46 protein-coding genes and 1 tRNA gene (1 of these 47 running past the window's edge) are annotated in these 57,671 nt (G+C 71.2%); 20 read left to right on the top strand and 27 right to left on the bottom strand.

What is annotated here, in order from left to right:
- Nucleotides 1-1,217, bottom strand: the 5' portion of a protein-coding gene (gene eno, locus ABIC47_RS18120) for a phosphopyruvate hydratase (RefSeq protein ID WP_026307240.1). 64 nt of this gene lie to the left of the window's left edge; only the first 1,217 of its 1,281 coding nucleotides appear in the window; the start codon lies at nt 1,215-1,217; the stop codon falls past the left edge of the window.
- A 66-nt stretch (nt 1,218-1,283) separates the two neighbouring features.
- Nucleotides 1,284-2,576 carry a histidine--tRNA ligase gene (hisS, locus tag ABIC47_RS18115; protein ID WP_354482752.1) on the bottom strand — a complete coding sequence of 431 codons (1,293 nt, stop codon included), beginning with the start codon at nt 2,574-2,576 and terminating at the stop codon, nt 1,284-1,286.
- A 442-nt stretch (nt 2,577-3,018) separates the two neighbouring features.
- Here hisS and ABIC47_RS18110 point away from each other — a divergent pair, with 442 nt between their 5' ends.
- Genes ABIC47_RS18110 through ABIC47_RS18090 form a run of 5 tightly spaced genes read left to right on the top strand, consistent with a single transcriptional unit; the run spans nt 3,019 to nt 7,591 of the window.
- The gene (locus tag ABIC47_RS18110) at nt 3,019-4,074 is read left to right on the top strand and encodes an iron-siderophore ABC transporter substrate-binding protein (RefSeq protein ID WP_354482750.1); all 1,056 of its coding nucleotides are present in this window, start codon (nt 3,019-3,021) and stop codon (nt 4,072-4,074) included.
- Nucleotides 4,075-4,079: 5 nt separating this feature from the next.
- Nucleotides 4,080-5,153, top strand: a complete 1,074-nt coding sequence (locus ABIC47_RS18105; protein WP_018191595.1) for a FecCD family ABC transporter permease — start codon at nt 4,080-4,082, stop codon at nt 5,151-5,153.
- Nucleotides 5,150-6,247: a FecCD family ABC transporter permease gene (locus ABIC47_RS18100; RefSeq protein ID WP_354482747.1), complete on the top strand. Its 1,098-nt coding sequence runs from the start codon at nt 5,150-5,152 to the stop codon at nt 6,245-6,247. The genes ABIC47_RS18105 and ABIC47_RS18100 overlap by 4 nt, the downstream gene beginning before the upstream one ends.
- A gap of 1 nt (nt 6,248) precedes the next feature.
- The gene (locus tag ABIC47_RS18095; protein ID WP_354482745.1) at nt 6,249-7,064 is read left to right on the top strand and encodes an ABC transporter ATP-binding protein; all 816 of its coding nucleotides are present in this window, start codon (nt 6,249-6,251) and stop codon (nt 7,062-7,064) included.
- A gap of 59 nt (nt 7,065-7,123) precedes the next feature.
- Nucleotides 7,124-7,591: a heme-degrading domain-containing protein gene (locus ABIC47_RS18090; RefSeq protein ID WP_354482743.1), complete on the top strand. Its 468-nt coding sequence runs from the start codon at nt 7,124-7,126 to the stop codon at nt 7,589-7,591.
- A 14-nt stretch (nt 7,592-7,605) separates the two neighbouring features.
- Here the strand turns inward: ABIC47_RS18090 and ABIC47_RS18085 are convergent, their stop codons facing one another.
- Nucleotides 7,606-8,313, bottom strand: coding sequence for a nucleoside triphosphate pyrophosphohydrolase (locus ABIC47_RS18085; protein ID WP_354482740.1), 708 nt, complete (start codon nt 8,311-8,313; stop codon nt 7,606-7,608).
- A gap of 113 nt (nt 8,314-8,426) precedes the next feature.
- Between ABIC47_RS18085 and nhaA the strand changes: the two genes are divergently transcribed.
- Nucleotides 8,427-9,620, top strand: a complete 1,194-nt coding sequence (nhaA, locus tag ABIC47_RS18080) for a Na+/H+ antiporter NhaA (protein WP_354482737.1) — start codon at nt 8,427-8,429, stop codon at nt 9,618-9,620.
- Between the two features lie 87 nt (nt 9,621-9,707).
- Here the strand turns inward: nhaA and mfd are convergent, their stop codons facing one another.
- A complete protein-coding gene (gene mfd, locus ABIC47_RS18075; protein WP_018191601.1) occupies nt 9,708-13,328 on the bottom strand; it encodes a transcription-repair coupling factor in 3,621 nt (1,206 codons plus the stop codon).
- 57 nt (nt 13,329-13,385) lie between these two features.
- On the bottom strand, nt 13,386-14,090 hold the full coding sequence (locus tag ABIC47_RS18070) for an alpha/beta fold hydrolase (protein ID WP_354482733.1): 705 nt from the start codon (nt 14,088-14,090) through the stop codon (nt 13,386-13,388).
- Nucleotides 14,091-14,189: 99 nt separating this feature from the next.
- Between ABIC47_RS18070 and ABIC47_RS18065 the strand changes: the two genes are divergently transcribed.
- Nucleotides 14,190-14,660, top strand: a complete 471-nt coding sequence (locus ABIC47_RS18065) for a hypothetical protein (protein WP_089876607.1) — start codon at nt 14,190-14,192, stop codon at nt 14,658-14,660.
- Nucleotides 14,661-14,879: 219 nt separating this feature from the next.
- Here the strand turns inward: ABIC47_RS18065 and pth are convergent, their stop codons facing one another.
- Both pth and ABIC47_RS18055 read right to left on the bottom strand, forming a co-directional pair.
- Nucleotides 14,880-15,494: an aminoacyl-tRNA hydrolase gene (gene pth, locus ABIC47_RS18060; protein ID WP_354482731.1), complete on the bottom strand. Its 615-nt coding sequence runs from the start codon at nt 15,492-15,494 to the stop codon at nt 14,880-14,882.
- A 9-nt stretch (nt 15,495-15,503) separates the two neighbouring features.
- Nucleotides 15,504-16,121 (bottom strand): 50S ribosomal protein L25/general stress protein Ctc, encoded by a 618-nt coding sequence (locus ABIC47_RS18055; RefSeq protein ID WP_018191605.1) that lies wholly within the window; start codon nt 16,119-16,121, stop codon nt 15,504-15,506.
- 229 nt (nt 16,122-16,350) lie between these two features.
- On the opposite strand from ABIC47_RS18055, the gene ABIC47_RS18050 reads away from it, so the two are divergent.
- Nucleotides 16,351-16,785: an SRPBCC family protein gene (locus tag ABIC47_RS18050; protein ID WP_354482728.1), complete on the top strand. Its 435-nt coding sequence runs from the start codon at nt 16,351-16,353 to the stop codon at nt 16,783-16,785.
- A complete protein-coding gene (locus tag ABIC47_RS18045; protein ID WP_354482726.1) occupies nt 16,778-17,242 on the top strand; it encodes a MarR family winged helix-turn-helix transcriptional regulator in 465 nt (154 codons plus the stop codon). Before ABIC47_RS18050 ends, ABIC47_RS18045 begins: the two co-directional genes overlap by 8 nt.
- Nucleotides 17,243-17,322: 80 nt before the next feature.
- Here the strand turns inward: ABIC47_RS18045 and ABIC47_RS18040 are convergent, their stop codons facing one another.
- From ABIC47_RS18040 to ABIC47_RS18000, 9 genes are read right to left on the bottom strand one after another with little or no spacing between them, the layout of a single operon-like run.
- Nucleotides 17,323-17,826: a gluconokinase gene (locus tag ABIC47_RS18040; RefSeq protein WP_354482723.1), complete on the bottom strand. Its 504-nt coding sequence runs from the start codon at nt 17,824-17,826 to the stop codon at nt 17,323-17,325.
- A 25-nt stretch (nt 17,827-17,851) separates the two neighbouring features.
- The gene (gene manD, locus ABIC47_RS18035) at nt 17,852-19,111 is read right to left on the bottom strand and encodes a D-mannonate dehydratase ManD (RefSeq protein WP_354482721.1); all 1,260 of its coding nucleotides are present in this window, start codon (nt 19,109-19,111) and stop codon (nt 17,852-17,854) included.
- A complete protein-coding gene (locus ABIC47_RS18030; protein WP_354482718.1) occupies nt 19,108-20,400 on the bottom strand; it encodes a mannitol dehydrogenase family protein in 1,293 nt (430 codons plus the stop codon). The genes manD and ABIC47_RS18030 overlap by 4 nt, the downstream gene beginning before the upstream one ends.
- Nucleotides 20,397-21,260: a sugar phosphate isomerase/epimerase family protein gene (locus tag ABIC47_RS18025; RefSeq protein ID WP_354482716.1), complete on the bottom strand. Its 864-nt coding sequence runs from the start codon at nt 21,258-21,260 to the stop codon at nt 20,397-20,399. Before ABIC47_RS18025 ends, ABIC47_RS18030 begins: the two co-directional genes overlap by 4 nt.
- On the bottom strand, nt 21,257-22,402 hold the full coding sequence (locus ABIC47_RS18020; protein WP_354482713.1) for a Gfo/Idh/MocA family protein: 1,146 nt from the start codon (nt 22,400-22,402) through the stop codon (nt 21,257-21,259). Before ABIC47_RS18020 ends, ABIC47_RS18025 begins: the two co-directional genes overlap by 4 nt.
- Nucleotides 22,399-23,244, bottom strand: coding sequence for a sugar phosphate isomerase/epimerase family protein (locus tag ABIC47_RS18015; RefSeq protein ID WP_354482710.1), 846 nt, complete (start codon nt 23,242-23,244; stop codon nt 22,399-22,401). The genes ABIC47_RS18020 and ABIC47_RS18015 overlap by 4 nt, the downstream gene beginning before the upstream one ends.
- A gap of 27 nt (nt 23,245-23,271) precedes the next feature.
- Nucleotides 23,272-24,144, bottom strand: coding sequence for a carbohydrate ABC transporter permease (locus ABIC47_RS18010; protein WP_089876624.1), 873 nt, complete (start codon nt 24,142-24,144; stop codon nt 23,272-23,274).
- Nucleotides 24,141-25,172 (bottom strand): carbohydrate ABC transporter permease, encoded by a 1,032-nt coding sequence (locus tag ABIC47_RS18005; RefSeq protein WP_354482706.1) that lies wholly within the window; start codon nt 25,170-25,172, stop codon nt 24,141-24,143. The genes ABIC47_RS18010 and ABIC47_RS18005 overlap by 4 nt, the downstream gene beginning before the upstream one ends.
- Nucleotides 25,173-25,180: 8 nt before the next feature.
- On the bottom strand, nt 25,181-26,542 hold the full coding sequence (locus ABIC47_RS18000) for an ABC transporter substrate-binding protein (RefSeq protein ID WP_029042988.1): 1,362 nt from the start codon (nt 26,540-26,542) through the stop codon (nt 25,181-25,183).
- A 135-nt stretch (nt 26,543-26,677) separates the two neighbouring features.
- On the opposite strand from ABIC47_RS18000, the gene ABIC47_RS17995 reads away from it, so the two are divergent.
- The 4 genes from ABIC47_RS17995 to ABIC47_RS17980 all read left to right on the top strand — a co-directional run bounded on the left by ABIC47_RS17995 (nt 26,678) and on the right by ABIC47_RS17980 (nt 31,188).
- Nucleotides 26,678-27,730, top strand: a complete 1,053-nt coding sequence (locus ABIC47_RS17995; RefSeq protein WP_018191617.1) for a LacI family DNA-binding transcriptional regulator — start codon at nt 26,678-26,680, stop codon at nt 27,728-27,730.
- Nucleotides 27,727-29,142, top strand: a complete 1,416-nt coding sequence (gene uxaC, locus ABIC47_RS17990; protein ID WP_354482702.1) for a glucuronate isomerase — start codon at nt 27,727-27,729, stop codon at nt 29,140-29,142. Before ABIC47_RS17995 ends, uxaC begins: the two co-directional genes overlap by 4 nt.
- 125 nt (nt 29,143-29,267) lie before the next feature.
- Complete coding sequence (gene gnd / locus ABIC47_RS17985; protein ID WP_018191619.1) at nt 29,268-30,725, top strand: NADP-dependent phosphogluconate dehydrogenase; 1,458 nt, start codon at nt 29,268-29,270, stop codon at nt 30,723-30,725.
- A 109-nt stretch (nt 30,726-30,834) separates the two neighbouring features.
- Nucleotides 30,835-31,188: a hypothetical protein gene (locus ABIC47_RS17980; RefSeq protein WP_354482700.1), complete on the top strand. Its 354-nt coding sequence runs from the start codon at nt 30,835-30,837 to the stop codon at nt 31,186-31,188.
- Here the strand turns inward: ABIC47_RS17980 and ABIC47_RS17975 are convergent.
- Nucleotides 31,154-31,819, bottom strand: coding sequence for a TetR/AcrR family transcriptional regulator (locus tag ABIC47_RS17975; RefSeq protein ID WP_354482697.1), 666 nt, complete (start codon nt 31,817-31,819; stop codon nt 31,154-31,156). The two genes, ABIC47_RS17980 and ABIC47_RS17975, sit on opposite strands and share 35 nt — an antisense overlap.
- Nucleotides 31,820-31,892: 73 nt before the next feature.
- On the opposite strand from ABIC47_RS17975, the gene ABIC47_RS17970 reads away from it, so the two are divergent.
- Nucleotides 31,893-33,236, top strand: coding sequence for a nucleotide disphospho-sugar-binding domain-containing protein (locus tag ABIC47_RS17970; protein ID WP_354482694.1), 1,344 nt, complete (start codon nt 31,893-31,895; stop codon nt 33,234-33,236).
- On the opposite strand, the gene ABIC47_RS17965 is transcribed toward ABIC47_RS17970, so the two are convergent.
- From ABIC47_RS17965 to ABIC47_RS17955, 3 genes are all read right to left on the bottom strand, one after another.
- Complete coding sequence (locus ABIC47_RS17965) at nt 33,193-34,170, bottom strand: ribose-phosphate diphosphokinase (RefSeq protein WP_018191623.1); 978 nt, start codon at nt 34,168-34,170, stop codon at nt 33,193-33,195. The genes ABIC47_RS17970 and ABIC47_RS17965 overlap by 44 nt on opposite strands.
- Entirely contained in the window at nt 34,171-35,613 is a 1,443-nt protein-coding gene (gene glmU, locus ABIC47_RS17960; protein ID WP_089876634.1) for a bifunctional UDP-N-acetylglucosamine diphosphorylase/glucosamine-1-phosphate N-acetyltransferase GlmU, read from the bottom strand. It lies immediately after the preceding gene.
- 30 nt (nt 35,614-35,643) lie between these two features.
- Nucleotides 35,644-35,715: transfer RNA gene (locus ABIC47_RS17955), tRNA-Gln, on the bottom strand.
- Between the two features lie 67 nt (nt 35,716-35,782).
- Between ABIC47_RS17955 and ABIC47_RS17950 the strand changes: the two genes are divergently transcribed.
- The gene (locus ABIC47_RS17950; RefSeq protein WP_018191625.1) at nt 35,783-36,286 is read left to right on the top strand and encodes a MarR family winged helix-turn-helix transcriptional regulator; all 504 of its coding nucleotides are present in this window, start codon (nt 35,783-35,785) and stop codon (nt 36,284-36,286) included.
- Nucleotides 36,287-36,370: 84 nt separating this feature from the next.
- The gene (locus ABIC47_RS17945; RefSeq protein WP_354482690.1) at nt 36,371-38,869 is read left to right on the top strand and encodes a CDP-glycerol glycerophosphotransferase family protein; all 2,499 of its coding nucleotides are present in this window, start codon (nt 36,371-36,373) and stop codon (nt 38,867-38,869) included.
- A gap of 15 nt (nt 38,870-38,884) precedes the next feature.
- Here ABIC47_RS17945 and ABIC47_RS17940 read toward each other — a convergent pair whose 3' ends face one another.
- Together ABIC47_RS17940 and ABIC47_RS17935 are read right to left on the bottom strand one after the other, a co-directional pair.
- Nucleotides 38,885-42,151, bottom strand: a complete 3,267-nt coding sequence (locus ABIC47_RS17940; RefSeq protein WP_354482688.1) for a ricin-type beta-trefoil lectin domain protein — start codon at nt 42,149-42,151, stop codon at nt 38,885-38,887.
- Between the two features lie 153 nt (nt 42,152-42,304).
- Nucleotides 42,305-43,936, bottom strand: a complete 1,632-nt coding sequence (locus ABIC47_RS17935; RefSeq protein WP_354482686.1) for an acyl-CoA dehydrogenase family protein — start codon at nt 43,934-43,936, stop codon at nt 42,305-42,307.
- Between the two features lie 43 nt (nt 43,937-43,979).
- On the opposite strand from ABIC47_RS17935, the gene ABIC47_RS17930 reads away from it, so the two are divergent.
- Nucleotides 43,980-45,785: an ABC-F family ATP-binding cassette domain-containing protein gene (locus ABIC47_RS17930; protein WP_354482683.1), complete on the top strand. Its 1,806-nt coding sequence runs from the start codon at nt 43,980-43,982 to the stop codon at nt 45,783-45,785.
- 130 nt (nt 45,786-45,915) lie between these two features.
- Complete coding sequence (locus tag ABIC47_RS17925) at nt 45,916-48,747, top strand: helix-turn-helix transcriptional regulator (protein ID WP_354482680.1); 2,832 nt, start codon at nt 45,916-45,918, stop codon at nt 48,745-48,747.
- 169 nt (nt 48,748-48,916) lie between these two features.
- On the opposite strand, the gene ABIC47_RS17920 is transcribed toward ABIC47_RS17925, so the two are convergent.
- From ABIC47_RS17920 to rsmI, 5 genes are all read right to left on the bottom strand, one after another.
- On the bottom strand, nt 48,917-49,852 hold the full coding sequence (locus ABIC47_RS17920; protein WP_354482678.1) for a 4-(cytidine 5'-diphospho)-2-C-methyl-D-erythritol kinase: 936 nt from the start codon (nt 49,850-49,852) through the stop codon (nt 48,917-48,919).
- 66 nt (nt 49,853-49,918) lie between these two features.
- Entirely contained in the window at nt 49,919-50,770 is an 852-nt protein-coding gene (rsmA, locus tag ABIC47_RS17915; protein ID WP_354482676.1) for a 16S rRNA (adenine(1518)-N(6)/adenine(1519)-N(6))-dimethyltransferase RsmA, read from the bottom strand.
- Nucleotides 50,767-51,696: a TatD family hydrolase gene (locus tag ABIC47_RS17910; RefSeq protein ID WP_018191633.1), complete on the bottom strand. Its 930-nt coding sequence runs from the start codon at nt 51,694-51,696 to the stop codon at nt 50,767-50,769. The genes rsmA and ABIC47_RS17910 overlap by 4 nt, the downstream gene beginning before the upstream one ends.
- Nucleotides 51,693-53,282, bottom strand: a complete 1,590-nt coding sequence (gene metG, locus ABIC47_RS17905) for a methionine--tRNA ligase (protein WP_354482673.1) — start codon at nt 53,280-53,282, stop codon at nt 51,693-51,695. The genes ABIC47_RS17910 and metG overlap by 4 nt, the downstream gene beginning before the upstream one ends.
- Nucleotides 53,283-53,366: 84 nt before the next feature.
- Nucleotides 53,367-54,185 (bottom strand): 16S rRNA (cytidine(1402)-2'-O)-methyltransferase, encoded by an 819-nt coding sequence (gene rsmI / locus ABIC47_RS17900; RefSeq protein WP_354482670.1) that lies wholly within the window; start codon nt 54,183-54,185, stop codon nt 53,367-53,369.
- Between the two features lie 75 nt (nt 54,186-54,260).
- On the opposite strand from rsmI, the gene ABIC47_RS17895 reads away from it, so the two are divergent.
- Together ABIC47_RS17895 and ABIC47_RS17890 are read left to right on the top strand one after the other, a co-directional pair.
- On the top strand, nt 54,261-55,874 hold the full coding sequence (locus ABIC47_RS17895; protein WP_354482668.1) for a dolichyl-phosphate-mannose--protein mannosyltransferase: 1,614 nt from the start codon (nt 54,261-54,263) through the stop codon (nt 55,872-55,874).
- Between the two features lie 70 nt (nt 55,875-55,944).
- On the top strand, nt 55,945-57,537 hold the full coding sequence (locus tag ABIC47_RS17890) for a S53 family peptidase (protein WP_354482666.1): 1,593 nt from the start codon (nt 55,945-55,947) through the stop codon (nt 57,535-57,537).
- Nucleotides 57,538-57,671 lie beyond the last annotated feature (134 nt).

Here is a 57,671-nt window from a genome sequence, read left to right as displayed (position 1 = left end):
TCGATGCGGAGCAGCTGGTTGTACTTCGCGACGCGCTCGGAGCGGGCCGGGGCGCCGGTCTTGATCTGGCCGGCGTTGGTGGCGACGGCGAGGTCGGCGATCGTGGTGTCCTCGGTCTCGCCGGAGCGGTGCGAGAGCACGGCGGTCATGCCGCTGCGCTGGGCGAGCGAAACGGCGTCGAGCGTCTCGGTCAGGGTGCCGATCTGGTTGACCTTGACGAGGATGCTGTTGGCCGCGTGCTTGGTGATGCCCTCGGCGAGGCGCTTCGGGTTGGTGACGAACAGGTCGTCGCCGACGAGCTGCAGCTTGGTGCCGAGCTCGGCGGTGAGGTGCGCCCAGCCCTCCCAGTCGTCCTCAGCCAGCGGGTCCTCGATGGAGACGAGCGGGTAGTTCGCCGCGAGCTCCTGGTAGTAGGCGCTCATCTCGGCGGCGGTGCGCTCCTGACCCTCGAAGCGGTACACGCCGTTCTCGAAGAACTCGGTGGAGGCGACGTCGAGGCCGAGGGCGATGTCGCGGCCGACGGTGAAGCCGGCCTTCTCGATGGCCTCGGAGATCAGGTCGAGCGCCGCGCGGTTGTGCTCGAGCTCCGGGGCGAAGCCGCCCTCGTCGCCGAGACCGGTGTTGAGGCCCTTCGACTTCAGCAGAGCCTTGAGCGAGTGGTAGGTCTCGACGCCCCAGCGGAGGCCCTCGGAGTAGGTCTCCGCGCCGAGCGGGAGGACCATGAACTCCTGGATGTCGACGCCGGTGTCCGCGTGCGCGCCGCCGTTGATGATGTTCATCATCGGGACGGGCAGGACATGGGCGTTCGGTCCGCCGACGTAGCGGAACAGCGGCAGGTCGGCCGAGTCGGCCGCGGCCTTGGCGACGGCGAGGCTGACACCCAGGATGGCGTTGGCTCCGACGCGCTTCTTGTTGTCGGTGCCGTCGAGGTCGATGAGGGCCTCGTCGACCAGGCGCTGCTCGGAGGCCTCGAAGCCCTCGATCGCAGGTCCCAGCTCGTCGAGCACCGCATCCACGGCCTTGAGCACGCCCTTGCCCTGGTAGCGCTCCTTGTCGCCGTCTCGCAGCTCGTAGGCCTCGAACGCCCCGGTGGACGCGCCGGACGGGACGGCGGCACGGCTGACCGTGCCGTCCTCGAGGAGCACCTCGACCTCGACGGTCGGGTTGCCGCGCGAGTCCAAGATCTCGCGAGCGCCTACAGCTTCGATTGCAGCCACAACTGTCTCCTTGCGTGGTTTTTCGTGGGTTTTACGACGTCAGTCTAGTGATGCGAGGTGAGCCGCTCAGTTCAGCGGCTTGACCTCGAGGGCAGCCGCATCCGCCGTGTCCGCGTTGACGAACGCGAACGAGCGGAAGCCGGCGGAGGCCGCACGGTCGAGCACGGCCTTGAGGTTCTTCGCCCGCCGGTCGAGGCGGACACGCTGCCCGCGCGCGATCAGCTCCGACTTGATCGCGACGAGGCGGTCGAGCGGCACGGCGGGATCGTAGACGAGCACGACGGATTCCGCGGAGGCGTCCTCGGGCAGCTCGATGAGATCGACGACCCGCTCGAAGCCGATGGAGAAGCCCGCGGCGGGCACGTCGGTGCCGAGGAAGCGGCCGATCATCCCGTCGTAGCGCCCACCGCCGCCGACCGAGCTGCCGGAGCCGGGGTGCGCGATCTCGAAGATGGTGCCGGTGTAGTAGCCCATACCGCGCACGAGCGTCGGGTCGAACCGCAGGGCGACGCCGGGCGGAAGCGTGTCGAGCGCGTGCGCGAGCGCCTCCAGGTCGGCGACGGCGTCGGTGTCCATCCCCTCGGGGAGGATGCCGGTGATCGCCTCGACGGTGAGCGCGACGCCGCCGTCGCCCAGGTGCGGCTCCAGGTCGGCGAGGATGCCGCCGAGCACGGCCGCGGAGTCCGCACCGCCCTCGGCGAGCTCGGCCACCACGCCCTCCGCGCCGATCTTGTCCAGCTTGTCGATGGAGATGAGCACCTGCGGCCACCGCGTCTCGTCGAAGCCGCAGTACTCGAGCAGCCCGTTCAGGATGCGCCGATCGTTGATGCGGATCGTGCAGTCGCTGAGGCCCAGCGCTTCGAGCGCCGCAGCGGTCGCGGTGATCAGCTCAACCTCGGCCAGCTGGGTCGCCTCGCCGATGATGTCGATGTCGCACTGCACGAACTGGCGGTAGCGGCCCTTCTGCGGACGCTCGGCCCGCCACACCGGCGCGATCTGGATGCTGCGGAACACCGGAGGGAGCTCGGCCCGGTGGGTGGCGTAGAAGCGGGCGAGCGGAACCGTCAGATCGAACCGGAGCCCGAGGTCGGCGAGGCTCAGCAGGTCGCCCGAGTCGATGGCGGCGGTGAGGTCGTCGCCGTCGAGCCCGCGTTTCAGGATGCTGAACGACAGCTTCTCGTTGTCACCGCCGAGTCCCGAGTGCAGGCGCTCGATGTCTTCGACGACCGGGGTCTCGATCTCGTCGAACCCGTGCGCGGCGAAGCTGCGGCGGATCACCCCGAGCGCATGCTCGCGGCGGGCCTTCTCAGCGGGGAGGAAGTCGCGCATGCCGCGGGGCGGGGTGATCGGTGAGGCCATGCGTCGATTCTTCCATGAAGGCGGCCCGCGGCCGGTGCCGGAGGGTATGGTGCGCATCCACCCGCGGGCGTAAAATCCAGGCGTTGCCACCCTGAGGCTCCGCCCTTGTGCGAGGCTCGGTGGCGTCCTCAATACAGGACCTGGCATGAGTCGCATCCGTCCGACCACGGCGCTTGCTCGCTGCCAGACACGGGCCGACAACGCGTCCGCCGAGACCAGGAGTGCGCCGCCGCGAGGCGCCGCCTCACCCGAATGGCGACCTGAACCGGGTGGACGCGCTGCCGGCCATCCCTGCGCTTTGCCGGTCGCGTGCGCTCCCCGGTCGACCGCGCGGGTCGATGGACGGGTCTTGGTCGCCCGCGATCTCTTAGGTTAGGCTTGCCTTACATCGCGCCGACCATGTCGTCGGCAGCCGCCCATCCCATCCCTCCCGAGGAGAACCATGCTGCCTGTCCCCCGCGCCACCCGTCGCCGGTCGCGTCTCGCTGTGATCGCCACCGCGATCGTGGCCTCCGCCGCCCTCGCGCTCACCGGCTGCAGCGCCGGCGGATCCGCCGCGCAGAGCAGCTCGGACAGCGGCACCGGCGCCTTCCCCGTCACGGTGAAGAGCGCCCTCGGCGAGGCGAAGATCGACGAGAAGCCGAAGCGCATCGCGACCTGGGGATGGGGTGCCCAGGACATCGTGCTGGCTCTCGGCATCGTCCCGGTCGCCATGCCGGCGTTCGCCTACGGCGGCACCGCGGACGGCATCCTGCCGTGGGACGCCGACCGGATCAAGGAGCTCGGCGGGAAGACGCCGAAGATCATCCCCGCCGACACCGGAGAGGTGCCGTTCGAGGACTTCGTGACGGCCAAGCCGGACGTCATCCTCGCCCCGTACTCCGGGCTGACGCAGGCGGAGTACGACACGCTCAGCAAGATCGCCCCGGTCGTCGCCTACCCGGAGAAGCCGTGGTCCACCAGCTGGCGCGACCAGACCGAGATCGTCGGCAAGGCGCTCGGCATGACGAAGGAGACGGACGCCCTCGTCACGAAGACCGAGGACTCGGTGACCGCGCTCGCCGCGAAGTACCCGGTGCTCAAGGACAAGACCTTCTTCTACGCCGCCGCCAACGAGCCGGGCAAGCTCAACGTCTACCGCGCCGACGACCCGCGCGTGCAGCTGCTCAACGACCTGGGGCTCAAGAACTCCCCGAGCATCGCCTCCCTCGACTCCTCGAAAGGCGACGGCAGCTTCTTCTACCAGCTCAGCTACGAGAACCTGTCCAAGATCGACACCGACCTGCTGGTGATGTACTTCGAAGACCAGGCCGCGGTGGATGCGTTCACCTCCGACCCGCTCGTCGCCGCGATGCCGACGATCAAGGAGGGCCGTTTCGCCCCCATCATCGGACGGTCGTTCGTCGCCGCGACCAGCGCGCCCAGCGTGCTCAGCATCCCGTGGATGCTCGACCGCTACGTGCCGCAGCTGGCCAAGGCCGCCGACAAGGTCAAGTAGCGCGGATGTCCGCGAGCGTCGACGCGCCCGCCGCCGCCGGCGGGGCGGGTACCGGTCGCGCGGGGTCATCCCCGCGCGCCCGGCGCCGCCGCCTGCTCGCGGGCTTCGCCGTCGCGGCCGTCCTGCTCGTGGTCGTCTCGGTGCTGAGCCTCATGGTCGGCGCGCGCACGATCGCCCCGGCCGACGTCGTGCACGCCCTGCTGCACTACTCGCGCAGCGACCCGGACTCCCTCGTGGTCGTGGACAGCCGCCTCCCCCGCACTCTGCTGGGGCTGGTCACCGGGCTCGCCCTGGGGCTCGCCGGCACGGTCATGCAAGGGCTGTCGCGCAACCCGCTGGCCGACCCAGGCATCCTCGGTGTCAACTTCGGGGCGTCGCTCGCCGTGGTCGTCGCCATCGCGTTCCTGGGGATCACCGCGCCGACGGGGTACCTGTGGTTCGCGTTCGCCGGAGCGGCGCTCGCCTCCGTGCTCGTCTACGCCGTCTCCTCCCTCGGGCGCGAAGGGGCGACGCCGGTCAAGCTGGCGCTCGCGGGAGCGGCTGTCTCCGCCGCCCTCGGCTCGCTGATCACCGCGGTGGAGCTGACCAGCCGCGCCTCGCTCGACGCCATGCGCTTCTGGCAGGTGGGGTCGCTCGCCGGCCGCGGGTTCGGGGTGCTGTGGCAGATCCTCCCGACGCTCACCGTCGGCGCGATCCTGGCGCTCGGGCTCGGGAGGCTGCTGAACGGCCTCGCGCTCGGCGACGACGTCGCCCGCGGTCTCGGACAGCGCGTGGGTGTGACGCGCGTGCTCTGCGGGGTGGCGATCGTCCTGCTCTGCGGCTCGGCCACCGCGGCGGTCGGGCCCATCGCGTTCCTCGGCCTGATCATCCCGCATATCGCCCGGCGCGTGGTCGGGGCGGACTACCGCTGGATCCTGGCGTACTCGGCGGTCGCCGCACCGACGCTGCTGCTCGCGTGCGACATCCTCGGCCGCGTCGTCGCCCCTCCCGGCGAGCTGCAGGTGGGCGTCGTGCTGGCGTTCGTGGGCGCGCCGGTGTTCATCGCGCTGGTGCGGCGCCGACGGCTGGTCAGCCTGTGAGCGCCGCACCGGTGTCCCCGCCGTCACGGGCCGGGGGCACGTCGGACGGGGGCACGTCGGCCGCCGGCACAGTGGATGCGGTGCGCTCCGACCGGCGCCACGGCCGTTCGCGCGCGCTCCGGGTGTCGATCGTGCTCGCCGTGCTCGTCCTCTTCGTCGCGGCCGTCTCCCTGACGCTCGGCGCTGTGGCGGTCTCGCCCGCGGACGTGCTGGCCGCACTGGTCGGCCGCGCCGACCGGCTGACGTCGTTCGTCATCCTCGAGCTGCGGCTGCCGCGGCTGGTCGCGGGTGCCCTGGTCGGCGCGTGCCTCGGGCTCTCCGGTGCGCTCATCCAGTCGGTCGCCCGCAACCCGCTCGCGAGCCCCGACATCATCGGCATCACCGCGGCGGCGAGCGCGACCGGCTCCGTCGCCCTGATCTGGTTCGGGCTCACGGGTCTCGCGCTCTCCGGCATCGTGCTCGCTGGGACGCTCGTCGCCGCCGCGGCCATCTACCTGCTGGCCTGGCGCCGCGGTGTCAGCGGCTACCGCTTCGTGCTGGTCGGGATCGGGATCGCGGCCTTCTGCGCGGGCATCGTCTCGTACGTGCTCACCCGCGCCGACCTCTCCGACGTGCAGCAGGCGCTGGTGTGGATCACCGGGAGCCTCAACTCCGTCGACCCCACCTCGCTGCTGGTACTCGGCATCGGGACGGTGCTGCTGGTGCCCTGCGCGCTGCTGATCGGCCGTCCGCTCGGAGCCCTGTCCCTCGGCGACGACCTCGCCGCCGGGCTCGGTGTGCGGCCGGAGCGCACACGCCTCCTGGTGGTCGCGGTGGCCGTCGCGCTCGCGGCGCTCGCCGTCGCCGTCGCCGGTCCGGTCTCCTTCGTCGCGTTCCTCGCCGCGCCGATCGCCCGGCGGCTGCTGGGCCGCGGGTCGCTCGCGCTCATCCCGTCGGCGCTGCTCGGCGCGCTCATCCTCGTCGTCTCGGACATCGTCGCCCAGTTCGCGCTCCCGGGCGTCGTGCTGCCGGTCGGCGTCGTCACCGGGATCGTCGGCGCCCCCTACCTGCTCTGGCTGCTCGCCAGGACCAACCGCATCGGCCGTGGAGGCTGACATGACATACGAGACCCCTTCCGCCGTGCCGGAGCTGGCCGCCCGCGATCTGTCGCTCGCCTACGAAGGACGGGTGGTGGTCGACGGACTCGACCTCGACATCCCGGCCGGCCGCGTGACCGCCATCGTCGGGCCGAACGCCTGCGGCAAGTCGACCCTGCTGCGCGGGCTGTCGCGGCTGCTCCCGCCGGCCTCCGGCAGCGTCCTGCTCGACGGCTCCGACATCCACTCGCTGCCGACCAAACAGGTGGCACAGCGCCTCGGACTGCTGCCCCAGACGCCGACCGCGCCCGACGGCATCACTGTCGCGGACCTGGTCTCGCGCGGCCGGTACCCGCACCAGGGCTGGTTCCGGCGCTGGACGGCCGACGACGACGAAGCCGTGGCCGAGGCCATGACGGCGACCGGGATCACGGACCTCGCCGACCGTCCAGTGGACGAGCTCTCCGGCGGTCAGCGGCAGCGCGTGTGGATCGCGATGGCGCTCGCCCAGCGCACCGACATCCTCCTGCTGGACGAGCCGACGACCTTCCTCGACCTCAGCCACCAGCTGGATGTGCTCGATCTCCTGCTCGACCTCAACGCCGCCCGTGGCACGACGGTCGTCATGGTGCTGCACGACCTCAATCTGGCCGCGCGGTATGCCGGACACCTCATCGCCATGCGCTCGGGGTCGGTCGTGGCGGCGGGAGACCCGGCCGCAGTGGTCACGGCGGAGCTCGTGCGCGACGTGTTCGGCGTCGAGTCGGTCATCGCCGACGACCCGGTGACCGGGACGCCGCTCGTCGTGCCGCTCGGACGGCACCACACGGCGTAGGCCCACTCGGCTAGTGTCGGCGTGACGCGCCGTGCGGCGGCCCCGAGCGAAGGACCACGATGACCGACCTCTCGATCCCGTTTCTCGAGCAGCAGGAGCGGGAGCTCGTCCTGCCGTCGTTCGACCTCGCAGCAGCGTGGCGCCTGGGGAGCCTCATCATCGAGCGCGCGCTCGCAGCCGACGCCGGTGTGGCCGTCGACATCCGGCGCGGAGATCACATCCTGTTCCGCGCCATGCTGCCCGGAACGACGGTCGATCAGCAGGACTGGATCCGCAAGAAGGCGGCCGTCGTGCACCGGTTCGAGGCGAGCAGCGCCCTGGTGGCTCTCCGCCTGGGCGACGTGGATGTGGAGGGTCTCGGCTGGCTCGATGCGCGAGACTACGCGCTCACCGGTGGCTCGTTCCCGATCCGGGTCGCGGGCACCGGCGTCGTCGGAGCGGTCACCGCGTCGGGCCTCACCTCGGAGGAGGACCACCTGCTGGTGACCGACGGCATCCGCGAATACCTGGCTTCGCTCAGCGAGTGAGATAGCGGCGGGGCCTAGACGGCCTCCTGCTCGCGGATCTCGTCCTGCAGGTCGCGCAGGGTCGAGCGCAGCGCGCGCTCCGCATCCAGCCCCTGCGCCTTGGCCGACGCGACGATCGCGAGCAGCAGCGGGCCGAGCTCATCCTCGCTGGCCACCTGCACGCCGCCCGACTCCTGCAGGTCGAGCAGACCGACCTTCTGCGCGCGGCCGAGCAGCTTGTCGGCCAGCGCGAGCGAGGGCATGCCCTGGGGGATGCCGTCGAGCACGCTCGTGCGGCCCGGCTTCTCCTGCTTCTTCAGCTCGTCCCAGAACCCGACCACGTCGTCCGCCGTCTCGGCCCGGCGGGCGTCGGCGGCGGTCCGGTCGCCGAAGACGTGCGGGTGGCGGCCGACCATCTTCGCGGTCATGTGCGCGGCGACATCCTGGATGTCGAATTCCTCCCCCGGCGTGTGCGCCGCGATATCGGCGTGGAAGAGCACCTGGTACAGCACGTCGCCCAGCTCCTCGAGCAGCTCGTCGCGGTCACCGGTCTCGATGGCGTCGATGAGCTCGTAGGTCTCCTCGATCAGGTACTGCACCAGCGACTCGTGGGTCTGGTCGGCATCCCACGGGCAGCCGCCCGGAGCGCGCAGGCGGGCCATCACGGCGACCAGCTCGTCGAGCTTCGTCGCGGCCTCCGGTACGACCACCGGACCCGCATCCTGACCCACTGCCTCGCCCATGCCGACCTCCTCGCTCTACGATTCATCCATCCTGCCACCGGGTAGAGTCATGAGCGGTGTGCCGGGAAGTCTGGTCGGCGTCGTTTCCGTGACCCCGCATGATTGGTGACCGCATGAGCATCATCCGATCCGAGCGCACCGCCGCCGGACTCCTCCTCGGAGCGGCCGCGCTCGGCCTCCTCCTCGCCAACACGGCCGTCGGCCCCGCGTTGCTCGACGTGCAGCACGCCCACCTCGGCGCCGGGCCGCTCGACCTGAGCGTCGGCCATTGGATCAGCGACGGCCTGCTCGCGGTCTTCTTCTTCATCGTCGCGGTCGAGCTCAAGCACGAGCTCGTCGTCGGTGAGCTCAACAGTGTGCAGAAGGCCATCCATCCGGCGATCGCGGCGGTCGCCGGCGTGGTCGTGCCTGCGGGGATCTACCTGGCGCTGACCGCGGGCACCGGCGTGTCGCAGGGGTGGCCCATCCCGACCGCGACCGACATCGCCTTCGCGCTCGGCGTACTCGCCGTCTTCGGCCGTGGGCTGCCGAACCGGCTGCGCGTCTTCCTGCTGGCCCTCGCGGTGCTCGACGACCTCATCGCGATCGTCATCATCGCCGTGTTCTTCACCACCGACCCGAACCTGCTGGAGCTGGCGCTCGCCGCCGTCACGGTCGCCGTGTTCGGGGTGCTGAGCCGGATGCTGCGCGGGCGGATGCGCTGGCCGCTCGGTGTCCTCATGGTGCTTCTCGCGCTGCTCACCTGGTGGCTGGTCTACGACTCCGGCGTGCACGCGACCATCGCGGGCGTCGCCCTCGGGCTCGTCATGGCGCGCCGGCCCGCCGGGAAGGTCACGCACGCCCTCGAACCGTGGTCGAACGGGCTCATCCTGCCGCTGTTCGCGTTCTCGGCGGCTCTGGTGCCCATCCCCGCCGTGTCGCCGTCGCAGCTGTCGCCGGCGTTCTGGGGCATCCTGGTCGCCCTGCCGGTCGGCAAGCTCATCGGCATCACCCTGGGTGGATGGCTCGGCTCGTTCACGAAGCGCGGTGCCGAACGCGGGCGCATCTCGCTCTTCGGGCTCGTCACCGTCGCCGCGCTCGGCGGGATCGGCTTCACCGTCTCCCTGCTCATGAACGAGCTGGCGTTCGCCGGGTCGGAGGAGGTCCGAGCGGAGGGCACGCTGGCCGTGCTGCTCGGGTCGGCGGTCGCGATCGTCGTCTCCGGGTTCCTCGTCAGCGCGCTGGCCCGGCGCAACCGGCGCCAGCACCCGCACCCGGATCCGCGTAAGCGGGCGGAGCCGGAGTCGCAGGCGGAGCCGTCTGCCTGACCCCGCCGCATCCATGGGGCGCAACGCGCCGTTATCGCCGCCGCATAACGGCGTGTTGCGACCCACGGATGCGCGGGACGGGTCGCGTCAGCTGGCGCGCTCGGCGGCGGCCTGCTCCTTCTCCGGGAACAGCGCCCCCAGCAGGTCGGCCACCCACGTGATCAGCGACGCGTCGTCGAGCGCCTCGCCGTTCACGCGCGGCAGCGGGACGGTCGCGACCTTCGGAGCCGCGTGGTACTTCGACCCCGGGTACATGCGCTGCAGGCGCACCTGGAGCGAGTCGGGCAGCACGGCCGGCGCCAGGCGCAGGTTGGAACCCATCGCCACGACCTCGCCGAGCCCGGCCTTCTGCGCCGCGCGGCGCAGCCGCGACACGGCGACGAGGTTGGTGACGGCCTCCGGCGGGGTGCCGTAGCGGTCGGTCAGCTCCTCCAGCACGAGGTCGATCTGGCCGTCCTTCGCCGCGGGCGAGCTCGCGGTCGACAGCTTCTGGTACGCCTCCAGCCGCAGCCGCTCGCTGTCGACGTACTCCTCGGGGATGTGCGCATCGACCGGTAGCTCCAGCCGCAGTTCCGTCTGGCCCTCCGCGACCTCGCCGCGGAACGTGGAGACGGCCTCGCCGATCATCCGGAGGTAGAGGTCGAAGCCGACACCCGCGATGTGACCCGACTGCTCGCCGCCGAGCAGGTTGCCCGCTCCACGGATCTCGAGGTCTTTGAGCGCGACCTGCATGCCGCTGCCGAGGTCGTTGTTCGCGGCGATGGTCGAGAGCCGGTCGTGAGCGGTCTCGCTCAGCGGCTTGTTCTCATCCCACAGGAAGTACGCGTACGCCCGCTCGCGCCCGCGTCCGACACGACCGCGCAGCTGGTGCAGCTGGCTGAGGCCGTACTTGTCGGCGCGGTCGATGATGATCGTGTTCGCGTTGGCGATGTCGAGGCCGGTCTCGATGATCGTCGTAGAGACCAGCACGTCGAAGCGCCGCTCCCAGAAGTCGACGACGACCTGCTCCAGCGCATGCTCGTTCATCTTGCCGTGAGCGACGCCGATGCGCGCCTCCGGCACCAGCTCAGCCAGCTTCGCGGCCATGCTCGTGATCGAGCCGACGCGGTTGTGCACGAAGAACACCTGGCCCTCGCGCAGAAGCTCGCGACGGATCGCCGCCGCCACCTGCTTGTCCGAGTACGGGCCGACGAACGTGAGGATGGGGTGCCGGTCCTCCGGCGGCGTCGCGAGCGTCGACATCTCGCGGATTCCGGTGACCGCCATCTCCAGCGTGCGCGGGATGGGCGTCGCACTCATCGCCAGGATGTCGACGTTGGTCTTCAGCTTCTTCAGCGCGTCCTTGTGCTCGACGCCGAAGCGCTGCTCCTCGTCGATGATCACGAGTCCGAGGTCTTTGAAGCTCACGCCGTCGGCGAGGATGCGATGGGTGCCGATCACCACATCCACCGTGCCGTCGGCCATGCCGCGCAGGGTCTCGCGCGCCTCCTTGTCGGTCTGGAAGCGGCTCAGCTGACGCAGGTGGATGGGGAAGCCGGCGAAGCGCTCCTGGAACGTCTCGGCGTGCTGCTTCACCAGCAGGGTGGTCGGCACGAGCATGGCGACCTGCTTGCCGTCCTGCACCGCCTTGAACGCGGCGCGCACGGCGATCTCGGTCTTGCCGAAGCCGACGTCGCCCGAGATGAGGCGGTCCATCGGGATGGGCCTCTCCATGTCGGCTTTCACCTCGTCGATGGTCTGCAACTGGTCGAGCGTCTCCGCGAACGGGAACGCCTCCTCCAGCTCGCGCTGCCAGGGGGTGTCCGGGGCGAAGGCGTGGCCCTTGCTCGCCATTCGGGCCGAGTACAGCTTGACCAGCTCCACGGCGATGTCGCGCACCGCCCGGCGGGCGCGGCCCTTCGCGGCCGCCCAGTCGCTGCCGCCCATCTTGGACAGCTGCGGTGCCTCGCCGCCGACATAGCGGGTGAGGAGATCGAGCTGGTCGGTCGGCACGTAGAGCTTGTCGCCCGGGTAGCCGCGCTTCGAGGGCGCGTACTCGAGCACGAGGTACTCGCGCTTCGACTTGACCGCATTGCGGCCGCCGCTGGAGACCTCGCGCTGGGTCAGCTCCACGAACTTGCCGATTCCGTGCGTCTCATGCACGACGTAGTCGCCGGGCTTCAGCTGCAGCGGGTCGACGACGTTCTTGCGTCGGGCCGCCAGCTTCTTCACCTGGCGCGAGTCGTAGCCGACGGCGCGGCCGTAGAACTCGGCCTCGCTGATCAGCGCGAGCTTCGTCCCCGGCACCTCGAAGCCGTGCTCGGCCGTGGCCTTGACAAGGTAGGCGATGCCGGGCTCCGGGTCGGCCGGGAACTCGTCGACCGGCCGCGCGGGGAGCTCCGACTCGGCCAAGACGTCGGCGGCTCGCTCGACAAGCCCGTTGCCGGCCGCGACGATCGCGACGCTCCAGCCGTCGCGTAGCCGCGTGGCGACGTGCTCGACGGCGCCGGAGACGTTGCCCTGGAAGCTGGGGACGGCCTCCGCGTCGATGCGCACCTGCAGGTGCTCCTCCAGCTCGCGCTCCTCCGGAAGGACGTCGTTCGCCTGGAAGCCACTCATCGTCCACCACGGGTGGTCGGGACTCGGGGAGCCCGGGCGGCTGAACTTCACCGAGTCCTTCAGCTGCTGCAGGGTCAGGAAGTCGCCCGCGGCGAGGTCGATCGGGGCGGCCGCGCCGACGGTCGCCGCGCTCCAAGCGGCGGAGAGGAACTCGCGGTTCGTCTCCGCCAGGCTGACCGCGCGCGAGGCGACGCGCTCGGGCGACAGCACCGCGACGGCCGCGCCGTCGGGCAGGTAGTGGGTGAGCGGCACCAGACGGTCGACGAGCGCGGGAGCCAGCGACTCCATCCCCTCGACCGGGATGCCCTCGCCGATCTTGGCGAGCATGGCCGACAGGCTCGGGAACTCGTGCTCCATCTCGCGCGCCCGCTGACGCACCGAGTCGCTGAGCAGCAGCTCGCGGCTCGGCGGCAGGCTCACCTCGGCGATCGGCTCGGGCATCGACCGCTGGTCGGCGACCGAGAAGGCGCGGATCGCATCCACCTCGTCGCCGAAGAAGTCGATGCGGTACGGGTGGTCCGCCGTCGGCGGGAAGACGTCGAGGATGCCGCCGCGGACCGCGAACTCGCCGCGCCGGGTGACCATGTCGACGCGCCCGTAGGCCAGGTCGACCAGCTGCGTCGACAGGCCGCCGAGGTCGAAACCACGCGCTCCCGCCTGCAGGGCGACGGTGGCGTAGTCGGTGAGGTTGTCGGCGAGCGGCTGCAGCGCGGCACGCACCGACGCGACCAGGATGAACGGGGTGGTGCGGTCGCCCTCGGACCAGTCGGCCAGACGCCGGAGCGCGCTCAGGCGCTTGCCGACGATCTCGGGGCTCGGGCTCAGCCGCTCGTGCGGCAGCGTCTCCCACGCGGGGAACTCGACGATCTCCGCTTCGGGGAGAATGCACGGCAGCGCGCCGCGGATCGACTCGGACTCGCGACCAGTCGCCGTGATGAGGAGGATCGCCTGGGATGCGCCCTGCTCGGCCCGGCGCCGCAGCAGCCCGGCGAGGAGCGGAGCCCGCAGGCCGTCCGTCAGCGAGAAGTCGGCGTCGCGCGCCGCATAGCCGAGCGCATCGTTGAACGAGGACTCGCGTGAGAGCGCGGCGACCAGACCCTGGAGTATCACTCGGTCAATTCTACGTGGGCCCACCGACAGGTCGAGGGGTGCGGAATGGACGAGCGGTCAGATCCATCCCTCGAGGGCCCGCATGAAGCCGTCGTGGTCGTCGCGGTTGATGACATGGCCGGAACCGGGGACGACGCGCACCTCGTACCCTTCGGAGCGCAGCCGCTCGGCGAGCTCCGGCTTCACCAGCTGCGAGTTGTCGGCCAGCATGACCATCGAGGGCACGCTCATGACCTCGGGAGCGCGCATCGCGGACGGAGTGACCACCACCGGGAGGACGGCCCGGTCGAACGCCTTGAACGTCTCGACCTCGATGGCGACGTCGGCCGGATCCCAGCGCGGGTTGCGCTTCGCGATGCGCGCCGCCGACTGCCGGGCGAGCGTGCGCAGGAAGGCAGGCGCGAGCATCTGCTGGAACCGGTTGGCGGCCGGGCACGAGAACGCGGGGTCGACGTAGATCACGCGCTGCGGGTCGAGCCGCTCGATCGCGAGGCTGACGGTCAGACCGCCGAGCGAGTGGCCCATGACCAGCTCGGGATGCGCCGGCACCGTGTCGACGATGTCCTGCGCCATCAGCTCGGCCGAGTACTCCTCCGTCCGGGGGCTGTGCCCGTGACCGCGGAGGTCGACGGCGATGACGTGGTAGCCGCGCTCGGCGAGAACCGGCCCGACCCTGCGCCAGTTGCGCGAGTCCGACATGACCCCGTGGACCAGGATCGCGAGGCGGTCTCCGGTGCCCCACTCGCGCGTGTACAACTCCATGCCGGTCACGGTACGCGTCGCGCCTGGTCCGGGGCAGAGTGTCCGCTACGCTCTGGCTGAGCATCCGCCGTGAGGCGGCCCGAACCCGAGGGGGGAACCGTGACCGACCCGAACCAGCCCGCGTACTACAACTCGTACCCGCCGCCGCCGTCGCCGTACGCGCCGGCCGGGTGGGATGCGCCGCCCGCTCCCCCGCGCTCGCGCGCGCTCGGGATCACGGCGATGTCCATCGCGATCCCGGTCTTCATCCTCTCGGTGATCGCGTCGGTGGTAGTGGGCATGGCCGCGGGTCCGCTCGCGTCGCGCACGTCGTCCAGCTTCTCCTTCAACACGAGCGATCTCACGGCGGATCAGGCGGCGGCGTTCGCCCCCGTCGGCCTCCTCATGGGCGTCCAGATCCTGCTCGGGACGGTGCTGGGCATCCTCGCACTGGTACTCGGCATCGTGGCGGTCGCGACGAAGCGCGGACGGCCGTTCGGCGTCGTGGCCATCATCGTGGCCGCGGCGGCGCCGATCGTGTCGTTCGCGGTGTACGCGGCAGCGCTGGGGGCGACGCTCCCCGCCGCGTGACGGCCGCCGGAAACGGAGGAGGTTCGCGTGCCTGACGCCCGCATCCACCTCCGTTTCCGGCCGACACGCGGATCCTGCACCCGTTTCTCCTCCCTTTTCCGGCCGCCTCGACGCATGCGGGAAAGGGAGGAGGTTCCGGCTCGACACGCCGGTGGGCGCGCGAAAGGGAGGCGTTCCGGCCGGTTGAGCCCGGGGTGTCCTCCGTTCGCGGCGGACGCGTCAGCGCGCGTGGAAGCGGTTCTGCGCGGTGGTGAGGCCGTCGGCGGCGATCTGCTCGACCGCATCCGCGGCATCCGCCACGAGGATTGGGAGGTTCTTGCGTTCGGTCGCCGAGAACCCCTTGAGGACGTGGTCGGCAGCCGCCGATGAACCGGGCGGCCGGCCGACGCCGACGCGCACGCGCGTGAAGTCGCCCGTGCCGATCGCGGCGATCACGTCGCGGACGCCGTTGTGGCCGCCGTGCCCGCCGCCGTGCTTGAGGCGGATGGTGTCGAACGGGATGTCGAGCTCGTCGTGTACCACGATCAGGTGCGACGGGTCGAGCGAGTAGAAGCGCAGCAGCTGCGACACCGGCCCGCCGGACACGTTCATGTACGTGTTCGGCTTGGCCAGGACGAAACGCGGGCCGCCGGGGGTCAGCCGACCCTCGGCGACCGTCGCGTTCGTCTTGTGGGTCTTGAAGGTGAGACGGCCGCGCGAGGCGAGCTCGTCGAGCACCATCTGACCCACGTTGTGGCGTGTGGTGGCGTAGCCGGGCCCGGGGTTGCCGAGCCCGACCACGAGCCACGGCCCGTCGGACGGTCCCGTGGACGACGCCTGACGGGTGGATTCCATGGGAAGTGCTTACTCGGCGCTTCCGGCGGCCTCGGCGTCCGCGGCGGCCTCGGCCGCTGCGGTCTCCTCGTCCTCGGCGCGGGCGGAAGCCGGCACCGCGATGTTGACGATGAGGAGGTCCTCGTCCTCGGCCAGGGTCGAGCCCTGCGGGAGGTCGAAGTCCTTCGCGAGGTACTGGGTGCCCTCCGCCGCGTCGGTGACGTCGATGACGATGCGCTCCGGGATGTGGGTCGCCTCGGTCTCGAGGCGGATGGTGCTGACCTCGAGCATGGCGATCGTGCCGGAGTAGGGCTCGCCCTCGATGTGCACGGGGACCTCGACGGTGACCTTCTCGCCGCGGCGGATCAGGATGAGGTCGAGGTGCTCGATGATCTGCGACACCGGGTCCTTCTGCACGTCCTTGACGAGCGCGAGCTCGGCCTTGCCGGCGATGTCGAGGTCGAGGACCGCGTTGGCCTTGCGGAGCAGCAGGCCGACCTGGTGCGCCGGGAGCGTGATGTGGACGGGGTCGGTGCCGTGACCGTAGATGACGGCCGGGATCTTGCCGGCGGCACGGATCTTGCGCGCCGCGCCCTTGCCGAAGCTCTCGCGCAGCTCGGCTGCGACCTTGTTGGACTCGTCTGCCATGGTGTCTCCTCGCCGGACGTGGTCCGGCTGTCGGGCGAGCCGCGAGGCCCGCAGTGTGGTTGTTGTTCGACTCGAACGCATCGAAGTGCGCGAGGAAAGACTGCGTAGCCTGCTCCACCGCGTCGATCACGGATGCTGGGGGCAGCATCCCTCGCCGAAGTTCAGTTGCCGAGTCTACCCGATGGGGATAAGCTAAGCGCGCTTATTAGTTTATGGATCGGAGACCACCATGTGGACCACTCAGTACGGCGATGTGACGGACGCCCCCACCTCTGCGGTCTGGTCGGCACTGCGCGACCTGCACAGCGGAACGCCGCTGGGGCCGGCGAGCGACCGCTTCGAGCTGCACGGCCCCTTCGCGGTCGGGACGGCCATCACCGTGACGCCGCAGGGCCAGGACCCCATGACCTCCGAGATCGTGGAGCTCATGCCCGAGCGCGTCTACGCGGACCGCACCGCGTTCGGCGGGCTGACCCTCACCTTCCGGCACACGATCGCGCCCCAGGCGGACGGCCGGACGGCGGTGACGCACACCCTGGAGATCGACGGCGATGGCGCCGACGCGGTCGGCCCGGAGCTCGGCCCGCAGATCGCCGGCGACTTCCCCGTGGCGATGGCCGAGCTGCTCCACGCAGCCGAGACCCGCACGGCCGCCCGTGCCTGACGGCGGCCTCGGTAGCCGGTTCCCCGTCGCCGCGCAGAGCCCCGGCCTCCTGCTGTGGCGGGTCACCAACCGCTGGCAGGCGGCGATGCGCGCAGCACTCGCCCCGCACGAGCTGACGCATGTGCAGTACGTGCTGCTCGCCTCGCTCACCTGGCTGAGCGATCGGGAGCCAGAGCGACTGGTGACGCAGGCCGACCTGGCCGGCTTCGCCGCGACGGATCCGATGATGACCTCGCAGGTCGTCCGCACGCTCGAACGCGCGGGGCTGGTGGAGCGGCTGCCGCATCCCACCGACGGGCGTGCGCGCGTGCTCCGGCCGACGGCGGAGGGTGTCGCGGCCGCCCGGGGAGCGACGGCGGACGTCGAGGCCGCCGACGCGGCGTTCTTCGCCCCGGTGGATGCGGCCGCGTTCGCGAGCCGGCTGGCCGCCCTCGCGACGCCGCCGGAGCCGGACTGACCGCCGCACGCATCCGCGGGTCGCAACACGCCGTTATGGCCCGGCCATAACGGCGTGTTGCGCCCCATAGAGGTATGCAATCAGGCGCGGGCGGGCAGCTCTCGCGCGATGGTGTCCGCCAGCTCGCTCGGCGGGGTGGCGACGTCGAGGCGCATCCCCGTCTCGTCGTCCTGCAGCGGCTGGAGGGTCGCGAGCTGCGAGTCGAGCAGCGACACGGGCATGAAGTGGCCGGGCCGGGCGGCCATCCGCGACGCGAGCAGCTCACGGGAGCCGTCGAGCTCCGCGAACACCGCACCGGGCGCCTCCGACCGGATCAGGTCGCGGTACGCCCGCTTGAGCGCCGAGCACGCCACGACCACGCCCTCCGGCGCCGCCGTCTCGAGCACACGGCCGACCTCGCGCAGCCACGGGATGCGGTCGTCGTCGGTCAGCGGCACGCCGGAGGCCATCTTGGCGACGTTCGCGGGCGGGTGCAGCGCGTCGCCGTCGACGAAGGGCACCCCGAGGCGCGCCGCGAGCAGCTCCCCCACGGTGCTCTTGCCCGAACCGGACACACCCATCACCACCACCTGCACACGCTCCACGTGCGCTCCTTCCGTGCGTCCCCGGTCACCAGTCGTGCATCGAGCCGTCGAGCAGACGGTTCACCGGCAAGTATGCCGCCTGATACGGGAAGGATTCCGCGAGCACCTCGTCGTAGTCGACGCCGAGCCCCGGCTCCTCGCCCGGCACGAGCAGGCCGTCCTCGAACCGGTAGCCGGGCCGGAACAGCTCGTCCGTCTCCGGACTGTGCTTCATGTACTCCTGGATGCCGAAGTTCGGGATCGCGACGCCGAGGTGGATGGCCGCGGCCAGCCCGACGGGCGAGACGTCGGTCGGTCCGTGCACGCCCGACTTGATCTGGTACACCGCCGCGTAGTCGAAGATGCGCCGGAGGCCGGTGATGCCTCCCGCGTGCGTGACGGGGCTGCGCACATAGTCGATCAGCTGCTCCTCGAACAGCTCCCGGTAGTCCCAGATCGTGTTGAAGACCTCGCCGATCGCGAGCGGCGTCGTGGTGTGCTCGCGCACGCGCCGCAGCACGGCCTGGTTCTCGGCGGGGGTCACATCCTCGAGCCAGAACAGGTCGTACGGCTCCAGCGACTTGCCGAGCTTCGCGGCCTGGATGGGCGTGAGCCGGTGGTGCGCGTCGTGCAGCAGCGGCAGCTCGGGTCCGAACTCGTTCCGCACCGCCTCGAAGACGCCCGGGATGTGGCGCAGGTACGCGCGCGTGTCCCACTGCTCCTCGACGGGGACGGCACTGCGGCGGGCCGGCTCGTGGTCGTACCGCGCGGTGCTTCCGCCCGCGTGGGGGTCCGCTCCGGCGATCGCGTTCGGCGAGGATGCGACGCCGTAGACGGAGCCGAGGCCGGGCACCCCGGTCTGGATGCGGATGGCGCGGTAGCCCTGCTCCAGGTGAGCGCGCACCGAGTCGAACAGCTCGGGCAGCTCCGCGCCGGACGCGTGACCGTAGGTGAGGCATCCCGTCCGGCTGCGGCCGCCGAGCAGCTGGTAGAGCGGGAGCCCGGCGACCTTGGCCTTGATGTCCCACAGCGCGGTGTCGACCGCGGCGATCGACGCCATCGTCACCGGGCCGCGCCGCCAGTACGCACCGCGGTACAGGTACTGCCAGGTGTCCTCGATCTGGTGCGCGTCACGTCCGATCAGCAGCGGGACGACGTGCTCACTCAGGTAGGCGGCGACGGCGAGCTCGCGGCCGTTGAGGGTGGCGTCGCCGAGCCCGACCACGCCGTCGTCGGTCGTGATGCGGAGCGTGACGAAGTTGCGGCCGGGGCTGGCGACGAGGACGTCGGCGGAGGTGATTCTCATGCGGGGGCTCCTTGCAGGGATGCGATGCGGTCGGCGATGAGGCCGACCAGGTCGGTGCGTTCGGTGAGGTCGGGGGCGAGGGCGTCGAGGACGAGGACGGCGCGGTCGGCGTCGGTCCGTGCCTCGCGGAGTCGCGGGGCCAGGTCGGCGGCTCCCGCGTCGCGCAGGTCGCCGGCCCCACGGAGGAGGTGCAGGGCCCACGCCGCGAGCACGCCCGCCTGCGCGGTGCCCGGCGGGCGTCCGGCCGTGAGCCGGGCGCGCAGCGGATCGAGGATGCGCGGCCCGAGCTTCTGCGAACCGTCCGCCCCGATCTGGGCGAGCCGGTGCTCGATGCGCCCGTTGGCGAACCGGTCACGCAGGGCGGCGAGCGCCTCGTCCACCACGGCATCGTCGAACGGGAGCTCGGTGCGCTGCTCGGACCAGAGCAGCTCCAGCTCGTCGCGGAGCGCGGGGTCGCCGACGGCCTCTGCGACGGTCGCGCGACCGCGCAGCAGCCCCTGGTACGCCAGCAGGGAGTGCCCGGCGTTGAGCAGCCACAGCTTGCGGCGCTCGAACGGCTCGATGTCGGCGACGAAGCGGGCTCCCCCGGCCTCCCAGTCCGGCCGTCCGGCGGGGAAGGCGCCGGCGAGCACCCACTCCGTGAACGGCTCGGTGACGACGGGCGCCGCGTCGTCCCAGCCGGTGAGCCGACGCACCTCCGCCCGGTCGGCATCGGTGGTGGCCGGGGTGATCCGGTCCACCATGGTCGAGACGAAGGACACCTCGGCGCGGATCCAGTCCGAGAGCTCCGCATCGGGCGCGGCGAGCGCGAGCACGGCATCCCGGAGCACCTCGCCGTTGCGCGCGAGGTTGTCGCAGCTGACGACCGCGATGCCGCCCGCGCCGGCCGCCGAGCGCGCGGCGAGGCCGTCGAGCACCCGGGCCGGAGCGCCGGAGCCCGGCCGGTACCCGGCTTCGGTGACGGTCAGCGTCAGCACCGCGACGTCGGGGTCGGCGATGGTCGCCCGCCACGCGTCGCGGTCGGCGCCGTCGTGGACGCGGCTGAGCGCATCCACCGCCCGGGCCGCGTCGCCGTCCGCCCCGCGTTCGACGAGTGTGTACACCGCGTCCTGTGCGGCCAGCACGCGGGCCGCCTCGGGGCTGCGCCCGGTGAAGGCCGCGATGCCCCAGGAGCCGCCCGCGTCGTCGGCGGCCTGCGTGTACCAGGCCTGGTGGGCACGGTGGAAGGCGCCCAGGCCGAGGTGGGCGACCCGGACGTGGTGGCGCGCGGACCGCGGCGGCGGCGTCACGCGGCCGCCGTCGGCCGGGTGCGCGCGTCGACGGCGCGCAGGTACGCGAGGTCGTCGCGGGTGCGCTCCACGAGCGGAACCGCAGTCGAGAAGTCCTCGCACGTGACCCAGCCGTCGTACCCGAAGGCGTGCAGCGCCCGGAAGTATGCATCCACATCGCCGGTGCCGCTGCGGAGCGGCGCCCACTCGTGGTGCCAGTGGACGGTGCCGTCGGTCTCCGGCTCCCCCGGCACCCACGCGGCGTTCTTCACGTGCACGTGCGCCAGGTACGGGCCGAGCAGCTGGAGCGACGCCAGTGTCTCCTCGCGCCCCTCGATGACGAGGTTGCCGAGGTCGTGGATGACGCCGACGTGTTCCGGGTCGAGCCCGTCGAGCAGACGGAACGCTGCGGAGGCGGACGGCGTGATCGTCTCATGGTGGAGCTCGACCAGCGCCTTCACGCCGTGGTGCGCGGCGCGCTTGGCGGCCCACTCGATGTCGCGGCGGGCGGCGGCGAACAGGGCGCGGTAGTCCCCGGAATCGGTCCGCGGCATGGTGACGCGCACCTGGCGGGCGCCGAGCCGCGCGGTCGCGGCGAGCATCCGCTCGACGTCGTCGTGCTGGTCGCAGCGGGCGTAGCCGCCGATGCCCGAGAATTCGAGACCCGTTTCGCGGGTGATCCGGGCGATGTCGTCCAGCCGGTCCTCGAGCCCGGTCAGCGGCCAGGTCGCGCGGTTGCCGGACCAGAATCCCGGCTCGTCGGCCTCCTGCTGGTCGGTGATCCGCCACTCGATGCCGTCCCAGCCCTGCTCGGCGAGGTACTGCGCGGCCTGCTCGGGCGTCCATTCCGGGGTGGATGCGGTGAAGACGGAGAACCTCATGCCGGCACCCCCGTCGTGACCACGACATCGTCGAGCTCGCCCGCGAGCACCTCGTCGAAGCGGACCGGCCGGCCCAGGGTGGCGGACAGGTAGACGGCGCGGACGACGCAGAGCGACTCGAACGCGTCCTCGACCCGGACGCCCGGCGCACGCCGGCCGTCGATGGCGTCGACGATGTCGTCGTACTGCCGTAGGTGCCCGATGACGAAGGCGTCCGGCCCGCGGTCGCCGCCGCGTAGCTCGGCCGCGGGAACGACATCGGCGGCGCGCTCGGCGGTGTCGCCGTCGGCGAAGAACGTCTCCAGCTGGTCGTCGTGCACGATCGCCGATCCGCGGTCGCCATGCACCTGGATGCGCACGGCCAGCCCGGGGAACGCCGCGGTGGTCGCGTGCAGCACGGCGAGCGCGCCGGACGCGAAGCGGATGGTCGCGACGGCGATGTCCTCCACCTCGACCCGCTCGTGGGCGAGCAGGGCGGTGTGCGCCGTGATCTCGACCGGGCGGCCGAGGAACCAGACCAGCAGGTCGACGGTGTGGACGCCCTGGTTCATGAGCGCGCCTCCACCGTCGAGCTCCCAGGTGCCGCGCCACTGCCCGGAGTCGTAGTACTCCTGGCTGCGCCACCAGGCCACCGACGCGACGCCGCTCGTGACCCGGCCGAACCGGCCCGTGTGTGCGGCCTCCGCGACGGCCCGGGAGGCCGGGTCGAAGCGGTGCTGGCTGATCACGGAGACGACGAGACCGTCGCGCTCGGCGGCGCGGGCGAGCTCGAGGATCTCGCGGGCCCGTCCCATCTCGGTGTCGAGGGGCTTCTCGATGACGACATGCGTGCCGGCGGCGATCGCCTCGCGCGCCACCGCGACGTGCAGCCCGCTGGGCGTGCAGATCACGACCACGTCGATCGGGGCGGCGGCGAGCGCCGCGGTCAGCGTCGAGAACTCGGCCGGGCGGTCGGCACCGGACTCGGCGACGATCGTATCGGCGAGCGTGTGCGCGGCCGCGGGCACCGCATCCACCAGGGCGGTGATCGCGAGGCGCGGATGCCGCAGGATCGCGCGGGCGTGGTTGAGGCCGATGATGCCGCAGCCGACGATGGCGACGCGCAACGGCGACACGGGTGCGGTGGTGGCGGGGTCTGTCATACGAGGGTCACTCCGATCCGGTCGGTGAGGAGGCGGAACGCGCGTCCGGCCCGCCCGAAGGCCGCCGGCCCGGAGAAGCCGCCGAGCGCGTTCACGTCGGTGAGGTGGGGTTCGAGGGAGGCGAAGCCGGCGTAGCCGTCGTCACGCAGGGCGGTCAGGGTCTCGAGCACCTGGCCGTCGCCCTCCCCAGCCGGGGTGACGTCGCCGTTGGCGGACAGCGCGTCCTTCACCTGCAGGTACTCCAGGTGCGGGCGAAGCAGCGCGTACCCGTCGTCGAAGGGATGCGCGACACCGACCTGCACGAAGTTCGCGCTGTCCCAGGCAAGACGGAGGGACGGGGAGCCGACGGTCTCGACGATGTCGAGGCAGCGCTCCGGGGTATCGCCGTAGATGTCCTTCTCGTTCTCGTGCAGCAGGATCACGCCGGCCGCCTCGGCGAGGTCGGCGAGCGCGCGCATCCGCACCATCACGTCGTCGCGGATGCTCTCCACCGCGACGCCGTCCGCGCGGAAGAAGGAGAACAGCCGGATGTGACGCGCGCCCAGCCGTTCGGCCGCGGCGATCGCGCGGCCGAGTCGCTCCACTTCGTGCTCCACCGGCAGCGCCACATCCACTTTGCCGACCGGCGAGGCGATGGCCGAGACGCCCATCCCGCGCTCCTCGAACACGCCGGCGAGCCGGTCGAGCTGCGCCGTGTCGAGGTCGACGATGTTGACGCCCCACGCACTCCGCACCTCGATGAAGCCGGCGCCGAGCGCTTGCAGCACCGCCGTCTGCACGACGGGGTCCGCATCGATCTCGTCACCGAACCCCGACAGGGTCCAGCTCACGGGTGTTGCCATTCCTTCACTGGTCACGTCACTCACTGGTCACTTCACTCCTCCGGATGTCAATCCGCCCACCAGGTACCGCTGGAAGACGAGGTACAGCACCACCACCGGCAGCGCGCAGATCAGGGATGCGGCCATCATCTGGCCGTACAGCGGCACGGCGCCGCCCTCCTGCGTCGCGCCGAACACCTGCAGGGCCACCGCGGCCGTGCGCGTCTCGGGGTTCGTCAGCACCGAGGCGAACAGCACGTCGTTCCAGCCGAGCAGGAAGGCGAAGATGCCCGAGACGACGATGCCCGGCCAGCTGAGCGGGACGACGATGCCCGTGAGGATGCGCCACGACGACGCACCGTCGATCCTGGCCGCCTCCTCCAGCGCCTTCGGCAGGCCGCGCAGGTAGGTCACCATCACCCAGGTCGAGAACGGAAGTGCGAACGTGAGATAGGTGATGAACACCGCCCAGCGCGTCCCGATGATCTGCACGCCGAGCAGCGACGCGGTGGACGAGAACAGCACGAACACGGGCAGCAGCATCAGCGTGCCCGGGATCGACTGCAGCCCGAGCAGCGCCCGCAGGAACGACAGCCGCCCGCGGAATTCGTACCGCACGAGCACGTACGCCGTCGCCACCGCGAGGAACGCGCAGACGACCGCCACCGCTCCGCAGATGAGCACGCTGTTGGCGAGCCCGGTGCCGAGGTCGACGGTCGTCCACACCTTCAGATAGTTGTCGAGGTGCAGCTCGGTCGGGAGGAACGCGCCCGACGCGACAGACACATCCGAGTTGACGGACGCGAACAGCATGTACAGCACAGGGCCGAGCACGATCACGAGCAGCACGGTGATGATCGTGACGATGAGCCACCGCGGGAGCAGGCGGTGGACGTCGGCGCTGGAGGTGACGGCCGTCATCGCTGCGCCTCCTCTCCGGAGTCGAGCCGCACGGCCCGCAGGTAGACGAACAGCGGGATGGCGATCAGCACGAGCGAGCAGATCGCCATCGCCGCGCTCAACCCGAACCGGAAGCTCTGGAAGCTGGTCGTGTAGGTGAGCACGGGCAGCACGTCGACGTCCTGCGGCGCCGGAATGCCGAACAGCACGAACGGCAGCGTGAAGGCGTTGATGTTGTGCAGGAACGCGATGATCAGCGCCAGCAGGATGGATCCCCGCAGGTACGGCAGGATCACGTAGCGGAGCTTGATCCACCAGGTCGCGCCGTCGATCGCCGCGGCCTCGTGCACCTCCGGGTCGACGCTCTGGAGGCCCGCGACGACCAGCAGGTAGAAGAAGGGCCACGACGTCCACAGCTGCACGATGATCAGCGACCAGTAGCTCAACGGGCCGTTCAGCCAGAGCCCGGGATGCGCGCCGACCGCGCCGAGCATGCTGTCCACCACGCCGCCCGGCTGCAGCATCGTCCGCCACAGCGTGCCGACGACGAATGCGGGGAGCACGTACGGGATGAGGAACAGCGAGCGGACCAGCGCGCGGCCGCGGAAGCGGTTCTGCGTGGCGAGCGCCGCCGAGAGCCCGATCGGGAGCGTGACGACCGCGGCGATGACCGCGAACGAGACGCTGATCCCGATCGAGCGGAGCAGCGGCGACGCGGTGACGGCCTCGACGTAGTTGCCGAACCCGAGGAACGGCGCCTGGAGCCAGCTCTGCAGCGTGTACTGGTCGAGGTCGAGCGTCGACATGACGACGGCCACGATCAGCGGGACGACGATGATGACGAGCATGAGGATGCCGCCGGGGAGCAGCATCCAGAGCGGTCGGTTGCGTCGTTCGAGGCCGCGGCGGCGCGGGGCCCGGGGTGTGCGGTCGCCCGCGTCGCCGTTCCGGCTCGACCGGCCGGAGCGGCCGCCCGCGGGAGCGCGTCGCGCGGGCGAGCCGTCGGCCGGCGCCGGGCCCTGCGGCGCGGCGATGGTGGGATTCGACATCGGTCCGGCTACTTCGCCTTGCTCAGCGCGGCCTGCGCGGTCGCCTGCGCGGCCTTCAGCCGGGCCTGCAGGTCGGACGACGAGACGCCTCCGGACGACAGGGCCGGGATGGACTGCACCACCACGTTCACGAGCGCCAGCTGGGTGTCGCCCCAGGCGCCGGAGAACGGCGTGCCGTAGGCCTTCGTCCCGGCGTCGAGGATCGGGCCGAGGAGCTCGTTGCCGTCCTCGATCTTCTTGGCCGCGGCGGCGTTCGTCGGCAGGTCGCCGAACGTCTTCGTGTACGCCACCTGGTTCTCCTCGCTGGTCAGCATCTTGATCAGCGCGAACGCGAGGTCCTGGTTCTTCGAGTACTTGGCGACGACCATGTTGTCGCCCGAGATGATCGTCGCGGCGGCCTTGCCGTCACCGGGCAGCTTCGAGGCGCCCGGCGGGACGGTCGGCATGACGGCGTAGGCGTACTTGCCGGCCACGCCCGACTTGTCGAGCGACACCTGCGACGACGAGGAGACCATCGGCAGGAACGCGGCCTTGCCCGAGGCGAAGGCGGCGACGGCCTGCGCGTTCTTCCATCCGATCGCGGCCGGGTCGACCACCTTGTCCTCGGTCAGCCAGCCGAAGTACGTCTGGTACGCCTTCTTCACGGCGGCGTCGTCGATGGTCGCCTTCTTCGTCTTCAGGTCGAGGATGGTGTTGCCCTGCTGCATCGACATCGCCCAGACGAACTTCCACGGGTCGAAGCTGTCCGCGTAGGCGACGGCCATGCCGTGCACGTCGCCGCTGGTCAGCTTCTTCGCCTGCTCGGCCAGACCGTCCCACGTGTCCGCCGGCTTGTCGATGCCCGCCGCCTTCAGCAGATCCTTGTTGTACGCCATCACGAACGGGCGGCTGAGGAAGGGGATGCCGACCTCGTCGGACTCACTCGGGCCGGAGATGCCGAGGGTCGCCGGCACGAAGCGGTCGCGGCCCCCGATCTTCTCCCAGTCATCCTTCGTGAGCTTCACGAACGCGCCGGTCGAGTAGGCCGTCGGGGTGAACGTGGTGCCCAGGTCGTAGATGTCCGGGCCCTGACCGCTCAGCACCGAGGTCTGGATCTTCGTGAGCTCGTCGTTCGCCGACGCGAACGTCTCGAACTTCACGGTCGCCCCCGTCTCCTTCTGGAACTGGGCGGAGACGTCGGAGAACCATTTCTGCTGCTCCGTCGGATACAGCGTGTTGGCGGCGATCATGACGTCCAGGGTCTTCCCCGTTCCGTCGATCTTCCCGCCCGCGGAGGACGAGGACGTGGAGCCGGAGCCGGAGCATCCGGTGAGGGCGAGCGTTGCGGCCGCGAGGGCCGCCACCGCGCCGAGCGCAAGACGTGATCTCATTCGTGACTCTCCTTTGAGCAGGGATCGTGTGACCTCGACCCGGTGGGCCGGGCAGGTTGGCTGCGACTCTAGAAGCGCGGCAAATCGGACTGCAAGCGATTGCCAGAATTTGCCATCGTGTGCTCTGATATCCGCATGAGCCCTCTCACCGGTGCGGGGAACGACCGCCCCGCGACCCTGGCGGACGTGGCCGCGCTCAGCGGAGTCGCCACCTCCACGGTCTCGCGCGCGCTCTCCAACCCGGGCCGCGTGAACGCCCTCACCCGGGAGCGGATCGAGCGCGCCGCCCGGGAGCTCAACTACGTGCCGAACTCGCAGGCGCGGGCTCTGACGAGCGGACGGACCCGCGCCATCGCCGTGCTCGTCTCGGACGTGACGAACCCGTTCTACTTCGGCATCATCCGGGGCACCCAGCACCAGCTGAAGGCCGCCGGCTACACGCAGCTCCTGGTCGACACCGAGGAGTCGGACGAGCTGGAGGACGGCACACTGCACAAGCTCCGGCGCTCGTTCGACGGCGCCATCCTCGCCGCCTCCCGTCTCACCGACCGGCGGCTCACCGCCCTCGCCAAGGAGATCCCGCTCGTCGCCGTGAACCGGCAGACGCGCGGTGTGCCGAGCGTGTTCATCGACACGCCCAGCGCGATCGAGCAGGCCGTCGGTCACCTCGTCTCCCTCGGCCATCGCCGGATCGCGTACGCCGCCGGCCCGGCGACATCCTGGCCGAACGAAGGCCGCTGGCGTGCCCTCGTCCGGGCCGCCGAGCACTACGGGGTCGAGGCGGTCCGTGTCGGCCCGTTCGCGCCGCGGCAGTACGCCGGAGCCGCCGCGGCCGACGCCGTCCTCCACGCGGGCGTCACCGCCTGCATCGCCTTCAACGACCTGCTGGCGATCGGGATGCTTCCGCGCTTCCGCGAGCGCGGCGTCCGCATCCCCGAAGACCTCAGCATCGTCGGCTGCGACGACATCTTCGGCGCCGACTTCTGCAACCCGCCGCTGACGACGCTCACCGCACCGATCGAGCAGGCGGGGCGCACGGCTGTCGCCATGCTGCTGTCCCGGCTCGACGGCGGTCCCTCTCCCGTCACGCGGCAGGCCGTCACCCTCCCGACGCACCTGACCGTCCGCGACTCCACCGGACCGGCACCCCGGAACGCACCGACCACGAACGGAGCATCGACCGCATGACCGCCCTCGCGCCCCATCCCGACCGCCTGTTCCCCGCCGACCCCGGTGTGCGCGACCTCGCCCGGCGTCTGCACGCAGAGGTGGCCACGGCGCCGATCCTCTCGCCGCACGGACACGTGGATGCGCGCATGCTGGCCGACGACGAGCCCTTTCCCGATCCGGCAGCCCTCCTCATCACGCCGGATCACTACGTGACGCGGATGCTGCACGCGGTCGGCGTGCCGCTCGACGACCTCGGGCTCGCGCGCGACGGCCGTCCGTCGACGGCCGATGGACGCTCGATCTGGCGGCGGCTCTGCGAGCACTGGGACGCCTTCCTGGGCACGCCCGTACGGCTCTGGTTCGAGACGGAGTTCAGCGAGGTCTTCGGCCTCACCGAGCAGCCGTCCGCAGCGACCGCCGACGCGCTGTACGACCAGTTGAGCGCGACGCTCGCCGACCCCGCGTTCCGGCCCAGGGCGCTGTTCGAGCGCTTCAACATCGAGGTCCTCGCGACCACCGACGACCCCGCCGACGACCTGGCCGCGCACGCCCGGCTCGCCGCCGACCCGACGTTCGGCGGCCGCGTCATCCCCACCTTCCGCGCGGACCGCTACATGCACCCCGACGAAGAGGGATGGGCCGGTCGGCTGGAGCGCCTGGGCGCCGTCGCCGACGTCGACACCACCACGTACGCCGGACTGCTGGAGGCGCTGCGGCGCCGTCGCCGGGCGTTCATCGAGGCGGGCGGGACGGCGACCGACACCGGCGTGATCGACGCCGGGGGCGATCCCCTCGACGAGGCCGAGGCGTCGCGCATCCACCGGGCCGCCCTCGACGGCACGCTCACCGCGGGGGAAGCCGTCGCCTACCGCCGCAACCTGCTCTACCGGCTCGCGGAGCTCTCCGCCGAGGACGGGCTGGTGATGCAGCTGCACCCGGGCGTCCACCGCAACCACCACCGGCCCACGTTCGACGCCTACGGTCCGGACACCGGTCACGACCTGCCCGCCGTCGGGTCGTTCACGCAGCCGCTCACGCCCATCCTGCGCGACTTCGGGACGCATCCCGTCTTCCGGCTCGTGCTGTTCACGGTCGACGAGACGACCTTCTCGCGCGAGATCGGGCCGCTGGCGGGGTTCTACCCGTCCGTGTACGCGGGCGCTCCGTGGTGGTTCATCGACACCCCGGACGCCATCCTCCGCTACCGCCGGGCGGTCACCGACAGCGCCGGGTTCACCAAGACCAGCGGGTTCATCGACGACACGCGTGCCTTCTGCTCCATCCCGGCACGACACGACATGTCGCGTCGAGTGGATGCGTCCTACCTCGCCGGCCTGGTCGCCGAGCACCGGCTCAGCGAGGAGGACGCGTTCGTCCTCGCCCGGCGGCTCGTCGACGACATCCCGCGCACCACGTTCCGACTCGGCTGACCGGGCATCGCGCTACGCTGGAGGGACTGCTCGAATCTTGCCACCAGCGGGAGAGCTGACCCCCGACTACATCCCCGTCGTGGCGGACGGCCTCCGTCCGTCGCGGCTACACGAAGGAGCAATACGTGTCACAGGAAGCAACCGCGAACATCGGCGTCGTCGGCTTGGCGGTGATGGGGTCGAACCTGGCCCGCAACCTCGCCTCACGCGAGGGCAACACCGTCGCCGTCTACAACCGCACCTACACGCGGACGGAAGACCTGATGAACGCGCACCCCGAGGCCGGCTTCGTCGGCTCGGAGGAGATCGACGACTTCGTCGCGTCGCTGTCGAAGCCGCGCACCGCGATCATCATGGTGCAGGCCGGCAAGGGCACCGACGCCGTGATCGACCAGCTGGTGGAGCGGTTCGAGCCGGGCGACATCATCGTCGACGGCGGCAACGCCAACTTCCACGACACCATCGAGCGCGAGAAGCGCATCGCGCCGACGGGCATCCACTTCGTCGGCGCCGGCATCTCCGGCGGCGAGGAAGGTGCACTGAACGGCCCGTCGATCATGCCGGGCGGCTCGGTGGAGTCGTACAAGACGCTCGGACCCATCCTCGAGTCCATCGCCGCGGTCGCCGAGGGCGAGCCGTGCGTGACCCACGTCGGCACAGACGGCGCCGGCCACTTCGTCAAGATGATCCACAACGGCATCGAGTACGCCGACATGCAGCTCATCGCGGAGGCATACGACCTGCTGCGCACGATCGGCGGGCTGGAGCCCGCGGAGATCGCGGACGTGTTCGCCGAGTGGAACAACGGCTACCTGGAGTCGTACCTGATCGAGATCACCGCCGAGGTGCTGCGCCAGGTGGATGCGGAGACCGGCAAGCCGTTCATCGACATCGTCCTCGACCAGGCCGGCTCCAAGGGCACCGGCGTCTGGACCGTGCAGAACGCGCTCGACCTGGGCGTCCCGGTCGGCGGCATCGCGGAGGCCGTGTTCGCCCGCGCCGTGTCGTCGAAGCCGGCGCAGCGCGCGGCCGTGCAGGCGACCATCCAGTCGCGGCCCGACGTGCAGAAGGCGTCCGACGTGGCCGCGTTCGCTGACGACGTCTCGAAGGCGCTGTACGCCTCGAAGGTCGTCGCCTACGCGCAGGGCTTCGACGCGATCATCGCCGGCGCCGAGAAGTACGGGTGGGACATCCACAAGGACAAGATCGCCAAGATCTGGCGCGGCGGCTGCATCATCCGCGCCCAGTTCCTCAACCGCATCGCGGACGCGTACGACGAGAACCCGAACATCGCGACGCTGCTCGAGGCGCCGTACTTCGCCGACGCCGTCCGCGAGGGCGAGGCCGCCTGGCGTCGCATCGTCGCCACCGCCGCGCTCTCGGGCGTCCCCGTCCCCGGCTTCGGCTCGGCGCTGTCGTACTACGACTCGCTCGCCTCGAAGCGCCTCCCCGCCGCGCTCGTGCAGGGCCAGCGCGACTTCTTCGGAGCGCACACCTACAAGCGCGTCGACAAGGACGGCGTCTTCCACACCCTCTGGTCCGGAGACCGCACCGAAATCGAGACCGAGCCCTCCACCCACTGACCGTCTCGGGCCTCCGCCCCCCGTCGAGTCCACAAAAATTGCACGCCGATCGCGCGATCGGCGTGCAATTTTTGTGTACTCGACGGCGGTGGCGAGGGAGGATGGGAGGGTGACGTACGACGACCATCCGGAGCTCGCGGAGTACGAGCCGCTCGGGGAGCGACCGCTCCGCGGGCGGACGATGACGGTCGCCAGCCGGGTCTTCGTCGTCGTCGCGCTCAGTGCGCTGCTGCTGCCCGGCATCCTGCTGACGATCAGCATCCAGACGCAGACCGCCGACTACACCTGCTCCGTGTACGCGCAGCACTACCAGCCCGAGGCGCAGGGCTCGTCCGCGCGCTTCGAACTCGCCGGGCCGGTCGGGCCGGGATGGCAGTGCTACGCGCTCAACACCGAGGGCGACGCGACGTGGGTCGCGCCGCTGGGCCTCATCCCGTCGACGCCGCACCGGCTTCCGCGATGAGCGTGCGCACCGTCGCGAGCACCCACGTCGAGTAGCGCCCGAAGCTCCATCCGCTCTCGCCGACGAGCTGCTGGTGGCCTTCGGGCGACATGACGAACGAGAGCGCGTCGGCGAGCTCGCGGCGCCCGGCCGGCGGGAGGGCCGCGATGGAGGCGATCCCGCGCTCTCCCAGGAGACCCACCATCGCCAGGTAGTCGGCATGGCGGCGCCCGAGCAGTTCCGTGTACGCGGCGCGAACCGCCTCATCGTCACGCGACGCGGCGGTGAACGTCGCCCAAAGGCCCGCCGTCCGCGCGTTGGCCGCGGCGATGAACGGAACGAGCCGGTCGAGCATCTCCTGCGGATCGTCGAGGGCGGCGATCGCCGCGATCTCGGGCCGCTCGGTGAGCGACGACTCCCCCGCCTCCCCGCCGAAGCTCAGCTCGAAAGCGGCGAGCAGCAGCGCCCGCTTCGGCCCGTGCACCTTGACGCTCTCGACCGAGACGCCGGCCGCCGTCGCGATGTCCGCGAGCGAGGCGCTCGCATAGCCGCGTGCGGAGAACACCTCGGCGGCGGCCTCCAGGATGCGGCGCCGCGTCTGCTGCGCATGCTCCTGCCGGAGGGTCGAACGGTACGGGCGCGTGCCGGCCACTATTGACTACCTTTCGGGTGTAGTGAATACTGTTGACGTTTATTCGACTCTACCCGAAACGAGGACCCGGACCATGAACGCCCGCCCGCTCGACATCCTTCTCTGCAGCACGCCCGTGCACGGACACGTCACACCCCTTCTCGCCGTCAGCCGCGCTCTGGTCGACCGCGGCCACCGCGTCCACTTCCTCACCGGCGAGCGGTACCTCGAGCGTGCCGCCGCGACCGGCGCGTCGGTGCTCCGGCTGCCGGCCGAGGCCGACTACGACGACACCGACATCGACGCCGCCTTCCCTGGCCGCGTCGGGCTCACCGGCCCGGCCGGGATCCGCTGGGACATGACCGAGATCTTCCTGCGCCCGGCGCGGACGCAACTGGGGGCGATGGATGCGGTCATCCGCGAGCTGGACATCGACGTCGTGCTCGCCGAGAGCCTCTTCCTCGGAGCCGCCCTTCTCGCAGCCCGCCCGCCCGCGGACCGCCCGGCACTGCTCAACCTCGGCATCGTCCCGCTCGGGATCAAGAGCCGCGACACCGCGCCGTTCGGGCTCGGTGTCCCGCCCCGACCCGGAGCCCTCGGCCGTGTCCGCAACGCGGCGCTGACGGCGATCGCCGAGAAGATCGTGTTCGCTCCCGTCCAGCGGGCCGCGCAGCGCATCGGGCAGGAGGCGGGGACCGGCCTGAACGGCTTCGTGCTCGACTGGCCGTCGCACGCGGACGGCGTCGTGCAGTTCACCGTCCCCGAGTTCGAGTACCCGCGCGCAGACGTCCGCGTACCCATCCACTTCGTCGGGCCCGTCTCCCGCACGCAGCCCTCCGACACACCCCTGCCGGCATGGTGGGCCGATCTGGATGACGGCCGCCCGGTCGTCCACGTCACCCAGGGAACGGTGGCCAACCGCGACCTGCACGATCTCATCCTGCCCACCATCCACGCGCTCGCGGACCAGGACGTGTGGGTGGTGGCGAGCACCGGAGGACGCCCCGTGGCCGAACTGGGCGCCGACCTGCCGCGCAACGCACGCGTCGCGTCCTACCTGCCCTACGACCGGCTGCTCCCGCGGACGGCGGTGTACGTCACGAACGGTGGATACGGCGGCATCCACTACGCCATGGAGAACGGCGTCCCCGTGGTCGTCGCGGGCACCACGGAGGACAAGACCGAGGTCTCCGCGCGGGTGGCCTGGTCGGGTGTCGGGGTGAAGCTGCCGACCAACCGCCCGGAACCCGCGGCGATCGCACGGGCTGTGCGGACCGTGCTCGACGACCCCGGCTACGCGGAGCGCAGCGCGGCGATCGGCCGGGCCATCCGCGCATCCTCCGGGCTGGACGGCCTGGAGCGCGCGGTGGTCGACACCGTCCGCGAAGCGGCTGCTACGCGGCCCCGTCGAACATCGACGTCACCGAACCGTCGGTGAAGACCTCGCGGATCGCGTTGGCCAGCAGCGGCGCGATCGGCAGAACGGTGAGGCCCTCCCAGCGCTTGTGCTCCGGCAGCGGGAGGGTGTCGGTCACGACGACCGAGTCGATCGCGTCGCTCTGCAGCAGCTCCACGGCCGGGTCGCTGAAGACGGCGTGCGTCGCGGCGACCACGACGCCGGTCGCGCCGGCCTCCTTGAGGGCCTCGGCGGCCTTCACGATGGTGCGGCCGGTGTCGATCAGGTCGTCGACGAGCAGGCAGACGCGGCCGTTGACGTCGCCGACGATCTCGTGCACCGAGACCTGGTTCGGGACCAGCGGGTCTCGCCGCTTGTGGATGATCGCGAGCGGTGCGCCGAGCTTGTCGCTCCAGATGTCGGCAACGCGCACGCGGCCCATGTCGGGCGACACGACGGTCAGCGTCGAGGGGTCGAGCTCACGGCGCATGTGCTCGAGCAGCACCGGCATGGCGAAGAGGTGGTCGACCGGTCCGTCGAAGAAGCCCTGGATCTGCGCGGCGTGCAGGTCGACGGACATGATGCGGTCGGCACCGGCGGCCTTGAACAGGTCGGCGACCAGCCGGGCGGAGATCGGCTCGCGACCGCGGCCCTTCTTGTCCTGACGGGCGTACGGGTAGAACGGGGCGACGACGGTGATGCGCTTCGCCGAGGCGCGCTTCAGCGCATCCACCATGATGAGCTGCTCCATGAGCCACTCGTTGATCGGCGAGGTGTGCGACTGGATGACGAACGCATCCGAGCCGCGGACGCTCTCGTCGAAGCGCGCGTAGATCTCGCCGTTGGCGAAGGTGCGCGCGTCGGTCGGGATGAGTTCGCTGCCGAGGCATTCGGCGATCTCCTGGGCGAGCTGAGGATGCGCGCGACCGGAGATGAGGACGAGTCTTTTCTGGCCGGTCGCGGTGATCCCTGACACTTACGCTCCGCTCTCTTCCGACGCGTCGCTTTCGCGAGCCGCTCTGTCGGCGTCCGTGCCCGGCCGCTTCTCGGCGACCCAGCCTTCGATATTGCGTTGAGGAGCGACGGTGATGGCGAGGGCTCCGGCGGGGACGTCCTTGCGGACGACCGTGCCCGCCCCCGTGTACGCTCCGTCACCCATCCTAACCGGCGCGACGAGCACGGTGTTCGTGCTGATCCGGACATGGGAGCCGATGACCGTGCGGTGCTTGTTCACCCCGTCGTAGTTCGCGGTGATGACGCCGGCGCCGAGGTTGCCCTTCTCCCCCACCTCGGCGTCGCCGACGTAGTTGAAGTGCGCGAGCTTGGTGCCCTCGCCGATGACCGCGTTCTTCGTCTCGGTGAATGTGCCGATCTTGCCGCGGGCGCCGAGCACGGTGCCGGGACGGAGGTACGCGAACGGGCCGACCGTCGCGCCCGCGCCGATCACGGCGAGCGTCGCGTCCGTGCGGGTGACGGTCGCGCCCTCGCCGACCTCGGTGTCGGTCAGCGTCGTGTCCGGTCCGACGGTCGCACCGGTCTCGATGACGGTGGCGCCGCGGAGCTGCGTGCCCGGGAGCACGGTGACGTCGGGGGCGAGCTTCGCCTTGACGTCGATCCACGTCGTCGCGGGGTCCTGCACGGTCACGCCGGCGAGCTGCCAGGTGCGCACGATCAGCGCGTTCAGCTTCGCCGCCGCGTCGCTCAGCTGGGCGCGGTCGTTGATGCCCTCGACCAGCCACGACTCGGCGACGGGGAGCGCATCCACGTCGAAGCCGGCCTCGCGGAGCAGCCCGATCACGTCGGTCAGGTACTTCTCGCCCTGGGCGTTGTCGGTGGAGACCAACGCCAGCCTGTCGCGGAGGGCGGCGAGGCCGAACAGGTAGATGCCGGCGTTGATCTCGCCGATCGCCCGCTCCTCCTCGCTCGCGTCCTTGTGCTCGACGATGCGGTCGAGGTGGCCCTGCGGGGTGCGCACGATGCGGCCGTATCCGGTCGCGTCGGCCGGGAACGACGAGAGGATGGTCGCGGCCGCCTCACCCGCACGGTGCCGCTCGATGAGCTCGCGGAGGGTGCCGGCGTCGAGCAGCGGGACGTCGCCGTTCACGACCAGCACATCCCCGGAGAAGTCGGCCGGGAGGGCCTCGACGGCCAGCTCGACCGCGCGGCCGGTGCCCGGCACCTCGTCCTGGTCGACGATGACGGCTTCGGGAAGGTCGGCCTCGATCACCTCGGCGAGACGGTCGCGTTCGTGACGCACGACGGCGACGACGTGCGCGGCGTCGAGCTCGCGCGCAGTGGCCAGCACGTGGGACACGATCGGGATGCCGCCCAGCGGGTGCAGCAGCTTCGGGGTGGCGGACTTCATCCGCGTGCCCTGCCCCGCCGCGAGAACGACGATGGCGAGATTCTGGTCGGTCAATGTCCCTCCAGGGGGTCGGGCTGTCGGTCGCTCCGCCTCCAGGACTCGAACCTGGACCTCACAGCTCCAAAGGCTGTCGTGCTGCCATTACACCAAGGCGGAACGCGCGTTTCGCGCAGATGACAGTCTGCCAGACGTGTCCCGACCGAACCCCCAATAGCATGGGGGGATGGCCGACGCACGAGACGAGGTGGACCGCATCGTGGACGCCTGGCTGCGCGAGCGTCCGGACCTCGACTTCGCCCCACTCCAGGTGCTCTCGCGGGTCGACCGGCTCTCCCGCCACCTCGACCGCGCGCGCCGCGGGGCGTTCGAGCGCTCCGACCTCGACTCGTGGGAGTTCGACGTGCTGGCGGCCCTCCGCCGCGCTGGCGCGCCGTACCAGCTGAGCCCCAAGTCGCTGCTGCAGCAGACGCTCGTCTCGTCCGGCACCATGACGAACCGCATCGACCGCCTGGTCGCGCGCGGGCTCGTCGAGCGCCGCACCGACCCGAACGACGGCCGCGGCATCCTCGTCCAGATGACCGCGCAGGGTCTCACCCGGGTGGATGCGGCCATCACCCGCCTGGTGGATGCCGAGGCCGAGCTGCTCGACGGCCTCTCGCCCGCCGACGCCGAGCGTCTGGCCGGGCTCCTGCGCAAGCTGAGCCTCGGGTTCGACACCGAAGGGTGATGCGGCTCGGGAGCGCGGCGCTCACGGCCGCCGCATGATCCGCTCCCAGGATGCTGTTATCCCGCTCTCATAAACTCGGGCGCGATGAGACTCTCCCGACTGAAGCGACTCCCCTCTCGGGTCAAGCGCGCTGCGCGCTATGAGATCCACGCGCACTGGCGCCGCCAGCCGATCGTGCAGGGCTCCGTCTTCTACGAGTCGTTCTCGGGCAACGGGATGCTCGACAACCCCGAGGCGATCTTCCGCGAGCTGCTCGCGAGCCCCGACCTCGGCCACCTGACCCACATCTGGGCTCTGTCGGATCTGACGCAGTACCGCGCCGCGGTCGAGGAGTTCGCCGGCGACGACCGCGTCAGCTTCGTCCGCTACGGATCCGCCGCCTACTACCGAGCGCTCGCCACCAGCCAGTACCTCGTCAACAACGCGACCTTCCCGCCGGACTTCTCGAAGCGTCCCGGCCAGGTCTACCTCAACACCTGGCACGGCACGCCTTTGAAGCGGATGGGCTACGACATCGAGGACGGCGCCCTCGCCACCGCGAACATCATCCGCAACTTCGTGCAGGCCGACTATCTGCTCTCGGCGAACCCGTTCATGTCGGAGCAGATGTACGAGACCGGCTACAAGCTGACCGGGATCTACAGCGGCACCCTCGTCGAGGAGGGGTACCCGCGCATCGACCGGCAGTTCCTCGACGGTGCCGGGCGCGAGACGGTGCGGCAGCGGCTCATCGCCGCCGGGATCCCGCTCGGCGACCGGAAGATCGTGCTCTATGCACCGACCTGGAAGGGGCAGACCTTCGGCCGTCCGGAGGACGACCTGGACGCCCTGCTCGCGCACATCGCGCAGATCGAGGAGCGCATCGACACCAGCCGGTACGCGGTGCTGCTGAAGACGCACCAGACCGTGCACTCCCTGGCCGCGCACCGGCCGGAGCTGAAGCGGATGCTCGTCCCCAACGAGATCCCGACCAACCTGGTGCTCGGCGCCACGGACATCCTCATCTCCGACTACTCCAGCATCTTCTTCGACTTCCTGCAGACGGGCCGGCCGATCGTGTTCTTCACGCCCGACCTCGCCGACTACGCGGGCACCCGCGGACTCTACTTCGAGCCGGAGGAGTGGCCGGGCCCTGTGCTGCTGTCGGCCCGCGAGGTCGGCGACGAGCTGCACGCCATCGCCGAGGCGGGCGACGCCGTCCCGGTCGAGTCGCGCGAGCGCTACCTCGACATGCAGCGGCGGTTCACCCCCTATGAGGACGGCGAGGCGTCGCGCCGGGTCGTCGACATCGTGTTCCGCGGCGTGCGCGACGGGTACCGCCTGCGCACCGACCTCGCGGACGACGGGCGGCAGAAGATCCTGCTGTACCTCGGCGGGATGCGGCCGAACGGCATCACGACCTCTGCCCTGAACCTGCTCAACAACCTCGACCACGACCGCTACGACGTCTCCGCGTTCTTCGCCCAGAGCCGATCGCAGGTCGTCATCGGGAAGCAGCGGCAGATCCATCCATCGGTCCGGCAGTTCCCGCGCGTCGGCGGGATGAACGGCACCAAGCTGCTGCATGTCGCCCGGCACCTCGACTTCCGGCGCGGTCGCATCGCCCAGCACGCCGACATCCCGGCACAGAACCGGCTGTGGGACGACGAGTGGTACCGCTGCTTCGGCGAGAGCCGGTTCGATTACGTCGTCGACTTCTCCGGCTACGGGCCCTTCTGGGCGACGCTCCTGCTGCACTCCCCCGACGCCCAGCGCGCGATCTGGCTGCACAACGACCTGGCGTCGGACGCGCACCGCGAGGTCAACGGCGAGAAGCGGATGCTGCACAGCCTCACGCAGATCTTCACCCTGTACGGCCAGTACGACCACCTCGTGTCCGTCTCGCCCACGCTGTCCGAGATCAACCGCACGTCCCTCGCCGAGTACGCGGCACCCGAGAAGTTCGTGTCGGCGCTGAACACGGTCGACGCCGAGCACATCCTCGAGAACGCGGGCGCCGACCTGCACGAGCTGACCTTCGACGAAGAGACGGGGAGCATCCCGGACTGGGCCGAGCTGCTGCTCGCCGACGACGACGTCACCACGTTCGTCAACGTCGGCCGCCTGTCGCCCGAGAAGAACCAGGCGCGGCTGATCCGCGCGTTCTCCGCGGTGCATGCGGACAACCCGCGGACGCGGCTCGTCGTCGTCGGGTCCGGCCCGCTGGCCGGAGAGCTGGAGGGTCTGGTCGCCGAGCTGGGTCTCGAGGGTTCGGTGTTCCTGACCGGGATGCAGCGCAACCCGCACGCGATCATGGCGAAGGCCGACTGCTTCGTGCTCTCCAGCGACTACGAGGGGCAGCCGATGGTGCTGCTGGAGGCGCTGGTGCTGCAGCTGCCGATCGTGACGGTCGAGTTCGCCTCGGCCAAGAACGCCCTGCCCGTCGGCAGCGGCATGATCGTGCCGCAGACGGTGGACGGCGTGGCGGACGGGATGCGCGCCTTCCTCCGCGGGGACGTGCCGGACAGCCACTTCGACTACCACGCGTACAACCGCAAGGCGGTCGGCGAGTTCTACCGGGCGATCGGCGCGCCCGGCGCCTGACCACCCGGCGGCGGTTCAGTAGTACGCCGAGACGGGCGTGTACCAGCCGTAGCCGTCCGTTCCGCGGACGAACAGCTGCGCGGTGTAGCCGTACGCGACCAGGGCGGGCGAGTCGGTGAACGTCCCTCCGGTCGGACCGGGGATGGCCTTCCACCCGGACCAGTCGGCGTTCCACCTGTTGAGGTACGCCTTCCCGTCCGCGCCCTTCACGGCGACCAGGTAGACGTTCGCCGCCGGGTCGTACGCGGCCGACGGACTGCCGGTCAACCCGCCCGTGAGCGCGACGCCCTCGACCACCGTCCACTGCGAGCCGTTGGTGCGACTGTAGGTCTGGTAGAGCTTGTCGTCGGCGCCGCGGGCGAACACATCCACCGACGAGCCGAACACCGTGATCGCCGGCTCTCCGACCAGGGGCACGCCGAACAGGATCTTCTGCGACCCCACCCACTGGCCGGCGAGGGTGCGCACGGAGTGCCAGGTGGTTCCGTCGGTGCTGCGGACGACGACGTGGGAGTCGCCCCACACGGCGTCGAAGGCGACAGCGGGAGGTTCGAGGGCGGTCGGCAGTCCGGGGTCGGTCCAGGGGCCCCAGGTCTTCCCGCTGTCCGTGCTGGTGATCGAGTACACACGGGTGTTGCTGGTCAGCGCCCACAGTTCGATCCGGCCGCGCGATGCGGTCAGCGCCGGTCGTCCGACGATGGTCGTCCCGGCCGGCGGCGAGATGGTGTTCCAGCCGGTCCAGGTCGTCGCCCGGACCTTCCAGGCGATCGCTCCGCTCGTCGTACGCGCGGCCGCCACGTAGCGGCTCTGCCCGGGATCGAAGGTGACGGCGGGAGCGCTCGCGATCGTTCCGCCGAGGCCCGGGTTCCAAGCGATCTCGGGGAGGTGGTGGTTGCCGCTGAGGTCGAACTTCTCCCAAGGGCCGATCGCCGCCCGGTTCGCGAGGAGCACACCGTCGCCCCCGGACTCGGCGACGACATACTTGCCCGTCGCCTTCGAGAGCAGCGCCACCCATCCCTCCGTCGACTCGGTGAGCGTGAACTTCTCCCGATCGCCGATGGATCCGGCACTCGCCCGCAGTTCCGTCGAGGTCGCGTCGACCGTCACGAAGCGGCCGGCGCTCCGCGAGCGGAAGGACACCGACCCGAGGTCGTCGTCGTTGAAGACGAGGTCGAACAGCTCGTCGGTACCGACCGTTGCCGCCTTCGCCCACAGCACGTTCGACTCGTAGCTGACCACCGTGACCTGCCGGGAGTTCGCGCGGGCCGACAGCGACACCTCCGCGGTCGGCGCGGGGACGGTGGGCACGGCTGCCGGCGGGTTCTCGGGCAGGATGCGCCACTGCTGATTGGTGCGGTCGCCCGACGTCTTGCACGCCCAGCTGACGATGGCGGTCCCCTCGTCGGTCTTCCCCTCCGCCACGTCGAGGCACTGGCCGCTCCAGCGGACGTTGGTGAACGTGGTCGATCCGTTGGTGTTGGTGGACGGCTTCCACCGCTGCGCCAGGTCGTCCTTGCTGCAGGTGCGCACGAGGGTGGGCGCCGACTCGGCGGATGCGGTCAGGCACTGCAGCTCCTCCGTCCCGGACGTCGAGCGCCAGGAGGTCAGCATCCCGGAAGCCGGATCCGTCGGGGAGGCCGCCCACGCCCAGTTCTGGTTCTCGCCGTTGATGTCGTTGCCGATCACCCCGTTGCCGGCGGTCGCCGTCAGCACCTTCCCGGTGCCGAGCAGCGTGCGCACGCTGACCCGCGGCTCGCGGCCCAGCGCCCCGACGTCGTTGAAGACCTCGTTCTCGGTGGTGGTGCAGGACCAGAGGATCAAGCGGCTTCCGTTTCCGGTTGCGCCGCCGGCCACGTTGATGCACTTGTTCGAGACAGGGTTGTAGATCGTCCCGTCGCCGCGGTGGTGCCAGACCTGGAGGGCGTCGCCCCGGCGGCAGCGTGCCGTCACGATCGTGCTGTTGTCGGCGACGCCGGAGGCTGCCACGCAGAGGGTCAGGTCCGGGCCGTCCACGTCACCGGGACCCGTGAGGTCGAACACCGTCATCGACCGGCCCTCGTCGTGGAACCGCACCTTCTGGTTGCTTCCGTTGTTGCAGTCCCAGATCCCCAGCTGCCGGCCGGGCTTCGTGTCGCTGTCGGGCACGTCGATGCAGCGACCGGACTGCTGCCCCACCAGCGGGTACGCCTGCGAACCGGGAACCGCCGGCGACGCGGCCGTCTCGGGGTGGGAGACGATCATCCGGGCGTTCTGCGAATCGCAGCCGCCCAGGACCGCGTGGATGCCGAGCACACCGAGGCGCGCGAGCAGGCACTGCCCGTCCTTCTGGTTGCGGAGAGTCGTCGTCCCGTCCGCCTGCTGCTGCACCGACCAGAACAGTCCGGCGCGGTCGCTCCTCTCGTAGCACTGCTGCTCCGTCGCGACCTCATGGCCGTTGTCGGTCGACCATGACGCGAGGCACAGGGCCGACAGCGTGTTCACGATCACGCCCGCCCGTTCGCCGGCCGGGCCGACACCGGCTCGCTCCTGCGGGACGAACGTCCAGCGTGCCGACGTGTCGGTCGCCCGCCGGTTCATGAACAGCGCGCCGCCGGGTTCGCCCCCGCCGTGCAGGGCGAGGCCGGCGTCGATGACGATCGGGGCGTCCGCGGGGAAACCAGGCGTGGCGTTCGGCGCGAGAGAGGCGAGGACGCCGGCGATGTCGTCCGGGTACGGTCCGATGTCCTGGCCCGGGCAGCCGATGTGGCTCATCACCGAGCGGCAGCGGTCGTTCACGACCGGGTGGTTGAGGCTCAGCAGGTGCCCGAACTCGTGGATCATCACCGCCGCCTTCTCGAGCTGGGTGAGTCCGTCCATCTGTGCCCGGTACGCGTCGATCCGCCCGGTGTCGTAGGTGCCGGTCCCGGCGGTGCCGCACGCCGAAGCCCCGGCGGACGCGTACGCGTCGCGGCGGCCGGTCGCCGGGTAGACCGTGACGTATGACGTGTTGGCGTGGAAGGTCGCCGGCGGCTCGGCCGATACTTCGAGGGTGATGAGCCCCGGGAGCGCGTCCTCCCAGGCGGCGGCCGCCGCGCGGACGGCCGTCCGGTAGTTCGCGGGAAGTTCCGGGTCGTACGTCACGTGCATCGCCGGGCGCACCGGCTGGGTCGGCGAGCAGCGGGAGTTGCTCACCGCATCCACCCACGCGAGGGCGGGGCGATCGACGGCCAACACACCGGACGTGACGAGCAGGACGACGGCGACGGCCGCAGCGGCCCAGCGCCCGAAGGAATAACGCAACACGCCCTTTACGACGCGCCGCTCACTCCGCCCATGACGCCCTCGCGCATCTATACCTCTCCCGCGCCCCTCCCCCGCCGTCGAGTACACGATTTCTGCACGCCGCGGCGGCGTGTCGCGGTAAGGAATCGTGTACTCGACGGTGGGGGCGGGGGGTCAGGCGCGGGCGGCGAGGGCGGCGAGGTCGAGGCCGGAGGGGAGCTCGCCGTAGAGGGCGCCGCGCTCGGGGCCGAGCCGGGCGGCGACGAAGGCGTCCGCGACGGCGGCGGGTGCTGTGCGGATGAGCAGGGAAGCCTGCAGCGCGACGGCCAGTGCCGCGACGAGCGGGCGCACCGCCGCCTCGGCCGCGGCGGGGTCGTCGGAGGCGGACGCCGCTGCCGTCGCCAGGCGCGCCCGCAGGCGGTCATGGTGTCCGTCGAAGGTGCGGTACACGCCGCGCGCTGCGGCGAGCTCGGCGTCGAACGCCTCCGCCGCCGCAGGCTCCCGACGCAGCGCGCGCAGCACATCCAGGGCGATCACGTTGCCCGAGCCCTCCCAGATCGCCATCACCGGCTGCTCCCGATACCGCCGGGCCAGCGGGAACGCCTCCGTGTACCCGTTGCCGCCCAGGCACTCCAGCGCCTCGTACGCGTGCCCCGGACCGCGCTTGCACACCCAGTACTTCGTGACGGCGGTCGCGAGCCGGCGGAGCGCCACATCCCCCTCCGGTGCATCCGCATCGTGAGCGCGCGCCAGCCGGAGGGACACAGCGGTCGCCGCCTCCGACTCCAGCGCGAGGTCGGCGAGCACCGCCGTCATCGCCGGCTGGTCGATCAACCGCCGCCCGAACGCCGCGCGGTGCCGCACGTGCCAGGCCGCCTCGGCGACCGCCTGCCGCATCCCCGCCGCGCTGCCGTAGACACAGTCGAGACGCGTGCGGTTCACCATCTCAAGGATTGTGCGCACGCCCCGGCCCTCCTCCCCCAGCAGGTATCCGACCGTCTCGTCGAACTCGACCTCGGACGACGCGTTCGAACGGTTGCCGAGCTTGTCCTTCAGCCGTTGGATGAGGAACACGTTGCGCGCTCCGTCGTCCAGCACGCGTGGCACGAGGAAGCAGGAGAGCCCGTTCGCGGTCTGCGCGAGCACCAGGAACGCGTCCGACATGGGCGCGGAGCAGAACCATTTGTGGCCGGTGAGCAGCCAGCGTCCGTCGCCGTCAGCGAGTGCGCGGGTCGTGTTGGCCCGCACATCCGATCCGCCCTGCTTCTCGGTCATGGCCATCCCGAACAGCGCGGAGGTCTTGCCCGCGAGCAACCGGCCGTCGTAGTCGCGGCTGAGCAGCCGCGGCATCCACTCGGCGGAGAGGCTCTCGGAGGCGGCGAGCGCGGGGACGGCGGCGTGCGTCATCGAGACCGGGCAGGCGTGGCCCGGCTCGACCTGCGCGAACTGCAGGAAAGCCGCGGCGCGAGCGACGTTCGCCCCCGGACGCGGGTCCGCCCACGCCGAGGTGTGGGCACCGGCCGCGACCGCAGCGGCGATGACCCGGTGGTAGCCGTCGTCGTACTCGACCTCGTCGATCCGGTTCCCCCAGCGGTCGAAGGCGTGCAGCTCGGGCTCGTGCCGGTTGGCGAGCTCCGCATCCCGCTGGAACGCCTCCGAGCCGACCAGGCGGCCGATGTCGCCGAGCGAGGGGATGGCCCAGGCGGCGTCATAGCGCTCCACGCCTTCCCGGAGCGGCAGGTTCGCCGCGAACTCGTCCACGTCGACGCGCGGGGGCGCCTGGTTCACGACGGTGTGGGTGACCATGGCGGGAGTCTAGCTCCGCCCGCCGGGTAGGCTGGAGACCCTCATGGCTCACCTTCTCGGCGCGGAATCCCTTCACCTGGAGTACCCGACGCGCACCGTCTTCGACTCGGTCACGCTGGGGCTCTCCGAGGGCGACCGCGTCGGCGTCGTCGGCCGCAACGGCGACGGCAAGTCCACGCTGCTGCAGCTGCTCGCCGGGCGCATCGAGCCGGACTCGGGCCGGGTGACCCGCCGCCGCGGGGTGACGGTCGGGATGCTCGACCAGCGCGACGAGCTGCCGTCGCAGCTGACGGTCGGGCACGCCATCGTCGGCGACCGGGAGGAGCACCTCTGGGCGGGCGATCCGCGCGTCCGCGACGTGCTGGCCGGGCTCGTCTCCGACATCCGCTGGGAGGCGACGATCGGGGAGCTCTCCGGTGGCCAGCGTCGTCGCGTCGCGCTGGCCGCGCTGCTGGTGCACGACCACGACATCCTCTTCCTCGACGAGCCGACGAACCATCTCGACCTGGAGGGCGTCGCCTGGCTCGCCCAGCACCTGAAGGGCCGCTGGTCGGCGGCGTCCGGCGCGCTCGTCGTCGTGACGCACGACCGCTGGTTCCTCGACGAGGTTTCCACGACGACGTGGGAGGTGCACGACGGCATCGTCGAGCCCTTCGAGGGCGGGTACGCCGCCTACGTCCTGCAGCGCGTCGAGCGCGACCGGATGTCCGCGGTCGCGGAGACGAAGCGGCAGAACCTCATGCGTAAGGAGCTGGCGTGGCTGCGCCGCGGTGCACCAGCGCGAACCTCGAAGCCGAAGTTCCGGATGGACGCGGCCGCCACACTGATCGCCGACGAGCCGCCGCCCCGCGACACCGTCGAGCTGACGACGCTGGCCACCTCCCGCCTGGGCAAGGACGTGGTCGACCTGATCGACGTCTCGGTCTCGTACCCGCCGAAGACGGTGCTGCGCGACGTCGAGTGGCGCATCGCCCCCGGCGAGCGCACCGGCATCCTCGGCGTCAACGGAGCGGGCAAGTCGACACTGCTCGGGCTCGTCGCCGGAACGGTGAAGCCGGACTCCGGAACCGTGAAGCGCGGCAAGACGGTGCGCATCGCCACCCTCACCCAGCAGCTCGCCGAGCTCGACGACGTGCAGGACGAGCGGGTCTCCGCGGTCGTGGCGGGCAAGCGGACCACCTACCTCGCCGGCGGCAAGGAGGTCACCCCGGGCCAGCTGCTGGAGCGTCTCGGCTTCTCGAACGCCCAGCTCTCCACCCCGGTGAAGGATCTGTCGGGCGGCCAGAAGCGCCGGTTGCAGCTGCTCCTCATCCTGCTCGACGAGCCGAACGTGCTCATCCTCGACGAGCCGACCAACGACCTCGACACGGACATGCTGGCCGCGATGGAGGACCTCCTCGACTCGTGGCCGGGGACGCTGCTGGTCGTCTCCCACGACAGGTACCTGCTCGAGCGCGTCACCGACCAGCAGTACGCCGTGCTCGACGGCCGCCTGCGGCACCTTCCCGGCGGCGTGGACGAGTACCTGCGTCTGCGCCGCGCACAGGGCGCGGTCGGGGCCGCGACCTCCGACGCTCTCTCGAGCGTCGCATCCACACCGACGACGCCCGCGACCCCATCCCTTTCCGGCGCCGCACTCCGCGCCGCCGAGAAGGAGCTGTCGGCGCTCGACCGCCGCCTCGCCAAGGTGGGCGACCAGGTCGCCGCCAAGCATGAGGAGCTGGCGCGGCACGACCAGAGCGACTACCAGGGCCTCGGCCGGCTCACCGACGAGCTCCGAGCTCTGGAGGGCGAGATCGCCGACCTGGAGACCCGCTGGCTGGAACTCTCGGAACAGCTGGAGGGCTGACCACGCACGCGCGGCATCCCGCGTCCACTCCCCCGGACTGGGGAACGAACTCGGCCTCTCGCTGTGCGATGATCCTGAGGATCGGTCGCGAAACCCGACCCGACGCGGCCGACGGGGACGGGAGCGCCACGTGACTGACCAGGAACGGGCCGACGAGCGGCCCCTGTTCGGACGGGACCGTGCCCGCGAGACGATGCTCCTGGTCGCGCACCGCGCCAAGGAGCGCGGCGGGGCGGTGCTCGTCACCGGCGAGGCCGGCATGGGCAAGACGGCGCTGCTCGCCGATGTCGCCCAGCGGCTCGACGGCTGGACCGTGCTCCGGGTGCACGCCGACTCGTTCGAGTCCGATCTCGCCTACGCGACCGTGGAGACCCTCGTCCGCGGCCTCAACGCCCAGCGGACCGGCACGAAGCGGGGAACGGATGCCGCCATCCGCCCGCCGTCGCCCGGCGACGACCCGCTGACGGTCGGCCGGCTGCTGCTCGACGCCATCGACGCGATCGACGGGCCGGTGTGCCTCATCGTCGACGACGCGCAGTGGGTGGACGAGCCGTCCGCACGGGCTCTCCGCTTCCTGGTGCGACGGCTCGCGGAGCAGTCGTTCCTGTTCACGGCGGCCGCGCGGCCGCAGCCGAACAGCGTCAGCGGCCTGTTCGACGACCTGGCCTCCACCACCACGAACCACGCCCGCGTCGAGCTCACACCGCTGACCGTCGGCGACACGCAGGAGCTCGCCCGCCACATCCTCGGGCACCCCGTCTCACGCCGCACCGCCACGCGTCTGACCGAGGCGACGCAAGGGTCGCCGCTGCTGCTCAGCGTGCTCCTCGGCCAGCTGCGCGACACCTTCGCCCAGGCGCTGCACCCGGCCGGATGGGACCTCCCGGCCACCGCGATCACCCCGCTCGCCACCGCGATCGCCGCCTCCCTGGAGGGCGCCGAGCCGTCCGTGCGCGCAGCGGCGGAGCTCATCGCGGTGCTCCGCGATCCCCTTCCGCTGCCGGTCGTCGGCACCATCGCCCAGCGCCTCGGGATCGACGTGGATGTGCCCGGTGCGGTCGCCCGCGGGCTCGTCCTCGCCGAGACGCGCGACGGTGTCGTCCGCGTCGAGCCGGCGCACGCCATCCTCGCCGACGCCCTCGCGGGCGAGCTGTCGCTGGAGAGGCGCGTCGCCATCCACCGCGTCGCCTCCGAGGTGCTCTCCGGTCACCGGGCGCTGCGGCACCGGGTCGAGGCCGCCGACCGCGCCGACCCGACCCTGGTCGCCGAGCTGCTCTCCGCCGCGCTCACGGTGTCCGACCTCGGGCAGGCGGAGCAGGCCCTCAGCTACGCCAGGTCGGCCGTCGACCTCGCGGACGGCAGCGACGCGGAGCGCGCGCTGCTCGAACTCGGGCTCATCGCCATGCGGTTCCGGATGCACGAGCGCATCCTGGACCTCCGGCCCGCCTTCGAGGCGACCCCGGCGTCGCCCACGCGGGATGCCGTCCTGCTGGAACTGCGGACCCTCTCGCGTGACCTCCCGGGCGCGCTCGCGCTTGCTCTCGAGTTCGAGCGGCGGCCCGCTCTCACCCCGGACGAGCGGGCCCTCCGCTCCCACGTGGCCGAGGCGCTCCCGAAGGTGCTCATGGCGATGGGCGATTTCGCCGGCGTGATCGACCACCTCGACGCCGCACGGGAGCACATCGCCGCCTCCCCCGCGCCGAACGAGGTCGCAGATCCGGCCCTCCGCTGGCTGGCCGCGCCCCAGGACGACCTGACGCGTCTGCTCGGCTGGGCGATCAACTCGGCCGCGCACTCCCGTCGTCCCGACCTGTTCGGTCCGCTCACCGTCGAACTCGACGAGCTGCTCGTCGGGCACGAGTCACCCGCAGCGGTGGATGCGCTGGTCAGCCGCTCACGCGTCTTCATCCTCAGCGGCGACATCGGGCGCGCACGTGCCGACCTGGCGCGCGCGGCGGACCTGGTGCGGCGCTTCCCCTCCAGCTGGACGGCCGGATTCGCACGCACGATGTACGCGCACATCCTCTTCCTCACCGGCGAATGGGAGGACTCCGTCACCCTGGCGGACACGGCCGTCGCGCTCGCGCTCGACGAGACCGACCTGTCCTGCTGGCCGATCGCCCTGTGGACCTCCGCGCTGGTACGCGCCGGCCGCGGCGAGGCGGAGGCCGTCGAGGAGCGGCTCCGCGCCGCCGCGCAGGCCGACCCGCGCATCACCGGATCGTACGACGGCGACCTGCCGCATCTCGCGCGTGCGGAGCTCGGGCGCGCCCTGGACCGGCCCGAGGAGCAGCTGGCGGCCGCCGAGCAAGCGGAGGCTGCCGCCTCCCGCGGCTCCACGCTCGGCTGGCTGACGTACCGGATCGACGCCCTCGCGGCCCTGGGGCGGCCGGCGGAGGCGCGCGAGGCGTACGAGCGCGCAGCGTCGTCGCCGATGTGGCGGCCGTACTACGGCTCTCTGCGCTGGCTCGAGGGGCGGGTGCTCGAAGCCGAGGGGCGCACCGCCGAGGCGCTCGACGCCTACGAAGACGCGGTCGCCGAGCCCGGGGCGGAGCGCTTCCCCTTCCCCCGCGCGGTGGCTGCCCTGGACGCCGGACGGCTCGCCGCCGCGCAGCCGGGCGCCACGGCCGACGGCAGAGAGCGGGCGCGGGCGCAGCTGGATGCGGCGGCCGAGACCTTCCGCAGGCTCGGGGCAGCGGGATACCTCGCCCGCTGCGTACGTCTACTGGACGAAACGGCGGTCGCGACCTCTGCCGTCGACCCGCTCGCGACGCTCACGACGCGGGAGCGGCAGGTGGCGCACGCGCTCGCCGCGGGGATGACGAACAAGGAGATCGCGGAGCGCCTCTACGTGTCCGTGACGACCGTCAACTTCCACGTCCGCAACATCCTCTCGAAGCTCGGACTGCGCTCGCGCCGCGACCTCCGCACGCTGTCGCGGAGGAGACCCGTCAAGTCTTGACGGTTTCGCGCTCTGGGCACCGTTCGCGGGCCGAGCGCTGGTTAGGGTGAGAACACCTGGGATGCCCGGCCCGGGACGTGGATACGCTTCAGATTCCGACGAATCGTCTCAACCCGACGCGTGTCGTGGCCGGGCATCCTCGGGCATCCGCATCCCCGGGTATCCGCAGTCAGTCGCCGAGGATGCGTGCCCCATGCACCGGCCCGGTGGCGCGGACCGCCCTCACCCGGGAAGCGCTGAGCGCGATCTGCAGGTCGATGGCCGAATCGAGATCGGCCGCCAGGAAGGCGACGGTCGGGCCGGATCCGGACACGATTCCGGCCAAAGCCCCGTTCATCTCGCCCAGCTCGATCACGTCGGCGATCTCGGGCACCAGGTGGATGGCCGGAGCCTGCAGGTCGTTCGTCAGAGCCTCCGCGAGCATGGCCGGCTCACCGGCGCGGAGGGCCTGCAGCACGGCGGAGTCGACGGTGGGCGTAACCTGCGCCGGGGCGATGTCGGCCGCGTGGCGCTCGCGGTGCCGGTCGAGCTCGCTGTAGACGCGCGGTGTGCTCAGCTCGCCGTCCGGGAGCGCCAGCACCCAGTGGAACTGGCCCGTCGCCAGGGCGGGGCTCAACCGGTCGCCGCGACCGGTGCCGATGGCAGTGCCGCCGACCAGGGCGAAGGGCACGTCAGCGCCCAGCGTCGAGGCGAGCGTCAGGAGTTCTTCCCGTCCGAGCTCCGTGCCCCAGAGCGTGTCGCAGGCGACCAGCGTGGCGGCGGCGTCCGCCGAGCCTCCGCCCATCCCGCCGGCGATGGGAACGTGCTTGTCGATCTCCAGCCGGACACCACTGGAGTAACCGGTCCTCTTGGCCAGCAGGCGCGCGGCCTTGATCGCCAGATTGGATTCGTCCCGCGGCAGACCGCTCGTGTCGACGCTGCCGCCGAAGCTCACCGAGAAGTCATCGGCGTGGTACGCGCGGACGTCCTCGTAGAGGGAGACGGCCTGATAGGCGGTCGCGACGTCGTGGTAGCCGTCCTCCATGACGGCGCCGACACGCATGAACACGTTGATCTTGCCCGGGGCGCGAACATGCACGCCGTCGACGTCCCACGCGTCCACCATGTCTCCAACCTACACACACCGGAACGCCCATGCTGGGCACGGCCTGAGCGCCTGTTCGCGCCGCCGCTACTCCGCGCCCGCGGCCGCCAGGCGTGCGAAGTCGGCCAGGGCGAGCTGCTCGCCGCGGAGGGACGGAGAGATGGCCGCCGCCAGCAGAGCCGCCTCCGCCGACGCGGGGTCGCCGTAGACCGGGGCGAGGGCCTGGCGGAGCGTCTTGCGGCGCTGCTGGAAGGCGGCATCGACGAGGGCGAAGGTGCGGAGGCGGAGCTGCTCGTCGCCCGGCGGGTCGTCACGCCGCTCGAAGGCGACGAGGACCGAGTCGACGTTCGGCACCGGCCAGAAGATCTGCCGGCTGACGGAACCGGCGGTGCGCCAGGTGCCGTACCAGGCGGCCTTCACGCTCGGGGCGCCATAGACCTTGGAGCCGGGCTGCGCGGCGATCCGGTGCCCGACCTCGGCCTGCACCATCACGACGCCGGAGCGGAGGCTCGGGAAGTGCTCCAGGAAGTGGAGGAGCACCGGGACCGAGACGTTGTAGGGAAGGTTCGCGACCAGGCGCACGGGGTCGACCGGAAGCTCGGTGATGGCCAGGGCATCCCGATGCACCACGGTCAGGTGCGGGGCGGCGTCCGGCGCCAGCTGGGCCACCGTCGTGGGCAGCTGCGCGGCGAGCCGCCCGTCGATCTCGACGGCCACCACGTCCGCTCCGGCCTCGAGCAGGCCGAGGGTGAGGGATCCGAGCCCGGGGCCGATCTCTACAACGCTGTCTCCCGCCTGGACCTCGGCGACGCGGACGATCCGACGGACGGTGTTGGCGTCGATCACGAAGTTCTGGCCGAGCTTCTTCGTCGGGGTGACGTCGAGCAGCTCCGCCAGGTCGCGGATCTCCGCCGGGCCGAGCAGCCGGAGCTCGGTCACGCGATGATCCCGATGGGAGTGGTCGGCGGCGGTCCGACGGGCTCGCTGTCCCACCGGCCGTACACGAGCTCCGTGTTGGAGTTGATCTGCGCGGCGAGGGTCGAGGCGTCCGTTCCCATCACCTCGGCCATGGCCCGGAGGGTGTGCGGGATGAGGTACGGCGCATTCGGGCGGCCGCGGAACGGCATCGGCGTGAGGAAGGGGGCGTCCGTCTCCACCATCACCAGGTGGCGCGGGGCCGCCTCGAGGGCGGCACGGAGGTTGGGCGCGTTCTTGAAAGTGACGTTACCCGCGAACGACATGTACCAGCCGTTGTCGGCGCAGATGCGGGCCAGCTCGACATCGCCCGAGAAGCAGTGGAACACGGTCCGCTCGGGGGCTCCGACCCGCTTCAGCGTGGCGACGACGGCCGCGTGCGCGTCGCGGTCGTGGATCTGCAGCGCGATGTCGTTCTGCTTCGCGATCTCGATGTGGGCCTCGAATGACCGGAACTGCGCGTCACGCCGAGGCCCCTCCTCCGTGCGGAAGAAGTCGAGGCCGGTCTCGCCGACGGCGCGGACCCGGGGTCGGCCCGCGAGCTCGGCGATCACGGCGAGGGCGTCATCCAGCTCTCCGCGTTCGTCGTAGTCCGGCGCGTCGTTCGGGTGCAGCGCGACGGCGGCCAGCATCCGCGGCTCGACGGCGGCCGTCTCGGCCGACCACCGGGACGTCTCGACGTCGTTGCCCACCTGGACGACCCCGCGCACGCCCACGCTGGACGCGCGGTCCAGCTGCTCGCGGTAGTCGAGCGGCTGCTCGCCGTCGGCGATCTCGAGGTGCGTGTGGTTGTCGTAGACGGGAACGGTCAGCGCCTCAGGCAGCGGAGGGTAGCTGAGGTCGCGGCCGTCGGTGACGTGCCGCTGCCGGACGAACGACGGGTCCGTCATACCGCGGCGACCGCCTCCGCGTCGATCCGCGGGAACAGCGCCTCGAGACCATTGACCTCCGTGCCGGCCGGCAGCTGACCCCAGTCGCCCGCCGTCCGGAGCGGCTGCGCGTCGAGCGCGCCCAGTTCGCCGGCGACGCCGAGCGACTCCCACAGCTTTCCGGTCGCGACCGGGATCACCGGCGACAGCAGAACGGCGAGGGAGCGCAGCCCCTCGGCCGCCGTGTAGAGCACGGTGCCGAGTCGCTCGCGCTTGGCCTCATCCTTCGCCAGGGTCCACGGCTCCTGCTCGGTGATGTAGCCGTTGAGCTCGTCGACGATCCGCCAGATCGCCGTCAGGGCGTCGTGGATCGCCAGCCGCGAGATCGCCGCGTCGGCGTCGGCCGCCGCGGTGCGGACGACCTCCTGCACGTGCAGGTCGACCTCCTGGTACTCGCCCGCCGGCGGCACGATGCCCTCGAAGTACCGCGTCACCATCGCGATCACGCGCGACGCCAGGTTGCCGAAGCCGTTGGCGAGCTCGGCCTGATACCTGGCCGCCAGATCCTCCCAGCTGAACGAGCCGTCCTGCCCGAAGTTGATGGCGCGCATGAAGTAGTAGCGGAACGCGTCTGAGCCGAACGTGTCGGTGATCTGCGTCGGCGCGATGCCCGTCAGCTTGGACTTGGACATCTTCTCGCCGCCCACGAGCAGCCAGCCGTGACCGAACACGCGCTTCGGCACCTCGAGGCCGGCTGCCATCAGCATGGCGGGCCAGATGACCGCGTGGAACCGCAGGATGTCTTTGCCGACCAGATGATTGGCGGGCCAGCGACGGGCGAACTCCTCGTCGTCCTGCCCGTAGCCGACGGCGGTGATGTAGTTGAGCAGCGCGTCGAACCACACGTAGACGACGTGGGACTCGTCCCACGGCACCTTGATGCCCCAGTCGAAGCTCGAGCGCGAGATGGACAGGTCGCTCAGCCCCTGACGCACGAAGCTGACCACCTCGTTGCGGGCCGACTCGGGCTGCACGAAGTCCGGGCGCTCCTCGTAGAGCGACAGCAGGCGGTCGGCGAACTGGCTCATCCGGAAGAAGTAGTTCTTCTCCTGCAGCAGTTCCAGTGGCTTCGAGTGGATGGCGCAGACCTTCTGGCCCTCGTACTCCCCCGTGCCGTCGACGATCTCGCTCTGCGGCTTGAACTCCTCGCAGCCCACGCAGTACAGCGCCTCGTACTCGCCGGCGTAGATATAGCCGTCGTCGTAGAGCTTCTGCAGGAACTTCTGGACGTTGACCTCGTGCCGCTCGTCGGTGGTGCGGATGAAGTCGTCGTTGGCGATGTCGACGGTGTCGAGCAGCGGCAGCCACTCCTCGGTGACCAGCTTGTCGGCCCACTGCTTCGGCGTGGTGCCGTTGGCGGTCGCCGTGCGCAGGATCTTCTGCCCGTGCTCGTCGGTGCCGGTGAGCAGCCAGGTGTCGTCGCCGGCCTGGCGGTGCCAGCGGGCGAGGACGTCGGCCGCGACCTCCGTGTAGGCATGCCCGATGTGCGGGACATCATTCACGTAGAAGATCGGCGTGGTGATGTAGAAGGAAGAGCCGTCGGACATGGTGACTATCCTACGGGCGCTGGAGCACGCGATCCGGTGTGTTACTCCGCCTGTGGAGAACGGGTTGCGCTGTGGACGGACTCGTCAGCGGCGCCGTTCGAGGGCGGCCTGGTAGAGGTCGCGCTTCCCGAGGCCCGTCGCCTCGGCGACCTCGGCCGCCGCATCCTTCAGCCGCGTGCCCGAGGCGACCAGAGCGAGCACCTGCTGCACCGCCGCTTCGGGGTCGGCCGCCCGCGCCGGAGCGCCGGCGACGACGACGACGATCTCTCCGCGCACGCCGTCGGCGGCCCAGGCGGCCAGTTCCGCCGCGGTGCCTCGACGCACCTCTTCGTAGAGCTTCGTCAGCTCGCGGCAGACGACGACGCGCCGGTCGGCGCCGAGCGCCGTCGCGATGTCGCCGAGGGAGGCGGCGAGCCGGTTCGGCGACTCGAAGAACACCATGGTCCGCGGCTCGGCGGCGACCGCCCGCAGGGTGGACAGCCGCTCCCCCTGCTTGCGCGGGAGGAAACCCTCGAAGGTGAAGCGGTCGGTCGGGAGGCCGGAGACGGCGAGCGCAGTCAGCACGGCCGACGGCCCGGGCAGCGCCGTCACGCCCACCCCCGCCGCGGCGGCCGCCTCGACCAGGTGGAATCCGGGGTCGGACACCGTGGGCATCCCGGCGTCGGAGAGCAGCACCACATCCTGATCGCGCGCCAGCTCCACGAGCTCCGCCGCCCGATCCCGCTCGTTGTGGTCGTGCAGGGCGATCAGCCGCGGGCGGTTCTCGACGCCGAGGCCCGCCAGCAGCCGCTGGGCGACCCGGGTGTCCTCCGCCGCGACCACCGTCGCCGCGGACAGCACCTCCACCAGCCGCCGCGACGCGTCGCCGAGATTGCCGATCGGAGTCGCGGCGAGGATGATCATGGCTTCTAGTGTGGCAGTCGAAAGTTGTCTGTCCGTCGAAAGGCGACACCGAGCCTCCGCCCCTAGCATGGCTGGGTGACCTCTGCTCCTCCGACCGACCTCCCGGCCGCGCACGTCGCCGCCGTCCCCGTCGGCACGCGCCTCGACGACTGGTGGGCGCGCGTCCTCGGAACACCGGCCCGCCTGCGACTGTGGATGTGGGGCGCGCCCGTCGCGGTGACCCTGCTCGCCGCCGTGTTGCGGCTGTGGAACCTGGGCCAGCCGCACGCGCTCGTCTTCGACGAGACCTTCTACGTGAAGGACTCCTGGAGCATTTGGAACCTCGGCTACGAGGGCAGCTGGCCCGACAAGGCCGATGCGCGATTCGCCGCGGGCCAGACGCAGATCTTCGACGCGGATCCGTCGTTCGTCGCGCATCCACCCCTCGGCAAGTGGCTGATCGGGCTCGGGATGGCGGCCACCGGCCCGGCGAACTCGTTCGGCTGGCGGGAGTCCACCGCGATCGCCGGGACGATCGCCGTGCTGCTCGTCTTCCTCATCGCGCGGACCCTGTTCCGCTCGACGATGCTCGCCACGATCGCCGGTTTCCTGTTCGCGATCGACGGTCACGCCATCGTGATGAGCCGCGTCGCGCTCCTCGACAACTTCGTGATGTTCTTCGCGCTGCTGGCGTTCTGCTGCATCCTGCTCGACCGGCGCTGGGCGGCCGATCGGCTGGCTGCCAAGGTCGCGGCCGCCCGGTCGGCGGGTCGCGATCCGGCGTGGGGGCCCGTGCTGTGGTGGCGTCCCTGGCTGATCGCCGCGGGCATCCTCTGCGGGCTGTGCGCCGGGGTCAAGTGGACCGGTTTCTACTTCCTCGCCTTCTTCGCCGTGTACACGGTCGTGGTGGATGCGGTGGCCCGCCGCCGAGAGAGGCTGCCGTTCTACGCGAGCGGCGCCCTGCTCAAGCAGGCGCCGGCGACCTTCGTGCTGATGGTCCCGCTCGCGTTCGTCGCCTACGTCGCGACATGGACGGGCTGGATCCTGTCGAGCAACGGCTACTACCGCCACTGGGCGGAGGCCGCGCACGCGCAGTGGACGGGCGCCTTCAGCTGGGTGCCGCTCTGGGTGCAGAACCTCTGGTACTACCAGACGCAGATGTACAACTACAGCATCAACCTGCACACCCCGCACCCCTACCAGTCGAACCCGCTGACGTGGACGCTGATGCTGCGGCCGACGAGCATGTACTACGTCGGAACGACGAAGGGGCAGGACGGCTGCCAGTGGGACTCCTGCTCTGCGGCGATCACCTCGCTCGGCAACCCGCTCATCTGGTGGGCGGGAACGGCCGCGATCCTCTTCCTGGTGTACTGGCTGATCCGCTACCGCGACTGGAGGATCGGCCTCATCCTCACCGGGCTGGCGGCGGGCTACCTGCCGTGGTGGCTCTACATGGGCCGGACGATCTTCACCTTCTACTCGATCGCCTTCGAGCCGTACCTCATCCTCGCCCTCACGGCGGCCATCGCGATCGTGCTCGGGAAACGCACCGATCCGGAGCCGCGACGGCGCCGCGGCATCCTCTGGACCGGCGTCTTCCTGGCCGCCTGCACCCTGGTGAGCGCGTTCTTCTGGCCGATCTGGACGGGCCAGCAGGTGCCGTTCTGGTTCTGGCAGATCCACATGTGGCTGCCCAGCTGGGTGTAGCGAATGGGTCGGCTGGACGCTCCATCCGGTGCCCTATCCGGTGTCGGAGGCCGGTGGTAGACCGAGTGGTATGACCGATGCGGAACAGCCCCTCGACCTCGTCCCCCTTCCCGGAAGCGAACGGCCGGAACGTCCCGGCTTCCGCGCGCACGGCGGCCTCGCGCCCGACTCCCGGGTGGATGCGACGCTCGTCCTGCGCCGCCGCGCCGAACTCCCGCAGAGCGCCTTCGCCGAGCCGCTGAGCCGCGACGAGCTCGCGGAACGCTACGGCGCGTCCCCGCAGGACGTCGAGCTGGTCCGCAGCACGCTCGAAGGGCTCGGGCTGACCGTCGACGAAGTGGATGCGGGCGCGCGTCGTGTCCGCGTCTCCGGCCCCGTGCAGACCGTCGCGCGGGTGTTCGGCACCGACCTGGCCGAGTCGAGCGCCGAAGACGCGGGCGAGGGTGCGACCGTCTACCGGCAGCGGACAGGCGGGCTCAGCATCCCGGCCGCGCTCGCCGGAGTGGTGACCGCCGTCCTCGGTCTCGACGACCGGCCCCAGGCACGGGCCCAGTACCGCTACGTCCCCGCGGCCGCGGTCAACACGAGCTACACACCGCCGCAGCTCGGCACGGTCTACGCGTTCCCCGACGGCACCGACGGGAGCGGGCAGACCATCGCGATCATCGAACTCGGCGGCGGCTACGTGCAGGAGGACCTCGACACCTACTTCGCCGGCCTCGGCATCCCGACGCCCAGCGTGCGCGCGGTCGGCGTCGACGGCGGCTCGAACGCACCGGACGGCAACCCGAACGGCGCCGACGGCGAGGTCATGCTCGACATCGAGGTGGCCGGCGCGCTGGCCCCGAAGGCCGAGATCGTCGTCTACTTCGCGCCCAACACCGACGCCGGCTTCCTGGATGCCGTGACCACCGCCGCGCACGCGGACCCGACCCCCGCGGCGATCAGCATCAGCTGGGGTCAGTCGGAGGACGGCTGGACGGCGCAGGCGCGCACGGCGTTCGATGAGGCGCTGCAGGACGCCGCCGCCCTCGGTGTGACGACCACCGCGGCTGCGGGAGACGACGGGAGCAGCGACCGGGTCGGCGACGGCCGGCCGCACGTCGACTTCCCCGCCTCCTCGCCGCACGCGCTCGCCTGCGGCGGCACGCGGCTCGAGGCGGACACCTCGACCGGCACGGTGCGCTCGGAGATCGTGTGGAACAACGGCACGGGCGGCGGCGCGACCGGCGGCGGCGTCAGCGCCGTGTTCCCGCTGCCGTCGTGGCAGGCGGGAGTCGGGGTGCCGTCGGGTGCGGACGGGACCGACGCGGGAGGCTCGGCCAACGGCCCGGGCGGGCGCGGGGTGCCCGACGTCTCGGCGGTCGCGGACCCGCAGACCGGATACCGCATCCGCGTCGACGGTCAGGACACCGTGATCGGCGGCACCAGCGCGGTCGCCCCGCTGTGGGCGGCGCTCGTCGCGCGGCTCGCGCAGTCCACGGGGAAGCCGCTCGGACTCCTCCAGCCCCGGCTGTACGACTCGGTTCCCGCCGGGAAGGTGGCGGACGGGTTCCGCGACATCACGACCGGCGACAACGGCGCCTACCGGGCGACGGCCGGGTGGGACGCCTGCACGGGTCTGGGCGTGCCGGACGGGACGCGACTGCTGTCGTCGCTCTGACCGGCCCGGGCAGGCGGCCGGGGGGGGGGGGGGGGGGCCCGGGGGGGGGGGGGGGGGGGGGGGGGGGGGGGCGCGCCCCCCCCCCCCCCCCGCCCGCCGGGGCGGGCCCCCGCGGGGCGCGGGGCCGCCGCCAC

The organism is Leifsonia sp. 563, assembly GCF_040545055.1.
Lineage (GTDB): Bacteria > Actinomycetota > Actinomycetes > Actinomycetales > Microbacteriaceae > Leifsonia.
Note: the sequence above shows the minus strand (reverse complement) of the source record. Positions and strands in the feature narration are given on the sequence as shown.

Coding starts and splice junctions, on each gene's coding strand:
- ABIC47_RS18110 (WP_354482750.1), top strand. CDS start 3,019: ATGCTGCCTGTCCCCCGCGCCACCCGTCGCCGGTCGCGTCTCGCTGTG.
- uxaC (WP_354482702.1), top strand. CDS start 27,727: ATGACCGCCCTCGCGCCCCATCCCGACCGCCTGTTCCCCGCCGACCCC.
- nhaA (WP_354482737.1), top strand. CDS start 8,427: ATGAGCATCATCCGATCCGAGCGCACCGCCGCCGGACTCCTCCTCGGA.
- ABIC47_RS18025 (WP_354482716.1), bottom strand. CDS start 21,260: ATGAGGTTCTCCGTCTTCACCGCATCCACCCCGGAATGGACGCCCGAG.
- manD (WP_354482721.1), bottom strand. CDS start 19,111: ATGAGAATCACCTCCGCCGACGTCCTCGTCGCCAGCCCCGGCCGCAAC.
- ABIC47_RS18095 (WP_354482745.1), top strand. CDS start 6,249: ATGACATACGAGACCCCTTCCGCCGTGCCGGAGCTGGCCGCCCGCGAT.
- pth (WP_354482731.1), bottom strand. CDS start 15,494: ATGGAATCCACCCGTCAGGCGTCGTCCACGGGACCGTCCGACGGGCCG.
- ABIC47_RS17950 (WP_018191625.1), top strand. CDS start 35,783: ATGGCCGACGCACGAGACGAGGTGGACCGCATCGTGGACGCCTGGCTG.
- ABIC47_RS17945 (WP_354482690.1), top strand. CDS start 36,371: ATGAGACTCTCCCGACTGAAGCGACTCCCCTCTCGGGTCAAGCGCGCT.
- ABIC47_RS18010 (WP_089876624.1), bottom strand. CDS start 24,144: ATGACGGCCGTCACCTCCAGCGCCGACGTCCACCGCCTGCTCCCGCGG.
- ABIC47_RS18105 (WP_018191595.1), top strand. CDS start 4,080: ATGTCCGCGAGCGTCGACGCGCCCGCCGCCGCCGGCGGGGCGGGTACC.
- ABIC47_RS18055 (WP_018191605.1), bottom strand. CDS start 16,121: ATGGCAGACGAGTCCAACAAGGTCGCAGCCGAGCTGCGCGAGAGCTTC.
- ABIC47_RS18050 (WP_354482728.1), top strand. CDS start 16,351: ATGTGGACCACTCAGTACGGCGATGTGACGGACGCCCCCACCTCTGCG.
- ABIC47_RS17920 (WP_354482678.1), bottom strand. CDS start 49,852: ATGGTGGACGCGTGGGACGTCGACGGCGTGCATGTTCGCGCCCCGGGC.
- ABIC47_RS17995 (WP_018191617.1), top strand. CDS start 26,678: ATGAGCCCTCTCACCGGTGCGGGGAACGACCGCCCCGCGACCCTGGCG.
- hisS (WP_354482752.1), bottom strand. CDS start 2,576: ATGGCCTCACCGATCACCCCGCCCCGCGGCATGCGCGACTTCCTCCCC.
- ABIC47_RS18085 (WP_354482740.1), bottom strand. CDS start 8,313: ATGGGCGAGGCAGTGGGTCAGGATGCGGGTCCGGTGGTCGTACCGGAG.
- rsmI (WP_354482670.1), bottom strand. CDS start 54,185: ATGATCATCCTCGCCGCGACTCCGATCGGCAATCTCGGCGACGCGTCG.
- ABIC47_RS17930 (WP_354482683.1), top strand. CDS start 43,980: ATGGCTCACCTTCTCGGCGCGGAATCCCTTCACCTGGAGTACCCGACG.
- ABIC47_RS18090 (WP_354482743.1), top strand. CDS start 7,124: ATGACCGACCTCTCGATCCCGTTTCTCGAGCAGCAGGAGCGGGAGCTC.
- ABIC47_RS17910 (WP_018191633.1), bottom strand. CDS start 51,696: ATGACGGACCCGTCGTTCGTCCGGCAGCGGCACGTCACCGACGGCCGC.
- ABIC47_RS17890 (WP_354482666.1), top strand. CDS start 55,945: ATGACCGATGCGGAACAGCCCCTCGACCTCGTCCCCCTTCCCGGAAGC.
- ABIC47_RS18070 (WP_354482733.1), bottom strand. CDS start 14,090: ATGGAGTTGTACACGCGCGAGTGGGGCACCGGAGACCGCCTCGCGATC.
- metG (WP_354482673.1), bottom strand. CDS start 53,282: ATGTCCGACGGCTCTTCCTTCTACATCACCACGCCGATCTTCTACGTG.
- ABIC47_RS18015 (WP_354482710.1), bottom strand. CDS start 23,244: ATGGCAACACCCGTGAGCTGGACCCTGTCGGGGTTCGGTGACGAGATC.
- ABIC47_RS18020 (WP_354482713.1), bottom strand. CDS start 22,402: ATGACAGACCCCGCCACCACCGCACCCGTGTCGCCGTTGCGCGTCGCC.
- ABIC47_RS18005 (WP_354482706.1), bottom strand. CDS start 25,172: ATGTCGAATCCCACCATCGCCGCGCCGCAGGGCCCGGCGCCGGCCGAC.
- ABIC47_RS18000 (WP_029042988.1), bottom strand. CDS start 26,542: ATGAGATCACGTCTTGCGCTCGGCGCGGTGGCGGCCCTCGCGGCCGCA.
- ABIC47_RS17935 (WP_354482686.1), bottom strand. CDS start 43,936: ATGGTCACCCACACCGTCGTGAACCAGGCGCCCCCGCGCGTCGACGTG.
- ABIC47_RS17970 (WP_354482694.1), top strand. CDS start 31,893: ATGAACGCCCGCCCGCTCGACATCCTTCTCTGCAGCACGCCCGTGCAC.